Here is a 56,330-nt window from a genome sequence, read left to right on the forward strand (position 1 = left end):
CGTCGTTCGCCATCGGTTTGCCCTTGGCGTGCACCTGCAGGATGTGATGACGGCCGGCCATGTCGGGCGCCTCGACCGCGATCTGACGGTCGAAACGCCCCGGACGCAGCAGCGCCGGGTCGAGGATGTCGGGACGGTTGGTCGCCGCGATCAGGATGACATTGGTCTTGACGTCGAAGCCGTCCATCTCGACCAGCAACTGGTTGAGGGTCTGCTCGCGCTCGTCGTGGCCACCGCCCAGACCGGCACCACGGTGGCGGCCGACGGCGTCGATCTCGTCGACGAAGATGATCGCCGGGGCGTTCTCCTTGGCCTGGTTGAACAGGTCGCGGACGCGAGAGGCACCCACACCGACGAACATCTCGACGAAATCGGAACCGGAGATCGAGTAGAACGGGACGCCTGCCTCGCCGGCAACGGCGCGGGCCAGCAGGGTCTTACCGGTACCGGGCGGGCCGTAGAGCAGCACGCCCTTCGGGATCTTCGCGCCGACGTCCAGGAACTTCTTCGGTGACTCCAGGAACTCCTTGATCTCGTGGAGTTCCTCGACCGCCTCATCGGCGCCGGCGACGTCGGAGAAGGTGACGGTCGGCATGTCCTTGGTGGCGAGCTTCGCCTTCGACTTGCCGAACTGCATGACGCGCGAACCGCCGCCCTGCATCTGGCTCAGGATGAACCAGAAGACACCGAGCACCAGCAGCAGCGGCAGGATCGTGAACAGCAACGACACGAAGACGTTCTGCCGGGCCGGATCGTCGGTGAAGCCCTTCGCCGGCGGATTCTTCTCCAGCAGCTGGACGATGTGGTTGCCGCGGGCGGTGACGTAATCGGCCTGGACCTTCTTGGCGTCCTTGGCCTCACCACCGGTGTACGCCGTCTTCAGCGTCAGGTTGATGCTGTCGGGCGTGAGCTTGGCCGACTCCACCTGCTTGTTGGCGATGAGCTTCTGGGCTTCTGAGGTGTCGATCTTCTGGTAGCCACCGGCATTGCCGACGGAGAACCAGATGAACGCACCCGCGATGACGAGGGCGATCAGCAGCCAGGGGCCGCGGACGAGACGCTTCGATTTCATGTACGTGCGGGGTGGTCGCCCCGTGCCTCCTGCTCACTGTGCATTACCAGCTGACCGACAGCCGACTCGCTGACCGACGCTACATCGTGGTGGACCGGCGCAAACCGATCGGTCCATCCTCCAAGCCCCAACGGACCAGGGACGAATTGTGTTCCGGCTACCTCACATCGGTGGTCGAGTAGCGAGGGAGGGTTACCGACCGAGCGCGATCGAGACCACCCCTACGACAGGGCTGAGCCTGCGAAGCCTACGAGTACATGTGCGGCGCGAGCACGCCGATGTCGCGCAAGTTGCGGTATTTCTCGTCGAAATCCAGGCCGTAACCGACGACGAACTCGTTGGGGATCTCGAAGCCGACGTACTTGCAATCGATCTCGACCTTGGCGGCCTCGGGCTTGCGCAGTAGGGTGCAGATCTCCAGCGAAGCCGGGTTGCGGGACAGCAGGTTGCTGCGGATCCAGTTCAGGGTCAGTCCAGAGTCGATGATGTCCTCGACGATCAGCACGTGCCGGTTCGAGATGTCGGTGTCGAGGTCCTTCAGGATGCGGACGACGCCGGAGGATTTGGTGCCCGAGCCATACGACGACACAGCCATCCAGTCCATGGTCACGGTGCCGGGCAGCGCACGCATAAGGTCGGCCATCACCAACACCGCGCCCTTCAGAACACCGACCAGCAGCACTTCCTTGTCGTGGTAGTCGGCCCAGATCTCCTTGCCGAGCTCCTCGAGCCGGGCGTGGATCTGCTCCTGCGTGTACAGGACGTGGTCGAGGTCGTCACCGAGGTGCGCGGAATCCATGGGCCTATTCAACCTGACCGCTGGGCTCGACGTGGATCTGCCCGGTGCCTCGTCGCACCCGAAGCCGTCCGGGGACGTCCACGGGTCCTTGCCCGCGCCAACCGGTGAGCAGGGTCTCGAGGGATGCCACGTGTGTCGAGGACAGGTCGGCGATGACCGCGCCCTGCGCCGCAAGCGCTCCGCGCCACCACCGGGTGCGAATCGCGATCGGGACGCCCGTCAACTCCTCCACCGGCCACGGCGCACCACCCAGGCGGTCCTGCAGCGCTGCTGTTTCGGCGTCGAGGTGGTCGGCGTCCTGGCGGGCGAGGTCGGCCGTGCGGGCAAGACCCTTGATCAGTCCCGGACCGAGATCACCTTCGAGGTGGGCGAGCGCGCGCCGCACACGCACCCGGGAGAAGCGTGGGTCGTCGTTGTGCGGGTCGTCCCAGAACACCAATCCCTCGGCCGCGCACGCCTGCCGGGTCTGCTGCCGGCTGATGCGCAGCAGCGGTCGGACGAGGCCGTGCCCGGCCGGTGCCATCGCCGCGATCGACCGGAGCCCGGACCCCCGCACGAGCCCGAGCAGCACGCTCTCCGCCTGGTCGTCCTGGGTGTGGCCGAGCAGGATCGCGTCCGCTTGCGTCCGCGCGGCGGCTTCTCGGAGCGCCGCGTACCGCGCTGCGCGGGCTGCCGCCTCCGGACCGTCCTTGCTGTCGGCGACCTCGACCGCGACCACCTGCGCGGACAGTCCGAGGCGGCGGACGCGTTCGGCCGCGTCCTGCGCGATCTGCGCGGAGCCGTCCTGGAGCCCGTGATCGACGACCATCGCCAGCGCTTCTGCATCCAGCTTGGGTGCCTCGAAGGCGACGGCGGCAGCCAGGGCCGTGGAGTCTGCGCCGCCCGAGCACCCGACGATCACCCGGCGTAACCCGTTGTCCCGCAGCGCGGTCCGCACGGCCAAGCGGATGGCGGCGACCGCGGGGTCAGGCCCGGGCACCGCTGACCGACCACTCAGCCATGGACGCGGGCGAGCCAGCGTTCGGGCTCGGTGATCTCCACGGCGGTCGGCAGGGTCTCCGGTGAGGTCCAGACCTCGTTGAGTCCGTCGACACCGACCTTGTCGATCACCGCGCGGCAGAAGACGGCGCCGTCGCGGTACTGCCGCATCTTGGCCTCGAGCCCGAGCAATCGGCGCAACAACCGGTCGACCGAACCGGCACCCTTGCGCCGCTGGTCGAACTTGCGCCGGATCTCCTCGACGCTGGGCACGACCTGAGGGCCGACGTCGTCCATCACGACATCGGCGTGGCCCTCCAGCAGCGACATGACGGCGGTCAGCGCAGCGACCCGTTCGCGCTGCTCGGGCGTGACGAACACGTCGGCGAGCCCGCTGCCGCCCTCCTTGAGCGCGGCCGGCAACCGAGAGCTGATCTCCTTCAGCTTCTGCGGCATGGCCTCGGGGTCGGGCACCAGGTCGACCATCAGTGACCTCGAACTGTCGATCATGTGATCGCGCAACCATGGGACGGCAGTGAACTGCACTCGGTGGGTCTCCTCGTGCAGGCACACCCACAGCCGGAAGTCGTGGCTGTCTACGTTCAGTTCTCGTTCTGCCGCAACGATGTTGGGAGCCACGAGCAGCAGGCTCGGCTGTCCACCGGGGGCGAGGTCGTACTGGCCCAGCACCTTCGACGAGACGAATCCGAGCAACCCGCCGGCCTCGGTGCCGGAGACCTTGGACGTCACGGCCCGGGTGGCCCGGCCGCCGGCCCGCTTGGCCAGCAGTTTGTCCATCACCGGGTCGGTCAGCGATGCGAACGAGTTGACGTTGACGTCGATCCAGGTGCCCCGGTCCACGACGTGCACCGGCGAGTGCGGATGACCGGTGGTGTCGAGGCGGGCAGTGGAGGCGACCGGTTCGTAGGCGCGTTCTGCCGCGATCCGAAGATCCTCGGTGACGGCGTGCGCCTCCCCCAGACTCACGGTCGGGCCGTCGCCGGCCACGCGTCGTCCGATGCGGCGGGCGATGGTCCAATCCACGTACGACATGTCAGCCAACCTAAGCGACGGTTCGGTCAGAGCTTCGCGAGCGCCGCGACGGTGTTGTCGATCGCGGCGCGGACGCCCCACGCGCCGGCCCCGTTCATCGGGCCGTTGCTGGTGATCGCGAAGACGAGAAGGCGTCCGGAATCGGTGACGACCGTGCCGGCGAGTGAGCTGACGTCGGGCAGGCTGCCGGTCTTGGCCCGCACCTCACCGGCGGCCCACTTGTCGGAGTCGAGGGAGTAGCGGTCGTGCAGGGTGCCGTTCCAGGCAGCGACCGACTCGCGGGCGAGTACTTCCTGGAAGGGCTTGCTCTTGCCGGTCGTGCCGGCAACGAGCAGGTCGCTCAACAGCTTCGCCGGGATCGTGGTGCCGTCGGACAGTCCGCTGACATCGGCGAGCTTCACGCCGGTGGTGTCGAACCCGTCCTTCTCGAGCAGGGAACTCACCCATGTCGTGACAGAGTCACTGGGTACGCCCTTACCGAATGCAGCTGCGCGCGTGAGGGATTCGATCATCGCGTTGTCACTGTCACGCATCGCTTGACCGAGCACGTCGATCAACGGGGCACTCTGCACCGACCCGAGTACGGGGACTCCAGCTGCGGACTTGACCTCGCCGCCGGCGACCGCGGTGATGCCGCGCTTGCCGAGTTCGGAGATCAACGCGTTCAGCACCGACCTGTTCGGGTCGGCTGCGGCAGGCTTCGGGGGTTGTGAGCGCTCGGTGGACAGGCCGAGTTGCGCGATCCGGGCCGAGAATCCCATCCCGAGGTAGTCGGGGTGCCAGGTCCTCACCGCGTCCGGACCGGGTGCGTAGGTGGTGGTGTCGAGGCCGACGGTCACCGAGGTGCGACCCTGCTTCTTCAGCCCGGTCGCGACCTGTGCGGCCAGATCGGCGACGCCGGCGTGACCGACGATCTGGTTCGGATCACCCTTGCCCGGCGCGAGGACCGTGTCTCCGCCGGCAACGAGCACGGGCTGTCCGCCGTGGTCGACCACCTTCGTCGTGAACGGCTTGTTCAGGTCCATGGTCGTGGCGACAGCCCAGGCCGCGAGCAGTTTCGTGGTCGATGCCGGGATGAGGGCGCGCGCGCCGGCTTGGTCGAAGAGGGTCGCGCCGGTCGCCGCGTCGCGTACGACGACCGAGGTGTCCTTCAGGTAGCCCTTGGACGCGAGCGGTCGCTTCAACGCAGCGGCCACCTGCGGGGCGCTCAACGGTTGCCCAGACGCGACGGGCACTGCGGACGGCGCGGACGGCGGTTTCGGGGCGGGGTACGACGGCGCCGGGGTGGTCTGCGAGGGCAATGGCACGGGTGAAGGGCTGGTGCTGTCGAGGGTGAGGATGCCGGGAACCTTGTCGTGAACGTCCAGCACGCCGTAACCGCCGACAGCCAGCAGAACGACGGCGCCACCGGCCAACACTTGTTTCAGCACTGCTTCCCTTCCGCACGCTCGTACGTCAGGTGCGAGCGTAACGGCGGCGGGCTGGTCAGCCGTGCCGCTTGGAGATCCGGCGACGCAGGTGCTCCATCTCGGGGTTGGTGTCGATCTCCGCCCGGGCCAGACGACGCAGCCGCACGATCTGCACGATGCCGATCGTCCAGACGATGTACTGAACGCACCACGCCGCTCGGAAGCTGTTGTTGGTCCAGGTCGCAGGCCCACCCGGGGAGACACGGTCGAGCACCACGCCGATGAGGACGACGGTGCACAGGGATGCGGTGAACCCACCGACGTTGACGATGCCGGTGGCCGAGCCGATGCGGTCCGGCGGGTTGAAGGTGCGGGCGAGGTCGAAGCCGACCATCGATCCGGGTCCGCCGATCGACATCATGATGCCGAGCAGCACGACCAGCGGGGTCGGCGGACGTCCAGGCCACAGCAGCACGACCGTCCACGTCGCCACGATGGCGAGAACGAGGCCGAGCACGAGCGTCGACCGCGAATACGGGAAGCGGACGGTGAACCCGCCGATGAACGGCGAGACCATGATCCCGGTGATCACCATCAGCGTGAGCAGGGCACTCGCCTCCCCCGAGGACATCCCCAATCCGACGGTCAGGTACGGGAATCCCCAGATCATCGCAAAGACCGTCGCGCTGAACTGTGCGGTGAAATGGCACCACAGGCCGAGCTGGGTGCCCGGCGTCCGCCAGGCCGAACGCAACGCGCGTCCGACGGAGCGCATGCGCAGCTTCGTGCGATTCGGGTCGAGGTAGGGGGTGTCGCGGACGACCAGCAGCATGACGATCGCGACGACCACACCGGAACCGGACGCGATCAGGAACGATCGCTGCCAGCCGTACGTGTGCAGGGCGGCCGACAACGGACCCGCGGCAAGGATCGAGCCGACCTGTCCGGCCCATCCGGTCGCCTGGGTGACCATCGCGGACCGCGCCGGCGGAAACCACAGCGCGACCAGTCGCAGCACGGACACGAACACCATCGCGTCCCCCATGCCCACGAACACCCGCGCGAGCACGCCGGCTCCGAACGTGTGGGCGAACGCGAACCCGGTCTGTGCGAGGGTCATCATCGCCAGACCGGTGGTCAGCAGGGCGCGCGAGCCGAAGCGGTCGAGCATCGCTCCGACCGGCACCTGCATCGCGGCGTAGACCAGCAGCTGCACCATGGTGAAAGCGGCCAGCTGCGCCGAGGTGATGTGGAAGCGTTCGGCAGCGAGCACCCCCGCGATGCCGAGCGAGGCCCGGTGGAAGACGGCGAGCACGTAGACCAGCAGCGCTGCGCCCCAGACGAACCAGGCCCGTCGTCCGCCGAGTGGATACGCAACCGGCGCCGTGCTCACTTCGTCCTCCTTTGTGGGTTCGACGTGTCAGGCTCGTCCCCATGAAGAATTTCGCGCGTGACGGACTGGTCTTCGACGTGACCGACAGCGGCCCCCGCGACGGTGAGGTGGTCGTTCTGCTGCACGGCTTCCCACAGGATGGCACCGCATGGACGGGTGTGTCAGGTCGTCTCAACGACGCCGGGCTGCGCACACTTGCCCCCGACCAGCGTGGCTACTCCCCCGGCGCCACGCCGAAGGGTCGGGCGGCGTACGACATCCGTGAGTTGATCGGCGACATCGCGGCACTGGTCGAGGCGAGCGGCGCCGAGAAGGTGCACCTGGTCGGGCACGACTGGGGAGGCGCGGTCGCGTGGTCGATGGCGGCGCACCGGCCCGACCTGGTCTCGACGGTGACCGTGTTGTCGACGCCGCACCCGGCTGCGATGGCCTGGGCACTGCAGCACGGCGGGCAGTGGCGCAAGAGCTGGTACATGGCAGCGTTCCAGGTGCCTTTCCTGCCCGAACTGCAGATGTCGCGCGGGATGCGAAAGATGTTCTCCCGCACCGGACTTCCCGACTCGTACGCGGATCGCTACGTGGCTCGCTTCAGCACCCGCGAGTCGTTGCACGGACCGCTGGGTTGGTACCGCTCTTTGTCCAGCCGCGCCTCCTTGGTCGCGAACGCCAAGCCCGGACGCAAGAAGTCGGACGGCGGCGGCGCAAAGCACGTGTCGATCCCGGCGACCTACATCTGGGGCAGCAAGGACTTCGCACTCGGCCGTGCGGCGGCGGAGAAGACCGAGGAATTCTGCGACGGGCCGTACCGCTTCATCGAGTTGCCGGCCGGGCACTGGTTGCCCGAGACCCGCACGGACGACGTCGCCGAGGCGATCATCGAGCGCGTCAACGCTGACTGAGCCGCGCTACAGATTCCGCTGGCTGAGCCGAACCACCCACGCCGCTGGTTGAGCCGCGCTGCCGACGAAGGAGGCAGCGCGGCTCAACCAAGGTGCGCTGCGATGCCGAGCCCACTCGGCGTGCAGTGGTGGATCGGTGTCGTCCCGGCAGCACTCAGAGGTCGCCCTGCTCCTTGCGACGCTTGCGCTCCTCGTCCTTCTGCACCAGCACCGGCTTGCGGATCGGCTCCTGACGCGGCTTGTTGCGATTACGGCGTTCGCCGATCATCACCATGATCACGAAGATCGCGACGAACCCCATCGAGAACATGATGAACGTCGGTCCCATCCCGAGAGCTTCGGACTTCGCGGGCAACATGGCGAGCTCGTTCACCCCTCGATGATCGCAGCCCCGAGCGATCGGCCGTAGTCCGGCCGCTCGATTCGGCGGATACACACCCGGCGCGTATACTCGCTGATCGCATCCGTGCGCGTCCGCGCTGCCGGTTGCGGCGCCGCTTTAGCTCAGTTGGCCAGAGCGATTCACTCGTAATGAATAGGTCGTCGGTTCGATTCCGACAAGCGGCTCAGTCAAGGCCCCCGGTCCGCCGGGGGCCTTTCTTCGTCGATCCACTTCGGAATCCACGGTGAGTCGTACGCAAACTGCTGCAGTTCGAAGCCCCATGGCCACGACGATCCCGAGATTCCGGCGTTCGGGATGCATGACGCCGGCGAACTACAGCACGGGTTGACGCCCGACGCGTTCCTGGAGGAACTGGGCAAGCAGGGTGAACTGATCGGCGGCGAAGCACTGGGCGACCCGAAGTCCTCGACCCTCTACCGGGTCAAGAACGGCGACCCGATCGCGTCCGACGGCCCGTACGCCGAGACCAAGGAACAGTTCGCCGGCTTCTTCCTGATCGATGTGCAGGACCGCGCTCGCGCCGAAGAAGTCGCGGTGAAGTTCGCCGGTCCGGGCGAGACGATCGAGTTGCGGCCGACGATGTGGCCCGGCGGCGAGGACCAGTGACGATCAGCTGCTCATGCCCTCGGCGACCATCGGGCAACGGATCAGTCGCGCGAAGACCACGATCCGTGAGGCCGGGCTCACCGCGCCGACCGACCGCTGCTCGCCGACCCGGCACAACGGGGGAACCACCGACTCCATGACACCCGCGCGCACCTGCTCGAACTCGCCGGGGAGGATGAGCCGGCCGACGCGGCGTTCGCTCTCGCGGCGAGCCTGACGCACAGCATCCCCGAGCAGCGCTACCTCAACGCCAAGGCCGCACGGGTCAGCCGCTGAGCAGGAACTCCCGCAGTTCGTCCACCGTGTCGACGATCGCGTCGGGGTCCAGTGACTCCAGCACCTCACGCGTACCGGCACCCCAGGTCACCGCGACGGACGCCATGCCCGCCGCGCGAGCGGCCAGCACGTCGACGTCCGCGTCACCGATGTACACGCAGTCCGACGGGTCGGCACCGAGAGCATCGGCGGCGAACAGCAGCGGGTCGGGTTCGGGCTTGTGCTTGGCCGTCTCGTCCATCCCGGCCAGCACGTCGATCGCCTCGTCCAACCCGACCACCCGCAATCCCTGCAGGACGGTGGACGCCTTCTTCGATGAAACGACGCCGAGCCGAATCCCCTTGTCGGACAGCGACTTCAGCAGCTCCGGCATGCCCTCGACGCGCTCGATCAGGGCGTCGTGCTGGGCGAGGTTCCAGTCACGGTAGGTCGCGGTCAGCTCTTCGCCGCGGCCCGGGTAACGCTCCTCGAACACCGGCTGCAGCGGACGCCCGATCCACGAACGCACCTCCACCTCGTCCACCGCCGGCAACCCGGAGGTCTCCAAGGTGTGGTGGTAGGACTGCACGATCAGCGGGATCGTGTCGGCCAGGGTGCCGTCGAAGTCGAACAGGGCAACGGGTCGAAAACTCACCCGAGAACCGTACGACTGCCCGCGAGGTACGCGGTCGTGCGGGCGAGGTTCGCCGTCAGCAGGTCTGGCCGTCCGGCGGCAGAGTGCCGTTCAGCAAGTACCCGTCGACGGCGTCGTTGACGCACTCGCTCTGGCCGTAGGCGGTATGTCCGTCGGCGTCGAAGGTGAGCAGGCGCGCGTGCTTGAGGTCCTTTGCCAGACGCTGCGCGAAGGCGAGCGGCGTCGCGGGGTCACGGGTGTTGCCGATCACCAGGATCGGGCCGGTGCCTTCGGCGGTGACCTTCTTCTGCTTGCCGGTCGCCGGCACCTTCCACTCGCCGCAGGTGAGCGAACCCCAGGCCAGCATGTTGCCCCAGGTCGGCGCCTTCTTGGCGAACTCCGTTGCGTCCTTTGCATATTCGTCCAGGTTGTTGCTCGCCTTACGGTCGAGACACGACACCGCGTAGAACGCCTGCATCGAGTTGTCCTGGTAGGCACCGTTGGCCTGTCGGCCGGCGTACTGGTTGGCCATTGCCATCAACGGCTTGGGGTCGCCGCCCATCGCCGCCTTCAGCGCCTCGGTCAGGGACGGCCAACTCGCCTTGGAGTAGAACCCGAGCGCGAGACCGAGCGTGGCCCAGCCCTCGGTGAACCGGGTGACCGGGCCTTCACCGGAGATCGGCAACGGCTTGGCGTCGAGCTGCTTCAGGAATGTGCGGATGCGCTGCATGCCGGCGTCGACGGTCGAGCCGAGATAGCAGTCGCCCTTGCTGACACAGTCCTCGACATAGCTGCGGGTCGCTGCCTCGAATCCGGTGGCCTGTCCGAGGTTCATCTCCTGGGAGGTGACGTCGGGCGGCACCACGCCGTCGAGCACGAAGCGTCCGACGCGCTGGGGGAACAGGTCGGCGTAGGTCGATCCGATGAAGGTTCCGTAGGAGAAGCCGAGGTAGTCCAGCTTCTCGCTGCCGAGTGCGGCGCGCAGCACGTCGAGATCCTTGGCCACCTCGACGGTGGAGACGTGCCCGAGCAGCGGTCCGGCCTTGTCCTTGCAGGCCTGCGCGAAGGTGCCGACCGACTTCTGCACCGAGGACTGCTCGGTCTTGTCGTCGGGAGTCGGGTCGATGCCGAGCATGGTGTCCATCTCGGCGTCGGACGCACAGGTGATCGGCGCCGAGCGCCCCACGCCGCGCGGGTCGAACCCGACGACGTCGAACGACTCGAGCACCTTCGGCGTCACGACCCCGTCGGCCATCGCGCCGTAGTCGTAGCCGCTCGCCCCGGGACCGCCCGGGTTGACCACGAGGGAGCCTTTGGCCTTGCCCTTCGCGGCGACCTTCGACAACGCGAGTTGGATCGTCTGGCCACCCGGGTCGGCGTAGTCGACCGGAACGGTGAGCTTGGCGCACTTCACCCCTTCGCAGTCGCCCCACGTCAGCTTCTGCGTGTAGAACTTCTCCAGCGCCTTGGCTGGGTCCGCCGCGCCGGTCGAAGAAGAACCGGACGTCGTGGCGGCGCCGGACGAGGGCTGGGAGCCGACTGGGGACGAGGTGCTCGCCCCGTCGTCCGAACCACCGCTGCAGGCGCTGAGGGCCAGCGCGGACGCGGCGAGCAGTGCGAGCGTCGACCGTCCAGTTCGGCGCGAGGAGGTGAGTGAGGTGCGGCTCATGGTCCTCAACGCTACGTCAGGTCATACCTGCACGCGCAGCGAGATCATCATCGCTTCCAGGGCCAGCAGCGGCGGGACGTTGGCGTCGATGCGCTCGCGGGCGGTGCCGATCGCGTCCATCGCCCCGAGCAACGATTCGGGGGCGTGCTGCGCGAGGGTCTCGACCTGGACGCGGTGGTCCTGGTTGATCAATGGGACCCGGCTACCCGTCTGCGTCACCAGCGCGTCGCGGTAGATCGACATCAGATCGACCAGAGACCGGTCGATGACATCACGGGTGATGCGCGTGGCGCGGGTCTTCTGTTCTTTCTCCAGCGCCGCCAATTGTGAACGGACGTGCGGTGGCTGGGTGCGGGCTGCGGCATCGGCGCCGAGCTGCTCGAGCAGTCGCTCGCGTTCGGCCGCGTCGCGTTCACCTGCGGCTGCTGCCGACTCCTGCTTGGCGAGGCTGTCGAGTGCCTCGGCCGCGCGGATCGCGTCGCCGAGCGACCGGATGGACCCGGCGAGGTTGAGGGTGTCGGAGCGCCGCCCCCGGGCGGCGTCGTCCTTGGCCAGGCGCTTGGCCAGACCGACATGGGACTGTGCCGCTGCAGCGGCGAGCAGACCCTGTTCCTTCGGGACGCCGTCGCGACGCTCGAGCAGGTCGGCCACCGCCTCGATGGACGGGGTGCGCAACCGCACGTGCCTTGAGCGGGAGCGGATGGTGATGATGACGTCCTCGAGGCTGGGTGCGCACAGCAACCACACGGTGCGGGCGACCGGTTCCTCCAAGGCCTTCAGCAGGGCATCGGCGGCGCGCTCGGTGAGGCGGTCGGCGTCCTCGATGAGGATGACCTGCCACGGCCCGACGGACGGCGAGTGCTGAGCGGCGACGGCGAGTTCGCGGGCGTCGCGCACCTGGATCGACAGACCCTGCGTGGCCAACACGGTGAGATCGGCGTGCGAGCCGTCGATCACCGTTCGACATTCCCGGCAGGCGCCACACCCGTTGTCGGGGCACTGCAGAGCGGCGGCGAACGCCCGGGCCGCGGTGGAGCGTCCCGAACCAGGCGGGCCCGTGAACAACCACGCGTGCGTCATGGAGCCCGGGGTGGTGACTGCTCGCTGCAGCGTGGCGACGACCTCGGGCTGACCGACGACATCGGCCCAGACGCCGGACTCCACTCCGGTGGCCGGACTCATGCCCTCATCCCGAGCAACGCGGTGACACGGGTGCGGATCTCGCCGGCGAGCTCGTCCCGGTCGCGTGCGGCGTCGAGGACGAGGTAACGCTCGGGTGCCTGGCGCGCCATGGCCAAGAACTGCTGACGGACCCGGTGATGGAAGTCGTCCGCCTCCCGCTCCAGCCGGTCGTGGGAGTCGCCGCGGCGGGCCCTGCCGACGGCGGGGTCGACGTCCAGGACGATCGTCAGGTCGGGGACCAGATCGTGGGTCGCCCACATCGACAGGCGGCGGACGTCGTCGGCATCGAGATCACGCCCCTCCCCCTGATAAGCAACCGAGGAGTCGAGGTAACGGTCCTGCAGCACGACGTCACCGCGCTCGAGCGCCGGACGGACCAGCGTCGCGATGTGGTGGGCACGGTCGGCTGCGAACAGCAGCGCCTCGGCTCGCGGCTCGACGTGATCGCCGTGCAGGAGCAACTGCCGGATCTGGGCGCCCAAGGGGGTGCCGCCGGGTTCACGGGTGACCGCTACTGTGCGCTCGACGGAGCGCAACCACTGGGCCAGCGCCTCGATCTGGGTGGTCTTGCCGGCGCCGTCGCCACCTTCGAAGACGATGAAACCGGTGGCGTTCGACATGGCGGCAAGCCTAGGCGAGCCCACCGACACGCGCCCTGCGGATCCCGCAGACCGCTCAGCGGGCGAAGATGCCGACCGCGTCGTACGCGATCCAACTGCCGTGGTCCTTGGCGATGTCGAGCACGTTCTCGCCGAGACGTAGAGCCTCGCGCGGCACGGCCGCCTCGAAGTGGGCCGGCCCGGCTCCCGAACCGGGGACGACGAGGCTCGCGTGCACCTCGCCGATGGTCTCGTCGAACAGCAGCGACTCCAGCGCCTGCCCGTTCACCTCGATGCTCGCCGAGCCGGCGCGGGTGGGATGTCGATCCACCAGCCAAAGTGCCAGGTCGAGGTCGTCGGTAGGGATCTGGTCGAGGTCGAAACGCAGCCGGAAGCGGTGACTGCGGCGACCGGCCCAGGCGTCCTCCGGTCCGGGCTGCACATAGCTCCAGCGTCGGTCGGGGCGGTCGAACCCGTACCGGAAGTCGACATCGGCCGGGAACGTCGTCCGGTAGTGCACGAAACCCGAGGTGCTGATCGCCAGGTCGAGGCCGTTGCCGTCGAACGCACCGACGACGGCCACCGGCCGACCGGTCACCGTGACCGATGTCCGTGAGGACGCCACGGCGATGGTGGTCATGAGGTGTTCGTCGTGACTGGTGACCGCGATGATGCGGTAGGACCACGTGCCGGAGCGGGGACCAAGACCGCGGTGGACGAAACGGGTCCCGGTCGTCACCGAGAGCAAGGTGGCGCTGTTCGGACGCCAGTTCTCCCGACGACCCTGCACACCGTGCACCTCGTAGGCAGACACCGCACCGAAGGGCTTCCAGGACAACCGGATCGCGCCGACTTCCGGCACCAGGACGAAGCCGCGGTCGGCGACGTGCCAGGGCACACTCACCTCTGCCGTGTCGCTCATCGCCATCCCTTGCAGTCGCCACCCCTGGTATCAAGCCATCGTGCGCGACCCGTCCGACGCCACGGCAACGTCGAGGTGAACATCTCGGGCGTAGGGTCGGGCCATGCAGAGTCGACTCGCCGAACCGCTCACCCGAGACCTCGAACGAATCGCCCGCAGGGCCCAGATCGACAGTCGCACACCGGGACTCGTAGCGGGTGTCGCTCGGGACGGCGCGATCGCGTGGTCGACGGCCGTCGGGTCCGCCGACCTCGACGACCCGTCCGTGCCGCTCGGCGACGACACCCAGTTCCTGGTCGCGTCCAACACCAAGACGTTCACCGCGGCGCTGGTGATGCAGCTGCGGGACGAGGGCAGAGTCGACCTCGACGATCGGCTCGACCAGCACCTCCCCGGCGTCGAGCACGGCGCGGTGACCGTCCGTCAGTTGCTGATCCACGGCAGCGGGATGCAGCGCGAACCCGTCGGAGACGTCTGGGACACACTGCAATTCCCGGACCGAGAGGGCCTGGTCGCGGGCTGGAACGAGGCCGAACGCATCGGCCGACCGCACCTTGTGTGGCACTACTCGAACCTCGGGTACGCACTGCTGGGCGAGCTGGTTGCGCGGCTCGACGGCCGCGAGTGGGAGCAGTCGCTGCAGACCCGGCTCCTGGACCCGATCGGACTCAAGCGGTCCACGCTGCAGCTCGCTGCACCGCACTCCGGCCAGTACTACGTGGCACCGTTCACCGATGTACCGGTGCGAGAACCGTTGTTGGACAAGGGAGCCACGTCCGCCGCGGGTGCGTTGTGCAGCACTCTCGGCGACATGATGCGCTGGCACCAGTTCCTGCTCGATCCCGACGACAGTGTGCTGCGCAAGGACACCGTCGAGGAGATGACCACACCGCAACTGCTGGTCGACGGATCGTGGGGCGGCGGTTGGGGCCTGGGCTTCCAACTCGTCCGCAAGGACGGACGCACCTGGTTCGGCCACACCGGCGGCCTGCCCGGCGGCATCACGGGTTTCTTCTCCCATGCGGACTCGGGTGTAAGCGCCGGCGTCCTCATGAACGCCACCAATGCGATCGAACCCGATGTCACAGCGGTCAAGCTCGGATCCTTTGTGGCACAGGAGGATCCGGCGATACCGAAGCCGTGGATGCCCGGTTCCACGACACCCGACGGCTTCACCGAGCTCACCGGGCGCTGGTTCTCCGAAGGGTCCGGCTTCACGTTCGTCATCCGCGACGGACAACTGCAGGCCAAGCTCGACCGTGCGCCGGACACCGCGAAGTGGTCGGTCTTCGAGAAGCTGGAGGACGACGTCTTCCGCACCATCGCCGGGCGTGAGAAGGGTGAACGCCTGGTCGTCCGCCGTGACTCGAACGGTGCTGTGCGACAGATGAATTGGGCCACCTACAAGTTCACGCGTGAGCCGTTGCCCTTCGGCTGACACCGGACACGAGGAACGGGCGGAGCCGACCGGCTCCGCCCGTTCTCAAGCGCCCGCTCAGGAAGGGGTCACTCCCAGGTGAGGCGGTTCTTGGAGTTGGCGTAGGTCACCGTCTTCGAGGTGGCACCGGTGATCTGGTAGATGTAACAGCCGCTGCCGGACTGGCCGACCTCGATCTTCTCGTAACCGCTCTTGCAGTCGTCGGTCGAGCCGTACATGCGCTTCGCCTTCTGGCCCGAACCGAAGGACGGGTACAGCCACAGGCCGTTCACCGAACTGGAGTAGAAGCTGCCACTGGTCTTGACCGGGCTCACATCGAAGTTGATGTAGTAAACGGTGCCGTCGGACTTCTTCAGGTTCTTCTCGCTGTAGATCGACTCCGGGGCGGCCTTCAGTTCCTTGACGGTCAGACGGAAGACCTTGCCGCTCTCGTCGATCACGGCCGGCTGGTTGAACTTCATGGTGGTGCCACGCGGGGTGACATCGGTCGGGCCGGAGTCAGCGGTGGTGCTGGACTCCGAGGACGCCGACGAGGTCTCCGAGCTGGTCGGCGACTCCGAGGTCGTGCTCGACTCGGAAGTGGATGTCGAGGTCTGCGAGCTGGAAGGCGACTCGGAGGTGCTGGTGGACTCCGAGCTGGTCGAGGACGACGTGCTCGAGGAGTTGGTGACGGTCGTGTCGCTGTTGCAAGCGGTCAGGCCGAGCGCGCCGACCAGTGCGAGCGAGGTGACGGCGACGCGGTTGCGCATGGCGGTGCTGGACATGTTGTTTCTCCCTGTGTGTCGAAGCGGAACTGCCTGTGTGACGACGCCCCCGGCAGTTCGGTTCCCCGTAGTTCCGAACAGATTCTGACCGGTTTCTCCTGCCTACGGGGGGAGTTGACGCAAACCGAACTTCACGGAACCCTCAGCCGCTCGCCTTCTTGGCAGTGGCCTTCTTCGCGGTCGTCTTCTTGGCAGCAGCCTTCTTCGTCGTCTTCTTGGCTGTCTTCTTCGCCGCCCGTTTACGGGTGGTCGGTCCCTTGGCCCGCTTCTCGGCGAGCAGTTCGAACCCGCGCTCGGGCGTGATCGTCGACGGGTCGTCGTCCTTGCGCAGCGTCGCGTTGGTCTCGCCGTCGGTGACGTACGGCCCGAACCGTCCGTCCTTCACCACGACCGGCTTGCCCGACGCGGGGTCCTCTCCGAGCTCCTTCAACGGTGCCACCGCCGCGCGACCGCGCTGCTTGGGCTGTGCGTAGATCGCGAGCGCCTCGTCCAGCGTGATGTCGAAGATCTGCGCCTCGGTCTGCAACGACCGTGAGTCGGTGCCCTTCTTCAGGTAGGGCCCGTAGCGGCCGTTCTGGGCAGTGATCTCGACCGTCTCGCCCTTGTCGTCCGTCGTCTCACCGACAACGCGCGGCAGGCTGAGCAGCTTCAGCGCGGTGTCGAGTTCGATCGTGCCCAGGTCCATGTCCTTGAACAGCGACGCCGTGCGCGGCTTCGCCTTCTTGGCGCCACGCTTGGGCTTCTCCTCGCCCTCGGGCTCGGGCAGCACCTCGGTGACGTACGGGCCGTAACGGCCGGCCTTCGCGACGATCTCATGGCCGGACTGCGGGTCCGTGCCGAGCACGCGTCCGTCGTCGCCGGCCTGTTCGAGCAGTTCGCGGGCCTTCTCCGGCGTCATCTCGTCCGGCGCGATGTCGTCGGTGATGGACGCACGGCGCGGGTCCTTCACCTCGGCGCCCTCGGTGACCTCGCCGGTGTTCGGGTCGATGCCCGCCGGGGCGAGCTCCTCGACGTACGGGCCGTACCGCCCGACGCGGACCGCGATGTTGTCGCCGATCCGGATGGTCGAGATCTCGCGGGCGTCGATCTCACCGAGGTCCTCGACCATCCGGCGCAGACCCTCGCGCGACTCCTGTGGTCCCCCGAAGTAGAACTTGGTCAGCCAGGCAACGCGCTGCTCGTTACCGCTGGCGATCTGATCGAGGTCCTCCTCCATCGAGGCGGTGAAGTCGTAGTCGACCAGGCTCGGGAAGTGCTCCTCCATCAGCCGGGTCACCGCGAACGCGAGCCAGGTCGGGATGAGCGCAGACCCGCGCTTGTTGATGTAGCCACGGTTGGTGATAGTGGCGATCGTGGGCTCGTAGGTCGACGGGCGGCCGATGCCTTTGTCCTCCATCGCCTTCACGATCGAAGCCTCGGTGTAGCGAGGCGGCGGGGAGGTCTCGTGCCCCTTGGCCTCGGCGTCCAACACCTCCAGGCGCACACCCTCGGACAGCTTCGGCAGACGGCGCTCGGTCGGGGTGCCGTCGGCGCCCCGCTCGACGTCGCGGCCTTCCTCGTACGCAGCCAGGAAGCCGCGGAAGGTGATGACGGTGCCGCTGGCGGTGAACTCCGCCGACTTCGCACCCGCCGCGTCGACCGGGACGGCCAGCTTGACGGTCGCGGTCGAGCCGCGGGCGTCCGCCATCTGCGAGGCGACGGTGCGCTTCCAGATCAGTTCGTAGAGAGCGAATTCGGTGCCGCGCAACTCGCCGGCCACCTGTGCCGGAGTGCGGAAACGATCACCGGCGGGGCGGATCGCCTCGTGCGCCTCCTGCGCACCCTTGGCCTTGCCGGCATATCGACGCGGGGCGTCCGGCACATACTCGGCGCCGTACAGATCACGAGCCTGAGCTCGAGCAGCGGTGAGCGCCGACTCGCTGAGCACGACCGAGTCGGTACGCATGTAGGTGATGTAGCCGTTCTCGTACAGGCGCTGCGCGGCCCGCATCGTGTCGCGGCTGGACAGACGCAGTTTGCGGCTGGCTTCCTGCTGCAACGTCGAGGTGATGAACGGCGCACTCGGACGCCGGGTGTACGGCTTCTCCTGGACGGAGGTTACGTCGGCGTGGCTGGCACGGGCAGCCTCGGCAACCGCATTCGCGCGCTGGGAGTCGAGGTGGACGACGTCCTTGGCGGTGAGTTCACCGGCGTCGTTGAAATCGCGGCCGGTCGCGACCCGCGTGCCGTCCAGACCGGTGAGGCGTGCGCCGAACTGCTGCCCACCGTTGACCGTGAACTCGCCGTCGACATCCCAGTAGGAGGCGGCCCGGAACGCCATGCGCTCCCGCTCGCGCTCGACGATCATCCGGGTGACGACCGACTGGACGCGTCCGCCGGACAGGCCCTGACGGACCTTGCGCCACAGGACCGGGCTGATCTCGTAGCCGTAGAGACGGTCGAGGATACGGCGGGTCTCCTGGGCGTCGACCAAGTAGGTGTCGAGGTCGCGGGTGTTGTTGGCGGCGCGCTGGATCGCTTCCTTGGTGATCTCGTGGAACACCATGCGCTTGACCGGCACCTTGGGCTTCAGCACCTCGAGCAGGTGCCACGCGATGGCCTCGCCCTCACGGTCCTCATCGGTGGCGAGCAGGAGTTCGTCGGCGTCCTTGAGGGCGCGCTTGAGCTCGGAGACCTTCTTCTTCTTGTCGGCATCGACGACGTAGTAGGCCTCGAAGCCGTTGTCGACGTCGACCGCGAACTTGCCGAACGGGCCCTTCTTCATGTCGGCCGGCAGTTCGGACGGGGTGGGCAGGTCACGGATGTGACCGGCGCTCGCGTCGACTACGTAGTCGGGCCCGAGGAAGCTGCCGATTTTCTTCGCCTTGGCGGGCGACTCGACGATGACCAGCTTGCGCGACACTTCGATGTGCTCCTTGTCTGCGGCTGCGTGCAGCGGATTCGTCGCTGCTTCGACGCGAGCCGCCTTGAAGGTAACGCCTCCCGCAGGTTTGCGCTGAATCGGCCCACGCCGGTGTGGCGCACCTCACCGGCGTCGCGTCAGGCGCGGACCAGGAAACCGGTCTCCACGAGGCGGGTCACGATCGGCTGCGCACGTTCGAGCAGATCGCGCTCGTCGCGTTCGAGCAGGGTTGCGATGGCGACGAGCGCCTGACGGGCGGTGAGGTCGCCGTCGGCGACACTCAGGTAGGCGGAGATCGCGGTGTCGATGTGCAGCTGCCGGCCGAGCCCGCCGCCCTGGGTGATGCGGATGACCGATGGGTCGTCGGCGCCGGGAGCGGCGAACCGTTCCTCGGTGACGTCGTCGGCGACCCGCCAGCTCTGGTCGAGCACCTCGTCCGGATGCTCGGCGCACCAGGTGAGCGCCGCGAGTTCGGCGTCGACGGCCGGGCCCATCGGCGAGGCGACCGGGCCGCTGTGTTCTTCGAGCACCTGGAAGCGGCGGCGCTTGGTCGCCGGACGTTGCAGCGTGATGACGCCGAAACCGATGCTTGCGACGCCGCGGGCGTCGAAGTCGTCCAGCCAGGCGGCATACATGCGCTCGTACGCCTCGGTACCGGGGCGGTGACCCCCATCGCGGATCCACAGTTCGGCGTACTCGGCCGGGTCCTGGGTCTCGCGCTGTACGACCCAGGCGTCCAGCTCGGTCGGGGCGAGCCACTGCCGGACGACGTCCTGCCAGTCGGTGCCGGCCGGCACCTCCCAGTTGCCGAGGAGTTGGGCGACGCCGCCGGGTTCGAGATGCGCTTCGACCTGCTGGACGACGGTGCGGACAAGAGAATCGCCCACCATTCCGCCGTCGCGGTACTCGAACAACGGCACGCCGGCGACACGTGGGGTGATCACGAACGGCGGGTTGCTGACGATCAGATCGAAGCCTTCGCCGGCCACCGGTTCGAACAGCGAGCCCGACCGAACGTCCCACCGCTCGCGGTTGAGCACCGCGTTGAACCGAAGGATCTCGACGGCCCGCGCCGACAGATCGGTGGCGACGATCCGTTCGCAGTGCGCGCCGAGGTGCAGAGCCTGGACGCCACAGCCGGCTCCCATGTCGAGGGCGCGCGCCGCCGGGCGGCGCACCGTCCAGGAGGCGAGAGTGGTGGAGGCTCCTCCGATGCCGAGCACGTGGTCGTCGGGCAGGGGTCCGCCGGTGACCAGTTCGGACAGGTCGGAGACGACCCACCAGTCGTGGGTGTCGTCGGCGTGCGGTCGCAGGTCGAATCGTGCTCGCCCGTCATCGGCCAGCAGTCCCAGCTCACGCAGTCCGTGCGACCGCAGGCCCGGGACCGCGACGTCCAGCAGTTCACCGGGCACGGCGTCGCCGAGGGCGAAGAAGCGGATCAGGACGTCGAGCGGATCGTCGTCGGTGACGACCCGCCGCGCGGGCGTGACCTGTTCGCGGTGAAGTGCGGCGGCCGCGACCGGGCCGAGACGTTGTTGGACACCGTCAACGGTGAACGCCGCCGACCTGAGGTCGGCGGCGAGTGCCGTGAGGAGTTCCGGGTCGGCGTGCAGCCCGGTGTGGTTCACATCGACGAAGCGGCGTCCGGCTCGACCTTCGCGGCGAGCGCGGCGTCGACCGAGTCGTACAGGTGGAAGACCTTGTCGAGTCCGGTGATCTTGAAGTTGCGCAACGTGCGCTCCTGAGCACCCGCGAGCACGAGGTCACCGTCGACCAGACGTACTGCCTTGAGGCGTCCGACGAGCACACCGAGACCGGTGGAATCGAGGAAGGGCACATCGGACAGGTCCACGATGAGATCGTGGCTGCCGTCTGCGATCACCCGGCTCAACTCATCGCGTACCCTCGGAGCGGTCGAGACATCGATCTCGCCAACAAGGTGCAGAATCGTGCGCCCGTCTTCCTGGCGCCGTGTCACCGTCAGATCCACTGGCAGGGTCCCATCCATGGTCGTCATTAGGGCAGTGCAAACACGCGCGGCAAGAGCCGCACGAATGCACCATACGCTCAAGTAGCGCACTTCGCCTATCCGTTGTTCGAGGACCACGCTTGCCCATGACCAGTTCCGCGCCTGACCCGTTCGAGCCGGCTTCTGCCCTCGAACGACTCGCGGGCACGGGCACCGGCGGGCTGATACACGTCGAAACCATCCCGGGTCGGCCCGCCGATCTGCGTGACTGGCCGGATTGGGTGGATCCCCAGGTGGAGGCTGCTGTGCGAGGGTCCGGCGTGACCTCGCTGTGGTCGCATCAGCGCCGAGCCGCCGACCTGGTACACAGCGGCGAGGATGTCGTCCTGTGCACCGGCACCGCCTCGGGCAAGAGCCTGGGATATCAGTTGCCGATGCTGAGCGCGGTCAGTGCGGGCGCGGACGCACCCACCGGCCGCGGCGCGACCGCGTTGTACCTGGCACCGACGAAGGCCCTGGCCGCGGACCAGGAGGCTCGCATCCGTTCCTGGGCGATCCCTACGGTGCGGGCGGCGGTGCTCGACGGTGACACCCCTCGCGACGAACGTCGCTGGATCCGCGACCACGCGGGTCTGATCCTGAGCAACCCCGATCTGCTGCACCACACACTGTTGCCGACACACGAACGCTGGGCATCGTTCTTCCGTTCGCTCCAGGTCGTGGTCGTGGACGAGTGTCACCAGTACCGAGGCGTCTTTGGTACCCACGTGGCGCTGGTCCTTCGCCGGCTCCGCCGGGTGGCGGCACGGTACGGATCCGATCCCGTCTTCGTGCTGGCCTCAGCGACCATCGCTTCCCCGGCCGGCCATGCGAGCGCCCTGGTGGGACGACCGGTCACCGCGGTGACCGATGACGGGTCTCCCCGCCAGGAGTTGACCTTCGGGCTCTGGCGGCCGGGCATGATCGACACACCGCAGGGCGAGGTGCAGCGCGGCGCGATCGCCGAGACCGCCGATCTCATGACCCGGCTGGTCGACGACGGCGTGCAGACCCTGGCGTTCGCCAAGTCGCGCGTCGGGGTGGAACGAGTGGCCGACTCGGTGCGGCACCACGTCACCGAGCCGACGACGCAGATCGCCGCCTATCGCGGTGGTTACCTTCCCGAGGAACGTCGTGCGATCGAACGAGACCTGCGCACCGGACGGCTGCGCGGTGTGGCCGCCACAAACGCGCTGGAACTCGGCATCGACGTCAGCGGCCTGGACGCGGTGATCGTCGCCGGCTGGCCGGGCACCACCGCGTCGTTGTGGCAGCAGGTCGGGCGGGCCGGTCGCAGCGGGCGGCGGTCCCTGGCGCTCTTCGTCGCGGCCGACGACCCGCTGGACACCTATCTGGTGAATCACCCGGAGTCGCTGTTCGGCCGTCCGGTCGAGCCGTCGGTGATCAACCCGGAGAACCCGCACGTCCTGGCACCGCACCTCGCGGCGGCCGCCTACGAACTGGCGCTCACGCCGGACGATGTCGAGTACTTCGGTGAGAGCCTGCCCCAACTCGCCGACACCCTTGCCCGCGCGAGGATCCTGCGCAGCCGCCCGCGAGGCTGGTTCTGGGACCGCGACGACCGTCCGGGTGACCATCTGAACCTGCGTGGCAACCTCGGCACTCCCGTGGCGATCGTCGAGAAGCGCAGCGGAGCGGTGCTCGGAACGGTGGACGGTGATCGTGCCGAGACGACCGTGCACACCGGTGCGGTGTACGTGCATCAAGGCAAGACCTACGTCGTGACGAACTACGACGTCGAGGCAGCGCTGGCCGAAGTCACACCCGGCGACCCGGGTTGGACGACCTGGGCGACGTCGGACTCCCAGTTCGAGATCGCGCAGGTCGAGGCCGGCGGCCGGCACGGAGACCTGGAATGGCACTACGGACAGATAGTCGTCCACAAGCAGGTGACCGGGTTCTTACGGCGGCTGCCGGGCGGCGAGGTGATCGGTCAGCATCCGCTCGACTTCCCGGTGCACACCTTGCGAACCCGGGGCACGTGGTGGACGCTGCCGGCCGACGTCCTCGCCGCGGCCGGCGTCGACGAGCCGTCACTGCCGGGCGCACTGCACGCCGCCGAGCACGCCGCGATCGGCCTGCTGTCCTTCGTCGCCCAGTCGGACCGGTGGGACGTCGGAGGTGTCTCGACCGCGCTGCACCAGGACACCGGCCTCCCGACGGTGGTCGTCTACGACGGGTTCCCGGGTGGTGCCGGCATCGCACACAGTGGATTCCGTCAGCCGGCGCGGTGGATCGAAGCCACGCTGGACGCCGTGCGCAACTGCCGTTGCCGCAGCGGGTGCCCGGCATGCATCCAGTCGCCCAAGTGCGGGAACGGCAACGAGCCGCTGGACAAGGACGGTGCGATCAAGGTGCTCGGGCTGGTGCGTGACTACCTGCGCCCTCCGGTCCGGCCCGCGATCGAGCCGTAGCCGGACCGAGCACGCGGGACCGGGGCCGGACGGTGACAACGACCTCGAAGTCACCCGCACCGAGATCCGAGCAGCGGACCAGGGCAGCACCGTTGGCAGCAGCCGCCTGGGACGCGGCGGCACACGCAGCCGTCGACTCCGCTCGGGCGACGGCGCCGGCAGCTGCAAGTGCTGCGAGGTCGGCGGCGGTGCGCGCTCGCGCCGAAGCCTGCTGCACGCTCGCCAACGTGGCTGCAGCACCGAACAGCAGTACCGCCACCGCGACGACCCCGAGCATCAGCACACTGCCCGAACCTCGTTCCGAATCAGGGCTTTTCACCTGGTGCCTCCTCGATCGCCGCAACCGCAGAGGCGGAGAACCGGCCGGAAGGCACCAGCCAGGCCGTCGGCCCGCGCGCCGGCAGGACGACGTGGACGCGTACCCGTTCGCCTTCACCGGAGATCTCGACGGACGCAGCGGGCGCTGCACGACGGGCGAGGCTGATCGACTCCGCCCGGCTGTCGCCACGTGCCGCCGACCGAGCGGCCAGTCGCGCAGCTTCCTCCGCGCGGGTGGCGGTGATCGCGTGCTGCGCCACCCCGAGCACCAGCAGAAGGGCGAACACCGCGACAGGGAACGCAGCCGCGAGCTCGGCGCAGACCATGCCCGCGTCCCGTCGCCGAGCCCCGACGGCTGCGCTGCTCACCCCGCGACCGACAGGGCCGAGGTGATGATCCCGGTGAGCGCGGTCTTGACCGCCGCCGACTTCACGATCGCGATCAGCACGACTGCGAAGCTGACCGCGGCGAGGATGCCGACCGCGTACTCACTCGTGGCCATGCCGGACTCGGCATCGCCCTCGCGCACCGCGCGCCAACGCCGGGTGAGGACGCCGGGCAGGGTCTTCTCATTCATCTCGTTCTCCTTCGTGTTCGGATTCTGTTGATTCCGACCGGATGTCCTCCGGTGGTCTGTGTCTCACCCGATGCCGTCGAGCGTCGATCGGGCGAGGCTGATCACGACCGGCACCACGGCCAGTAGCGCGAAGGCAGGCAGGAACAGCAGTCCGAGCGGCAGGACGAGCAGCACGCTCAGCCGTCCCACCGCCGCCTCGGAGCGGGCGGCTTCGTTCAGGCGGATCGATTCGGCGGCGTCGTGCAGCAGGCCGCGTGGCGGCAGACCGAGGTCGCCGGCGAGGGCGAAGGCAACTCCGACCGCGGCCCACACCTCGCCCGCCTCGCGCCAGGCGACGGACGGCTCGACGCCCCACCGCAGGGCTGCTTCGACCAGGCGCAGATCGTGCTCGATGCGATCCCTGCTCACCTGCGCGACCGCACCGAGCGCATCGGCCAAGGGGAGGCCGCCACCGAGCGCGATCGCGACGAGATCGATCGCCGCAGCGGCGTCCAAGACCGTGGATTCGCTCATGTCAGTCGCCTCGTGCGGCCGGCGCGGGCGACCAATCTTCGGCACCACCAGCGTCCGGCGACCATCAGCACAACGCCGGGCACGACGGTGACGACGGCCAGCGGAGAGGCGTACACCGACCAGACATCGACGCCGAGCAGGCCGCCGAGCCCGGCTCCGCAGATCGGGAGGCCGGTGAGCAGATTGACGGACGTCACCGGAGCCGCGAGGGCAGACTTGGCACGCGCGGCACGCTCGGTCTCCGAGCGGCGTAACCGGGAGGCCACCGCCAGGGCGTCCGCCAAGGGAGCACCGGTGGAATCGGACAGTGCCCACGCGGACGCAACCGCCCACAGACCCGGATCATCAAGGCTGTCCGCCGCGTCGCGCCACGCCGCTGCCAGATCCCCACCCGACACCGCCGCCGCGTGCAGGCGACCGATCTGCGGCAGTGGTTCGGTCATCGACTGGCCCACTGCGGAGCACGCCGCCGCGCAGGCCAAGGTCGGCGCAGCGCCCGAACGGACCCCGGTCGCGATCGACTCCACCAGCACCGACCACACGTCCAGCGTGGTGCTTGCCGGTCTTTCGGGCCTCAGCCGCCGTGAACGGGGAAGTGGGACTCGAACCGGGGTGAACCACAGCAGCGTTGCCGCGAAGACCAATACGGTCGCCAGCACCATCACCGGACCGCCCGTCCGAGCACAGATTCGAGGGCAGACAGACCCTCCATCGGGACGGCTTGCCCGGCCTCCCACCGCAGCGCCGGACGGACGCGAAGCTCGCCTTCGTCGACGCCGATGACACCCACCTGGGCCAGACGCCGACCGGCCGGCGTCCGTTGCACATGCACGACCACACGCACCGAACTCGCCAGCTGCGAACGCACGGCCGACGGGGCCATACCGCCCAGGGCACCGAGTGCTTCGAACCGGGAGATGACATCGACCGGCGAGTTCGCGTGCAACGTGCCGCAGCCGCCCTCGTGACCGGTGTTCAGAGCGCTCATCAGTTCCCGCACCTCGGCACCCCGCACCTCACCCACGACCACTCGGTCGGGGCGCATCCGCAGCGCCTGCCGGACCAGCGCCGCCAGCGTGACCTCGCCGGCACCCTCGACGTTCGGCGGCCGCGATTCCAGGCGCACGACATGCGGGTGCTCGACGATCATTTCCCGGACGTCCTCGACGACCAACAGCCGCTCGGCCGTCGGCACCAGCGCGAGCATCGACGACAGGAGCGTGGTCTTCCCGCTGCCGGTGCCGCCCGTCACGACGAACGCCACCTTCTGTTCGACCAAGGCTGTCAGCAGTCGCTCCCCGAGCGCGTCGGTCAGTCCGCGAGCACACAACTGGGACAGTCCGATTCCGGTGCGACGCGGAATCCGCAGGGAGAGGTGCGGGCCATCGGAGACCAGAGGCGGCAGCATCGCGTGCAGGCGAACACCGCTCGGCAGCTGGCCGTCGACCCAGGGGCTCGCGTCGTCGAGTCGGCGACCGGCGATGGCCGCGAGCCGCACCGCCAGGCGGCGTACCGCGTCCTCGTCGCCCAGGTTGAGGTCGACCGGCTGCAGGCCGTCGCCGCGATCGATCCACACCTGACCCGGTCCGTTCACCAAAACGTCGGTGACGTCGGGCTCGTCGAGCAACGGCTGCAAGGGGCCGCCACCGAGCACCTCGGCGGTCCACCGCTGTCCGAGCTCTCCGGCGCTGCGCTCACCGAGGACGGCCGCCTCCGCACCGGCGACCGCAGTGATGCGATCCTTCGTCGGCACCTCGCCTGAACGGATGTGCTCCCACATCGTCCGGCCGACGATGCTCATGCCGCGTTCTCCGAACCGACCAGGTCGGCGATCATCCGCTCGGCCGGTGCGCGCAACGATGACCTACGTCGTCCGCAGAGCACTCCCCGCTCGAGGTCACGCCGGTCGGTGCGTCCGACCCGTACCGCTCCGTCGATCGTGTCGAAGTCCTCGCTGCCACCGACACCGTCGCCCAGCAGCAGCGTGCCATGGACGAAGCCGTGTCGTGAGAACCATTGCGCCGCAGCGACTCCGGCCGCGCTCGAGCGCACTTCGTCGCCGGCGATGACCCACAGGCCGTCGCCGGCGCGGTGGATGTCGGCGGACGCGACCGGACTGACGACGTCGATGATCAGCAACGACGCGCTCAACCGCAGCGCGTGCACCGCTGCTCGGACGATGCCGTCCGACACCGGTGAGGCTGCATGCCGGTCATGCGCCAGCACCCGTTCGCCGAGCGGCCCGACCGGCAGTCTGTCGAACAGGCCGTCGGCGTCGAACTCACCATCGGCACCGTCGAGGTCGTGCCAGCGCACCCCCGGCGCGTGTTCGAGACCGAGCAACACATCGCTGCCACCTGACCAGGCAGACAGATCGATGAGCACCGGGGACAGGCCCTGCTCCGCGGCGACACGGACCGTCGCCGCGCGCAAGGGTGCGGCAAACTCGCCACCGACCAGATGCAGAGCACGCGCAAAACCGTTCATGCACCGCATCCGACCCTGCGGGACTGCTGCGCGGCGAGGGGCGGATCACCGGCTGTGAACAACCGACGACCGCTGGTCGGGCTGTGGACAAACCTGAGAGGTGAACAGGGGAAAGCCCCGCCGGGGGGACGACGGGGCCTTCCAGATGTTCGTCGCCCAGGGGGATGGAGACGAACACCGCGCTACGACCATGTTGGGAGCGCCGACAGCTCAATCATGCGAGCCGAGGTGGGCAGGGACAAGCGTCCTGACCATCTCCATACCAAGTTCTTACCTTCCCCACAACGGGAGAAAGGTGACCGTACGCGCCGCGACGGGATGAAGCCCTGCTCCGAAAGATCGGAGCAGGGCTTCATCGACCGCACCTCTGCAGGGTTACCAAGCGTGCATTTCCCGGTTGTCGCCGATCCACAAGGGGTCGAACGAGCGGTTCACTAGTGAACTGCCTTCGCGTGGGTGCCCTGTTCAGTTGCGGTGGTCTTCAGGCTTTCGCCTGAGAACAGGTCTACTCCTGCGTCGGCCGGGAATCAAGAGATGCAGAGGGAGGCGATGTGAGTCTTCCGGCGAGCACTGCGTCGCACACATCGTGCCCGGCTCCCGCCGCCCGGGTGAGAGCCGTCGCTTCGTGCAGGATCCACAACCGCACGCCCTGCGGGTCACCGGACGCGTACGCCGCCAGCCCGCCGTGGTAATCGGTCTCCATCGAGTGGTGCGCTTGTTCCGGTACCGCGACTCCGGTGGGGTCGAGCCCGCTGCCCCACACCAAGGCGCGTTCGAACGCGCGAGCAACCAGTGCATTGCCATGGACGAACGGGCGTGCCGCCACAAGCTCCGCATGGACGATCGCCGCGACGACGACGGTCGGCAAGTGCGCTGAGCCCTGGAGCAATTCGCACAACTGGGTCAGTCGCTCCCCCGCGTCGGACGCGGACGGCGCCGGGCCCAGTTCGAGCATCTCTCGGCTGTCCTCCGAACCGGTGCGCGGCCGTCCGACCTGGTCCGGCGGAAGTAGATCCGCCGTCGCGGCCACGTGCAGCCGGGCCAACGCCTGCCGGGGCGCGGAGGTGACCATCGCTCGCACATGTTCGGCTTCCGCGGTGGCACGCAGGGCCGCACCGATCGTCCGCTCGACAGGGTCCGGGTGCTCCGGCAGCCGGCGCGCCCCACGGAAGACATCGCGCACGATCGTCACCGACATCTGTGCGCCGTCCAGTGCCGCGCTCGCCGTCGCTCCACGCACACGCGACTCGGCCGACGCCTCCGGGATGCGCCGGCGCAGCGCCGGGTGCCAGCGCAGGGCGGTGCAGGCCTCGCGGGCCGCATCCACCGCCTGCGGCACTTGCGGAAGACGAGCGAGTTGGGCGACTGCAGCATGGACGTCGGACACGCGACAACGGTAGGCCCCGGTAAACTCGAAGCTCATGGTGAGCCGGGAAGTCTGGTCGGCAACGTCCTGACCGACCCCGATCGACAAGAGGCTCGATGACCACTCCCACCCGTCCGAAATTGTTCTCCCGCGGCGAATGGCCCGAAGCGCAGCGCATCGCCGCGCTGCTCCGGCTCGAAACCGTCGGCGGTGCGCTGCTGCTGATCGCGACCGTGCTCGCGCTGATCTGGACCAACTCGCCGTGGCGCGACGCCTACACCTCGTTGTCGAAGACCCACCTCGACATTCCTGCGCTCGGTATCGAGCTCTCGCTCGCGCACTGGGCCGCCGACGGCCTGCTCGCCGTCTTCTTCTTCGTGGTGGGGCTGGAGCTCAAGCACGAGTTCGTGCACGGTGACCTGCGCGACCCCGCGAAGGCGACTGTGCCGATTGTCGCCGCCGCCTGTGGTGTGGCCGTACCGGCCCTTCTCTATGTCGTCGCCCAGCTCGTGCTCGACGGCAACACGAGGGGGTGGGCGATCCCGACGGCCACCGACATCGCCTTCGCGCTGGCCGTGCTCGCGGTCATCGGCAGTCACCTGCCGTCCGCGCTGCGCTCGTTCCTGTTGACTCTCGCCGTCGTGGACGATCTGATCGCCATCACGATCATCGCGTTGTTCTTCACCTCGGATCTGAACCTGGTCATGCTCGCGCTCGCGATCGTCCCGCTGGCGTTGTTCGGTTGGGTGGCGCGCACCCGCAGTCACCCGTGGTGGCTGCTGATCCCGCTGGGCGTTGCGACGTGGGTGCTGGTCCTGAACTCCGGTATCCACGCGACGATCGCCGGCGTCCTGCTCGGCCTGATCGTTCCGGCCGCCAAGGGCGCAGACGGTCACAGCCTCGGCGAGCGTCTCGAGCACCGCGTCCGTCCCCTGTCGGCCGGCTTCTGCGTGCCGGTGTTCGCGTTCTTCGCAGCCGGTGTCAGCTTCGTCGGCGGCGACATCATGGCCGCGCTGACCGACCCCATCACCATCGGGATCATGGTCGGCCTCGTCGTCGGCAAGGTGATCGGCATCTTCGGTTCGACGTACGTGCTGGCCAGGTTCACCCGCGCCGACCTCGACGACGACCTCGCCTGGTCCGATGTGTTCGGTCTCTCATTGCTGGCGGGTATCGGTTTCACGGTGTCGCTGCTGATCGGCGAGCTCGCGTTCGGCGCCGGCAGCGAGGCCGACGAGCACGTGAAGATCGGGGTGCTTCTCGGCTCGCTCACCGCGGCATTGCTGGCAACGATCGTGTTGCGTCGCCGCGACAAGGTCTACAAGCACATCCACGAGCAGGAGTCGCGCGACGACGACCTCGATGGCATCCCGGACATCTACCAGCGTGCTAAGGACGGCGGCCGCGCAGGGACCACGGGCGCGAAGTGAACGCTAGGGTAGGTGCGATGTCACGCCGGAAAACGGCGTAGTTAACCGTCCCCGGCAAGTCTCGGAGGGAATTCGAATGGCCCAGGAGCGCACACTCGGTCAGCTGGTCGCTGATGCGTCGCAGGATCTTCAGTCGATCGTCAAGGGTGAGATTGCCCTTGCCAAGATGGAGATCAAGTCAGACGTCAGCAAGGGCGGCAAGGGCGCAGGCCTGCTCGTCGGCGCAGGGATCTTCGGTCTCTTCACGCTCGGCTTCCTGCTCACTGCCGGCGCATGGGGCCTGTTCGCTGCGGGCCTTCCGCGTTGGGCGGCCTTCCTGATCGTCGGTGGCGTGCTGCTGCTGATCACGCTGATTCTCGCCCTGATGGGCAAGAGCGCGCTGAGCAAGATGCAGGGCAAGCCGGTCAAGACGATCGACAACGCGGAGAAGACGATTGCCGCGCTGAAGCCGCCGAAGGCTTCCTGACTCAAGACACGAAGTCCCCGGACCCGCGAGGGACCGGAGACTTCGTGTTTGTGTCAGAGCATCAACGGAGCAGGAAACGTGCAGGCACCGGACGTTCGTCCTCGACATCCCAGGGCTGCTCCAGGCCGGCGAGCTTGAGGACGGCGTCGAGCAGGATCGCGGTGAAACCCCAGACGTAGAGGCCGTCGACCTCGAATGCCGGAGCCTTGAAGGTGCGGGCCGGGTGGACGGCACTGAACCGGTTGGCCGGATCGGTGAGGTCCGACAGGGCGACACGCACCACGCGGTCGACCTCTTGCCGGCTCTTGGCGTGGATCTCGCCCGGGTCGTGCCACCACCCGATCACCGGGGTGACGTGGTAGCCGGTGACGGTGAGCGGTACGGGTGCCAACTCGCCCAGCACGGTGACCTCGGACGCATCGAGGTCGACCTCCTCGTGGGCCTCGCGCAGCGCGGCCGCTGTCGCGTCGGCGTCCGTCGGGTCGATGCCGCCGCCGGGGAACGACACCTGGCCGGGATGCTTGCGCATCACCTCCGAGCGCTGGGTGAGCAGCACGTCCTCGCCTGCGTCGGGGTGCGGGGCGAAGAGGATCAGCACCGCCGAGCGCCGCCCCTCGGGCAGGCCGAAGGAGTTGAAGAACGAGTCGTCGGCGCCCGCCCGCTCCATCAACCTCGGCAGCCAGGCCGGGACGGGAGCGGTCACGAGGAGTACTCCGCGCGCAGGCGTGCGAGGTCGTCCTCACGCCCGGGCGCCAGTTCGAACTTCAACAGCTTGCGCGCCTTGTCCTCGTCGATCTCGCCCTCGCCGTAGGACGGGCACCACCGCGCGACCGGGCACGCACCGCACGCCGGACGCTTGGCGTGACAGATGCGTCGGCCGTGGAAGATCAGCACGTGGCTGAGCATCGTCCACTCCTTGCGCGGGAACAGCTCACCGATCGCGTGCTCGACCTTCACCGGGTCGGTCTCGTCGGTCCAGCCGAGCCGTCGGGCGACCCGGCCGAAGTGGGTGTCGACCGTGATGCCCGGGACGTCGAAAGCATTGCCCAGCACGACGTTCGCGGTCTTGCGGCCCACACCGGGCAGGGTGACGAGGTGGGCGAGCTTGTTCGGCACCTCGCCCCCGAATCGTTCGACCAGCACCTGGCCGAGTGTCTGCACCGAGTTCGCCTTGGCCCGGAAGAACCCGGTGGGACGCAACAGCTCCTCCAGTTCGGTGCGATCGGCCTCCGCGAGCGCTTTCGCGTCGGGGTAGCGCTCGAACAGCACCGGCGTCACCTTGTTGACCCCGACGTCCGTCGTCTGGGCCGACAGGATCGTCGCCACGAGCAGTTGCAGCGGCGTCTCGAAGTCGAGTTCACAGTGCGCGTACGGGTAGAAGTCGGCGAGCACCCGGTAGGTCTTGCGAGCGCGCCGGGTGCGAGCCACCGGTGTCTCGTTCTCGATGTCGATCGGCTTCACGTGACTCACCCTAGAGACCGATGGCGACATCCGGCTCCCCGCGGGAGTCTGGGGATCATCAGCCACCCGGCCGAGGCGGACGTGAAATACACCACTGCCGTGGCAGACTGACCCTCGTGGACACCCAATCCGTGCGCAAAGCACCTCTCTTCGCAGCGTTGGACGACCAGGCGGCCGAGGCGCTGCTGGAGTCGATGACCCGCACCAAGGTGCCCCGCGGGCAGGAACTGTTCCACGAGGGCGACCAGGGCGACTCGCTCTACGTGATCACCGACGGCAAGGTGAAGCTGGGCCGACGCTCCCCCGACGGACGCGAGAACCTGCTGGCCATCCTCGGCCGCGGCGAGATGCTCGGTGAGCTGTCGCTGTTCGACCCGGGCGCCCGCACCGCCACCGCGACCGCCGTCGCCGACACCGAACTCGTCGGCATCGGCCACCAGGCGATGAGCGACTTCCTGAGCAGCCGCCCCGAAGTGGCGATGACCATGCTCACCGCGCTGGCCCGCCGGTTGCGCCGCACCAACGAGGCCCTCGGCGACCTCGTGTTCACCGACGTCCCCGGACGCGTCGCCAAGGCCTTGCTGGACCTCTCCCTGCGTTTCGGCAAGCCGGTGGACGAAGGCGTGCTGGTCGCGCACGACCTCACCCAGGAGGAGCTCGCCCAGCTGGTCGGCGCTTCCCGTGAGACGGTCAACAAGGCCCTCGCCGATTTCTCCGCGCGCGGTTGGGTCAAGCTCGAGGCTCGCGCGGTGACGCTGCTGGACGTCGAGCGGCTGCAGCGCCGCAGCCGCTAGGTTCAACGCTGGAGTTCGAGGTACTCCAACTGCGCCTGCACGGTCGCCTTGGCCGCCGGCCAGACGTCCTTGGACACATCGGCGTACACCAGTTCGACGATCGCCTGGGCGAGGTCCTCGGTGTTCGGGTCGGAGTCCTTGAGCGCAGCGCGCACCTGCTCGAGGCGCTCGGCACGGTGCTTGCGGTAGAAGTCGATGACCGCTGCCGCATCGGTCGTGGCCGGTCCGTGGCCGGGGGCGAGCAACGAACCACCCTCGGACGCCGCCGCGTAAAGCGCTTCGAGCGAGGCCAGGTAGCTGGTCAGGTTCCCGTCGGGGTGCGCCACGATCGAGGTGCCGCGTCCCAGCACGGTGTCGCCGGTGAGCAGCAGACGCTCCTCGTCCCAGGCGAAGGACACGGAGTCCTTGGTGTGGCCGGGCGTCACCAGTACGCGAAGGTCGATGTCGCCCGACGAGATCCGGTCGCCGTCCTCGAAGGACTCGCCGCGGCCGGCGCCACGCACGGGTGAACCGGTGCGCTCCACCCATAGGGGCACGCCCTCGTCGTGGTCGAAGTGACCGTGGGTCACCAATGTCAGCGCAACGCGGGCGCCGATCTGCTCGACGTAGTTCTCGATCGCGGTGAGGTGGTCCTCGTCGAGCGGGCCCGGGTCGACGACGATCACCTCGTCGGTCGAGGTCGAGTGCAGCACCCAGGTGTTGGTGCCCTCCAACGTCATCGGTCCCGGGTTGGGGCACAGGATCACTGCGGAGCGGTCACTGACGGCGCCGCCGGTCCAAACAACTTCGGTCATGAATGAACGGTAACCGTCGGATCACCCGTAATACCGGGTGCGGAGCCGAACTCCTTCGGGTCCCATCTCGGCAACCGGCATGACGGTCATCAGCGGCGGACGAAGGCGCACCATCGCCTGCGCGTCCGGGGCCCGTCGGATGCGCTCCAGCTGCAACTCGGTCGGTGGCAACATCACGGCATCGCCGGACTCCAGATCGGCCAACAGATCGGCGGGGCGCACCCACCGGCTGATGTCGGACTCGGTGGTCTGGTCGTCGGCGTCCTGCCCGTCGGGCATGAGCGCGGCGAAGAACCAGGTGTCGTACCGCTTGGGCTCGAACTCCGGCGTCACCCAGTGATCCTGCGCCTGCAGCAGATCCGTGCGCAGGGTCATGCCGCGCTGTTGCAGCAGCTGCGCGAACGACACCTCCCTGGCAAGAAGCGCTGCGCGGTCGGCGTCCCGCTCGGGGTGCTCGTCCGGCGACACGATCGCGTCGTCGTCGCCGCGTGCGGCGAGCAGCACTCCGGACTCCTCGAAGACCTCCCGAGCGGCCGCGACGACCAGGGAGGTCGCGACGTCGACGGGTTCGCCGAGACGCTCGCTCCACTCCTGCGGCGAGGGCCCGGCCCACGCCGGCAACACATGCGCGTCGCGGTCGTCGACGCCTCCGCCGGGGAAGACCCACATCGACGGCGCGAATGCCATCGTGGCGACCCGGCGCATCATGAAGACCTCGACCCCACCGGGCTCGTCACGCAGCAGCATGACGGTGGCGGCCCGCCGGGCTTGCACCCCGCCCGGCGAACCCGCGTGGACCCAGTCCGACGCGAGCCCGCCGAGTTTCGGGGCAGGCTGCCACAGGCGTTCGATCACCCGCGGCTGGTCGTTCATCAGTCGCGCACCGACATCGTGACTTCGACCTCGACCGGCGCGTCGAGCGGCAGCACTGCGACGCCGACGGCCGAGCGGGCGTGCGCGCCGTTCTCACCGAACGCCTTGGCGAACAGTTCGCTGGCACCGTTGATCACGGCCGGCTGACCGGTGAACGAGGGGTCGCTGGCCACGAAGCCAACGACCTTGACCACGCGCACGCTGTCGAGGTCGTCGACGATGCTCTTCACCGCAGCGATCGCGTTCAGTGCGCAGGTCTGAGCCAGCTGGGCGGCGTCCTCGGGCGAGACGTCGGCACCGACCTTGCCGGTTGCGGCGAGCTTGCCGTCGACAAACGGCAACTGGCCGGAGGTCATCACGATGTTGCCGTCACGGATCGCCGGCACGTATGCGGCGACGGGGGCGGCGACTGCGGGGACGGTCAGCCCGAGTTCGGACAGCCGGTTCTCGACTTCGGACATCTGGGATCAGCCCTTCTGGCGCTTGAGGTAGGCGACGAGGTTGCCGTTGTCACCGGTGAGGACCTGCACCAGCTCCCAGCCGTCCTCACCCCATTGGTCGAGGATCTGCTTGGTGGCGTGGACGATCAACGGGACGGTGGCGTACTCCCACTTGGTCATGGCGATTCCTGTCTGAAGAGAGAAGCTGGTCTGTTCGATTATCGCGTCGGTGAGAAGGGCGTGAGTTCGCAGGGCACCTGACCGGTGACCATCTGCTCGGCGAGCAGCCTGCCGGACAGCGGGCCGAGGGTGATGCCCCACATGCCGTGGCCGCCGTTGACGTAGACACCCGGCACCTTGGTCTCGCCGATCAGGGGCAGACCGTCGACGGTCACCGGACGGCCACCGACCCAGACGTCCTGCTGGTCGTCCCAGTTCACTCCGGTGAGCAACGGTTCGCCGCTGCGGCGAATGGCGGCCACGCGGTCGGCGCTCAGCGGGTCCTCGGTGCCGGCGAACTCCATCGTCCCGCCGACCCGCAGCCGATCGCCGAGCGGCGTGCACGCCACCCGCTCGTGCGGGAAGTAGACCGGGCACGGCACCGGACGCGCGTTCTCGTCGGTGACCGAGACGGAGAAGCTGTAGCCGCGGCCGGCCCGCACTGGCACACGGACGCCACATGTCTTGGCGAGCTCGGGCAGCCAGGCACCGGTGGCGATCACGACGGCGTCACCGGACACCGGCTCGCCGCTCATCATCTCGACGGTCACTCCGGCGGGGCCGTGACGCAGGGCGCGGGCGTTCGCACCGATGACCAGTCGTCCGCCACGCTCCTGCACGGCCTGCGCCAGCGCGTCGACGTACTCGCCGGGGTTGATGTAACGCTGTCCGCCGAGTCGGATCGCCTTCTCCACGTCGGGGCTGATGATCGGCAGTTCAGCCCGCAGGGTGGCGTTGTCGACCTCGGTGGCCTCGAGGTCGAGGCCTGCGTCGTGGATGAGTTCGATCTCGTGCTCGAGGCCCTTCGCGTCCTCGGCCCTGCGGAACGCCGCCATGATCGGCGCCTCGTGGGACCTCGCCGCGACACCGTTGCTCTCGAGTTCGTCGTACGCACCGATGGCCAGACGGTTCACCGGCACGAAGAGGTCCATCGTCTTCCTCCACTGACCCGGGGTGCAGCGGCGGGCGAACCCGAGCAGGAAGGACGCGAGCCGGACGTCAGGCTTCAGCGGGATGAACAGCGGAGAGTCCGGGTCGAGCACGGCCTTCAGCCCGTACTTGAGCACCGACGGGTCCGAGAGCGGCACGCACAGACCCGGCGAGATCCACCCCGCGTTGCCCCACGAACTACCCGCCGCAACACCCGACCGCTCGATGACAGTGACCTGCACGCCGTGCTCCTGCAAGTACCAGGCGGTCGACAGACCGACCATCCCGGCTCCGACGACGACGACGTGCGGTGTGCCCGATCCGCTCAGCGGGCGGAGGACGTTGGCCATGCTTGACTCTCCCTAGAACGCGCAAACCATTGCGACGCTAGCACCGGTGAGACACCCTTCACATCGGGCCTTGCCTACCGAGGAGTACCCCGTGGACCGCCTGCCCGACGAGCCGGCCTGGAGGCCGGATCGCACCCTCCCGTACGGCCCGGCCGCGGACCAGGTGATCGACCGCTACGACGGATCGGGCCCGGGCCTGGTCGTGCTGGTGCACGGTGGATTCTGGAAACCCGCGTACGACCGCGAGCACCTTCGTCCGATGGCGGCCGCCTTGAGCGACAACGGTTTCGAGGTCTCACTCGTCGAATACCGACGTCCCGAGAGCGGGCGGTGGCCGGTCATTTCGGCCGACATCCGTGCGGCATTGGCACACCTGGGCGGCGTACCGGCGGTGATCGTCGGACACTCCGCCGGCGGACAGCTCGCGGTCTGGTCGTTGCACCAACCCGAAGGTGCCGGACTCGTCGGTGCGGTCAGCCTGGCCGGCTGTCTCGACCTGCGCTCGGCAGACCACGACGGGCTCGGCGCCGGCGCAGTGCGAGCGTTGTTCGACGGTGCGCCACCATCGAACGCCGACCCCATCCGGCTCCCGCCTCGGCAGCCGGTCGTGGCGGTCCACGGGGACGCGGATCTCGACGTCCCGATCGAGATCTCGCGCCACTACGCGCAGCGCACCGGAGCCCGACTGGTGGAGATTCCCGGCGCCGATCACTGGCCGCTCATCACGCCCGGAACCGATGCGTTCGACGTCACGGTCGATTCGATCCGGACGCTGTTCGCCCGCAGCTAGGGTGACTCCATGACCTGGGACGGCGCGCGTGTGCACATCGTGACCGGCAAGGGCGGCACCGGCAAGACAACCGTCGCCGGCGCGCTCGCCCTTGCACTGGCCGACCGCGGCAAACAGGTCCTGCTCGCCGAAGTCGAGAGCCGGCAGGGCATCAGTCAACTACTCGACATCCCGCCGTTGGGAGAGGTCGAGACGCGAGTGGCGCGCGGCGCGGACGGCGGCAGCGTCTGGGGCATCTCGGTCGATGCGAAGGCGGCGCTGCTGGAGTACCTGCAGATGTTCTACAAGCTCGGCATGGCCGGCGGGATGCTGGAACGGTTCGGCGTGATCGACTTCGCGACCACGATCGCACCGGGCGTGCGCGACGTCCTGCTCATCGGCAAGGTCTACGAAGCCGCCCGCCGACGCACCTCCCGGCGCGGTGTCCGCCACGACCAGATCTACGACGCGATCGTGCTCGACGCACCACCCACCGGACGCATCGGACGCTTCCTCAACGTCAACCAGGAGGTCGCCGGGCTGGCGAAGGTCGGACCGATCAAGTCGCAGGCCGAATCGATCATGCAGTTGCTGACCGGCCCGGACACGCTCGTCCATCTGGTCACGTTGCTGGAGGAGATGCCGGTGCAGGAGACGCTCGACGCCGCCGCCGAACTGCGGGGCTTAGGACTCTCGATCGGAAATGTCGTGGTCAATCAGGAGCGCGCGGACGTGCTCAGCAAGCGCGCGCTGGCGCATCTGCAGTCCGACGACGCCGACCTCGCAGACCTCGAATCAGACCTGGCCGCAAGCGGATTGCGCGTCGGCCCGACTCTGGTCAACGGACTCGCCCAAGCCGGACGCGACCTCGGTGACCGACTCGACCTGCAGGCCGAGGAACTCGCCGACCTGCGCGCGCTCGATCGTCCGATCGTGCACCTTCCGTTCGTCCCCGGCGGCGTCGATGCCGGCGGCCTGCGCCACCTGTCCGCCGCACTGATGGAAGGTGTGCGATGAGCAGCGAGTTCTCGATCGACGACCTGTTGCACGACGAGGCGATCCGTACCATCGTCTGCTGCGGCTCCGGCGGTGTGGGCAAGACCACGACGTCCGCCGCGATCGCGATCCGTGCCGCCGAACAGGGACGCCGCGTCGCGGTACTGACGATCGACCCCGCGAAGCGATTGGCGCAGGCGATCGGTCTCGAGCACCTCGACAACGAACCCGAGCCGGTCACGACCATCGATGCCTCGGCGGGCGGATCGCTGGACGCGATGATGCTCGACATGAAGCGCACCTTCGATGAGGTGGTGATCCGGCACGCCGCACCGGAGAAGGTTCAGCAGATTCTCGACAACCCCTTCTACCAAGCCGTTTCCAGTTCCTTCGCCGGCACCCAGGAGTACATGGCGATGGAGCGACTCGGTCAGCTCATGAGTGAGACGGCTGCCGACGGCGAGCTGCGATGGGACCTCGTCGTCGTCGACACTCCCCCGTCGCGTTCGGCGCTGGATTTCCTGGACGCCCCCGAGCGCTTGGGCAGCTTCCTGGACGGTCGCTTCATCCGCTTGATGACGGCGCCGGCGCGAGCAGGCGGCCGGGCCTATCTGAAGCTGATGAGCGTCGGCGTCTCGTCGGTGACGACCGTGATGTCGAAGATCCTCGGTGCCCAATTACTTTCGGACGCACAGACATTCATCGCCGCACTGGAGACGATGTTCGGTGGGTTCCGCGAGCGTGCCGACCAGACGTACGCGCTGCTGAAAGATCCGGCAACAGCCTTCGTCGTCGTCGCGACCCCGGAACGGGACGCACTGCGCGAGGCCGCGTACTTCGTCGACCGTCTGGAGGAGGACGGCATGCCGTTGGCCGGGCTGGTGGTCAACCGGGTGCAAATGACGTACGTGCCGTCGGTCAATGCAACGCGAGCACTTAACGCCGCGGACGCGATGGACGAGGTACCGGACCGGTCAAGCGGATGGCGACCCACGGACACCGCCGCACTGCTTCGGCTGCACGCCGATGTCACCGAACTCGGTGTGCGGCACGCCGAGGCGATCGACCGATTCCGATTACTGCACCCGCAGGTGCCGGTCGGCCAGGTGGCCGCAGCAGGTCACGACGTCAACGACATCGCGGAACTACGCGAGATCGGCGAGGAACTCGCCGGCTGAGTCAGCCCAAGCCGTCGGCACGCGCAGCGCGGAACAACTGAGCCCAGGACTTCACCTCAGGGCGACGACGAAGCAGCGCACGGCGCTCGCGTTCGGTCATGCCACCCCAGACGCCGTACTCGGTGCGGTTGTCGAGCGCATCGGCCAGGCACTCGGCCACGACCGGGCAGCGCTGGCAGATCACCTTGGCGCTCTGCTGAGCAGCCCCCTTGGCGAAAAGGTCGTCGGGGCTACCGGCTCGGCAGGACGCACGTCCGGCCCAGTTCTCGTCCCACATCACGATGTCGGGTGCAACAACGGTCACAGCTGCCTCCTCGGGCACTGCTGGACATTCCGCCCCGCCAACGCGCCCCCGTGTCACCGCGAACTGCATGCGGAGACCACGTCTTCGTTGGAGGACCCGGGTATCCAGGTCATCTGTCCTACTAAGCGCGATAATACAAGCGGCGTCACGTTGTGGGAAGACCCAATCTTTACCTTCTTTTTGTTATCCTTCGCCGCAACGCTCGCGCACGTCCCCTGGCCGATGTTCACGCGAAACGCGGATTCCGGGCTTACCCAGGTCGGCGGGTTACCCTTCCTTCCATGCGCCAAACCTCCCGGATCGCCAGCGTCATGTCGCTGCTCGGCGGCTTCGTCGCGGTCGCCATGACGATGGGCCTGCTGACGGCCGGTCTCGTCATCCCCGCGGTGGGTGTCGCGGGCCAGGCGACCAACAACGGCATCAAGATGTTCAACCAGATGCCGGCCGACTTCCAGATGAACCCGTTGGCCCAGCAATCCCGCATCCTCGCCTCCGACGGCACCGTGATCGGCACACCGTTCAACGAGAACCGAATCGTGGTGCCGCTGAACAAGATCGCACCGGTGATGCAGCAGGCGCAGGTGGCGATCGAAGACGAGCGCTTCTTCGAGCACGGCGGTGTCGACCCCAAGGGTCTGCTGCGCGCGATCAGCACCAACATCATGAGCGCCGGCACCCAGGGTGCCTCGACCCTCACCCAGCAGTACGTGAAGGTCGCCCTGCAGAACAAGGCGCTGGCTTCCGGCAACAAGGACGCCGCAGCGGCGTCCGTCGCCCGATCGGGCATGCAGGGGTACGTGCGAAAGCTGCAGGAACTGAAGTACGCGGTGTCTCTGGAGCAGAAGTACACCAAGCAGCAGATCCTGGACGGATACCTCAACCTCGTGTACTTCGGCGACCAGCAGTACGGCGTCGAGGCCGCGGCCCGCCACTACTACGGCCGCTCCGCCTCGCAGCTCACTCTGCCGCAGGCCGCCACGCTGGCCGGCGTGGTGAACGCGCCCGGCGTCACCGACCCGATCAACAACCCGGAGGCGGCCACCAAGCGCCGCAACCAGGTGCTCGGCAAGATGTATGCCCAGCAGATGATCTCCTACAAGGAATACACGGACGCGACCAGCCACGATCTGAAGTCCGACCTCAAGGTCACCAACATCAGCAGTTCGTGCGCCAGCTCGAAGTACCCGTACTTCTGTTACTACGTCTACAACTGGCTGCTCAACGAGTCGTCGCTCGGCAAGACCCGCAAGGAGCGCGAGGCCGCGCTCAAGGGTGGCGGGCTGACGATCCAGACCTCGTTCGACCCCAAGCTGGCGGCCAAGATGGACAAGGACATCAAGTCGAAGGTGCCGGTCGCGAACTCCGAGAACGTGCAGGCCGCAGCGCTGACGATCCAGCCGGGCACCGGGTTGGTCCTCGCGACCGGTCAGAACACCGCGTACAGCAACAACACCACCGCCGGGAAGAGCGCGATCAACTACACCGTCCCGCTGAACATGGGCGGTGGCCAGGGCTTCACGATCGGCTCGACCGCGAAGTTCTTCGCGATCGTGAGCGCGGTCCAGCAGGGTCGTGACATCGAGGGCGACATCAACGTTCCGAAGTTCAGCGGCAAGGACAAGAACGGCAACTTCGTCCGGTTCACCAACAAGCAGTTCCCGGGTGAATGCGGTCTGGCTCCCGGTGAGAATTGGGACGTCCACAACTCCGAAGGTCACGAATCCGGTGGACCGATGCCGGTCATCGAGGCGACCGCCGGTTCGATCAACACCGCGTTCGCCCAGCTCGTCTCCGAACTCGGCGCCTGCGACGTGCACGCGACGATGACCAAGATGGGAGTGCGCAACGGTGACGGCACTGAGATCGGCAAGTCGCCCTCCGGCATCATCCTCGGCTCGGAGCCGGTGACGGCTCTGGACCTCGCGAACGCCTACGCAACCGTGGCCGCGGACGGCGTCTACTGCACCCCGCGTCCGGTCAAGTCGATCGCCGACGCGAACGGCAAGCAGTTGAAGCTGGCCCAGGCCGGCTGCAAGCAACTGCTCTCCAAGGACGTCGCACGTACCGTGACGAAAGTCTTCGAGAACGTGATGAAGCCGGGTGGTACCGCCTACGCGTCTCGTCTCGCAGGGGATCGTCCGGCAGCCGGCAAGACCGGCACCGTGGAAGGCGCCACCCAGAGCTGGTTCGCCGGCTACACCCCGGAACTGGCGACGGCCGTGTGGGTCGGCCACGCCGACAACGAGAAGACGCTGAAGGACGTCCGGCTCGGCGGCAAGTACTACGACGGCTACCTCTACGGTTCGACGATCGCCGCGCCCATCTGGAAGACGATCATGGACGACGCGCTCCGGGGCAAACCGGAGAGGAAGTTCGCCGCTCCGTCGTCGGAGTTCCTGGACGGTAACAAGGTGCGCGTCCCCAATGTCAAGGGACAGACGCCCGCCAACGCGACGTCCATGCTGGAGTCGGCCGGCTTCAAGGTGAAGCAGGGGCCGGCCCAGGACGCCCGGCTGTTCGAGGGTCTGATCATGGGCTCGACACCTGCGAGCGGCGAGAAGGTGGCCAAGGGTGCGACGATCACGATCTACCCGAGCACCGGACGTCGTCCCTCGTCCACCCAGCCGACGATCGCGCCGGCTGTCTCACCGAACTGATCAGCCCGTTCACGAAAGGCCCCGCCATCGGCGGGGCCTTTCGTTTCTCGCCTCAGCTGAGCGCGCGCTTCACGGCTGCGGCGATCTTGCCGCCGTCCGCGCGACCGGCGATCTTGGGCTGGAGGATCTTCATGACATTGCCCATGCCGCCCATGTTGGTGGCGCCGGACTCGGCGACGGCTTCGGCGACCATCTGGTCGAGTTCGGCGTCGCTGAGCTGGGCGGGCAGATACTTCTCGAGTACGACGAGTTCGGCGCGCTCCTGCTCGGCGAGCTCGGGACGGTTCGCTGCGTCATAGGCATCCGCGGCCTCGCGACGCTTCTTGGCCTCTTTGGTGATGACCTTGAGCGTCTCGTCGTCGGTCAGTTCCTTGGCGGTGTCACCGGAAACCTCAGCGGTCTTCACGGCGGCGATCGTCATACGCAACGCACCGGCGGTCACCTTGTCGCGGCTCTTCATCGCTTGGTTGAGGTCGGACTGGAGCGTCTGCTTGAGCGTCATGGGTTCAGTGTCCCACTCCGGTCACACCGCCCTCACCCGAATTGTCGCCCGGACGTTTCGGTGCCCCGTCACCACCGTGCGACGATGAGCGGATGCACTCGCTCACTCGTTCAGCTGTGGCCGTCGGCGCTCTCGGGGCCGCGACCCTCGGCTGGTCGAGCCTGGTCGAACGCAACTGGTACGCATTGCGTGAGGTGACCGTGCCCGTTCTGCCCGAGAGTGCCGACCCGGTGCGCGTGCTGCACCTCAGTGACCTGCACCTGGTGCCGCGCCAGGCCCGCCGCATCGAGTGGGTTCAGGACCTCGCGCGCCTCGAGCCCGACTTCGTGGTCAACACCGGCGACAACTGCTCCGATCTCAACGCGGTGCCGGCGGTGCTGCGCACGATGGCACCGCTGATGGACTTCCCCGGCGCGTTCGTGCTCGGCTCCAACGACTACTTCGCCCCGGCACGGCGCAACCCATTCCGGTACTTCAACTCCTCGCACAAGCAGGGCGACCAGATGGGCGTGCCGTCGCTGCCCTGGAAGAACATGGTGCGCGGGTTCGAAGCCGGTGGCTGGACGAACCTCACTGACGTGCGCGCCCGCGTCCCGATCGGTGACCTGGACGTCGAACTGGTCGGGGTGGACGATCCGCACCTGGGTTACGACGAGTACGACAAGGTCGCCGGGCCCGCTGCAACGGACGCCGATCTCACGGTCGGTGTCGTCCACGCGCCGTACCTTCGCGTGCTCGACGCGATGACCGCGGACGGCGCATCGATGGTGATGGCCGGTCACACGCACGGCGGCCAGATCTGTGTTCCCGGTTACGGCGCCCTGGTCACCAACTGCGATCTCGGAACAGAGCGGGTCAAGGGACTGTCGCGTTGGTGGCCCGGCGCCGACAACGCGCCGTCGTCGCAGGCTCCGGACGATGCCGCCTGGCTCCATGTCTCGGCCGGTCTCGGGCACAACAAGTACACGCCGGTACGCCTGGCCTGCCGCCCCGAGGCGACGCTGCTGACCCTCGTCCCGAAGTCCTGACAGATGCCTGGGGTCTCGAGATCTGCTCGCGTCCTGACCCGCGCACATCTCGACACCCCGCGCGTCTGAACCCGATTGGGAGATTGCCCTGTCAACCGGTAAAGTCTCCACTTGCTGCGTGCGGGTATCGCCAAAAGCGCCAACGTACGCAGGCCACGGGGTGTGGCGCAGCTTGGTAGCGCGCTTCGTTCGGGACGAAGAGGTCGCAGGTTCAAATCCTGTCACCCCGACATCGTGGAAAGCCGGCTCTGAGCTGCGGAAACGCAGTCCGGAGCCGGCTTTTTCCATCCAACGCACATCCGACCGGACCTCAGACCGGCTCAAGGTCTCGGCGCTCGTCGAGGCGCTCGACGCGCTCCGGCGCAGGGTGCGCCGCCGGCCACAACCTGCCCGTCTAAGCGGATGAACGGTCATCGAGGAACGGCATAAGGGACTCGATCAGGCGATCCATCTGGTCGAGGTCGGGGTCGAACTTTTCACTACGCCATTCCTCGGGAACGAGGTTGTACAGATCGAGCAACCGGTCGGCGTTCTCCCATTTGTCGACGATGCCGTCTTCGCTCACCCCATCGTGGGGTGACCCACCGACAACCGGTTTCAGTGAGAGGGGCACGGACGCCGGAAAGCACGATCGACCGCCCGCGCTTCCATTTGTTCGTCGGCGCGCTGCACGACGTAAACGGCCGCCGACACGTTGAAGACGCCTGACGCAACTCAAGCCTGCGCGGGGCTACCGTGGCGGTGGTCGACGATGGAGACGATATGACGGCGCCACGGACGCTGGGCCTGCCCGACGGGATCACCACCTGCCTGTTCGACCTGGACGGTGTGCTCACCGACACCGCGAGCGTGCATAGCACCGCATGGAAGGCGATGTTCGACGCGTACTTGCGTGATCGCGACGGCGAGGGTTTCGTGCCGTTCGACACCGACCGCGACTACACCCACTACGTCGACGGCAAGCCACGCGAGGACGGGGTCCGCGATTTCCTCGCTTCTCGGGGCATCACGCTGCCAGAGGGAACGCGCGACGACGCGCCCGGCGCCGCTACCGTCCGGGGGCTCGGGAATCGCAAGAACGAGCAGGTGCAGCAGGTGATCGCCCGCGACGGCGTGAGGGTGTACGAGGGTTCTCGCACGTACTTGGAGGCAACCAAGAAAGCAGGCCTTCACCGGATCGTCGTCTCGTCCAGCGCGAACACCGAGATGGTGCTGAGGGTCACCGGTCTCGATCGACTCGTCGAAGGCCGCGTCGACGGGGTCACGCTCGCGCGATCGAACATCAAGGGCAAACCGGCACCCGATTCCTTCCTGGCCGGCGCTGCACTCGTGGGAGCCGATCCCGCGCAGGCGGCGGTCTTCGAGGACGCATTATCAGGCGTCGAGGCAGGGCGTGCCGGCCACTTCGGCTACGTCGTGGGCGTCGACCGGGTCGGTCACGCCGAGGCGCTGAGAAAGCACGGCGCCGACGTCGTGGTCGAAGACCTCGCCGACCTGCTGAGTGGAGGAACCCGATGACCGCACACCCGTCCGCGTTCACCGTCGAGCCCTGGAAGGTGCGCGAGATCGGGCTGAACTTCGACAATCTCGCCCAGGCCGAGTCGGTCTTCGCACTCGCCAACGGACACATCGGCGTCCGAGGCAATCTGGACGAGGGCGACCCCAGCGGTCTACCCGGCACGTACCTCAACTCCTTCTACGAGAAGCGTCCGCTGCCGTACGCCGAGGCGGGCTACGGCTACCCCGATTCCGGGCAGACCATCGTCAACGTCACCAACGGAAAACTGATCCGACTGCTCGTGGACGATCAGCCGTTGGATCTGCGCTACGGCGTCATCCACCACCACGAACGCACGCTCGACATGCGCACCGGGTTGCTGCACCGCGACCTGCTGTGGGAATCGCCCTCCCGCCGTCTGGTCCGGGTGCGGTCGACCCGGCTCGTGTCGTTCACCCAGCGGGCGATCCTCGCTGTCCGCTACCAGGTGGAGGCGGTCGACAACCCGCTGCGCGTGGTGATCCAGTCCGAGATGGTCACCAACGAGGAACTGCCCTCCGTCTCCGACGACCCACGCGTCGCGGCCGCGCTCAAGGATCCGTTGGTTCCTGAACTGCACAGCCACAATCACAACCGCTCACTGCTGATCCATCACACCCGACAGAGCGGGCTTCGGATGGCGGCCGCCTGCGACCACGTCCTTCACAACCCCGGCGTCGGCAGCCACACCTACGTCGAAGAAGACTGGAGTCGCACCACGATCGGCACCGACCTCGCCCCCGGCGAGACCCTCGGGGTCACCAAGTTCGTCGCGTACGGCTGGTCCTCCCGCCGCACCATGCCCGCGCTGCGCGACCAGGTCGACGGCGCACTCTCGGCGGCGCTGCACACCGGTTGGCATTCGATGGTGCAGGAACAGGCCACCTACGTCGAGGATTTCTGGGACGGCGCGGACGTCGAGGTGGACGGCGACCCGGTCGTCCAGCAAGCAGTCCGATTCGGACTCTGGCATGTGCTGCAAGCGGGAGCTCGCGCGGAGGGTCGGGGGATAGCAGCAAAGGGACTCACCGGTCCCGGCTACGACGGTCACTGCTTCTGGGACACCGAGAGCTACGTGCTTCCCGTGCTCACCGCCACCGCGCCACCGGCGGCACGCGACGCCCTCAGCTGGCGGCACTCGGTCCTGCCGTTCGCGCGAGAGCGCGCGCAGCACCTGAAGATGGAGGGCGCAACGTTCCCGTGGCGCACGATCCGCGGACAGGAGTGCTCGGCCTACTGGCCTGCCGGCACCGCGGCCTTCCACGTCAATGCCGATGTCGCCCTTGCCGCTGCCCGCTACGTCTTCTGGACCGGCGACGAGATCTTCGACCGGGACATCGCGTTGACCATCCTGGTCGAGACCGCACGCCTGTGGGCCGGCCTGGGCTACCACGGCGACGACGGAAAGTTCCACATCGACGGCGTCACCGGGCCGGACGAATACACCGCCGTCGTGGCCGACAACACCTTCACCAACCTCATGGCGGCTCGCAACTTGCGGTACGCCGCCGACACAGCGCAGCGGTGGCCGGAGCAGGCGGCCGACTTGAACGTCACCGAGGACGAGATCGCGCAATGGCGATCCGCCGACGAGAGCATGGCCGTTCCGTTCGACACCGAACGCGATGTGTACCAACAGAATCGGGGAAGCACCGCTAACGAGGTGTGGGACTTCGACGCAACGCTGAAGGACGACGGCTATCCGCTGCTGCTCAACTACCCCTACTTCGAGATTTACCGCAAACAGGTCGTCAAACAGGCCGATCTGCTGCTGGCAATGCACTGGTGTGGTGACCGGTTCACGCGGGAGGAGAAAGCGAAGGCGTTCGCCTACTACGAAAAGATCACCGTGCGTGACTCCTCCTTGTCGGCGTGCACCCAGGCGGTCATGGCGGCCGAGGTCGGCCAACTCGAACTCGCCCACGCCTACCTCACCGAAGCAGCGGTGATGGATCTACGCGACCTCGAACACAACACCAAGGACGGCGTCCACGTCGCCTCGCTCGCCGGCGCCTGGTTGGCGCTGGTTGCCGGCTTCGGTGGGATGCGCGAGTACGACGGCCACCTGAGCTTCGCGCCGGTGCTGTCGCCGAAGATGCACCGTCTCGCCTTCTCCATCCGGTGGCGCGAGTACAAGATCCGGGTGAGTGTCACTCACGATCACGCGACCTATCAGTTGGAAGACGGCACCGACGGTCACTGCGAACTGCGCCACTACGACCACAAGTTCACGCTGACCACCTCCAAGCCGGTCAGCTTCCCCGTCGAACCTGTCCAGCCGCTCACTGCGCAGCCCACTCAACCCGTCGGACGCGCACCCGTGTCACTGGATTGAAGGGCCGGGCCCGCGGTCAGACCCGGGGGAGTTCTCGGTACTCGTCGAGGTGCTCGACCCGCTCCGGCGCAGGGTGCTCGGCCGGAACCTTCAGCACACCGTCCGGGTCGACGAGGACGACGCGACACCCCTCCTGCTGCACCCGTCGCAGTCCCTCGGCGATCATCACCCCGGCAACGCGGTCGATTGAGGACACCCGGCGCAGGTCGAGGACGAGGCGTTCGAGATCGGTGTCATCCTCGGCGATCTCGCGCAGCACCAATTCGGCTCCGCTGAAACGCAATTCGCCCTGAAGGCTCAGGACCCGTACCAGATGTCCATCGCTCGTACGCATTCGACGGTCACGACGCACTGCCGACTGCGACTCTTCAGGGCTGTTCATGATGTGCAGACCCAAGTCGCGAGAAAGTCTGCGGCACAGGGTGATTCCACGAACGCTGTTGCCATGATCGTCCAGTCGCGGCGAGAAGGTCGCCAGCCCGACCTGACCGGAGAGCGCGCCCAGAATCCCGCCGCTGACCCCGCTCTTGGCCGGGAAACCGCAACTGGTCATCCAGTCGCCGGCCGCGTCGTACATGCCGCAGGTCATCATCACGCTGAGCACCTGGCGCACCACGTCGGTGTCGACGACGCGTTCGCCGGTGGCGGGCTGCACTCCCCCATGTGCCAGCGTCGCGGCCATGCGGGCGAGGTCGCGGGTGGTCACCCGCAGCGAACACTGCCGGGTGTAGCCGCGGACCACATCGGCCGGGTCGCCGTCGATCACCCCGTAGGAGCGCAGCATGTTGGCGATGGCGCTGTTGCGATAGGCGTCCGCCAGCTCCGATTCGAACACCGCTTCGTCCACGTCCAGTTCACGGTCGGCGAAGGCAGACAGCCCTTGTCGCACCTTCTCGAAACGCTCGTCCGGGTCGCAGTCGAGGCCACCGATGAGCGCGTGACAGGTGAGCGCGCCTGCATTGATCATCGGGTTGAGCGGACGACCTGAGCCGGCCTCGAGCGACAGTTCGCTGAAGGGCTCGCCGCTGGGTTCGACGCCGATGCGTTTCACGACCGCGTCCACTCCGTGCTCCTGCAGCGCGAGTGCATAGACGAACGCCTTCGAGATCGATTGGATCGTGAAGGCGTTGTCAGCGTCACCCGCGCAGTAGAGGCTGCCGTCGGTCGTGCACACTGCGACCGCAAGCTGATCGGGGTCGACGTTGGCAAGTTCTGGAATGTAGTCGGCCAGCGCGCCACTGGTCTCATGCGCGCAGGAACTCAGGATCTCCTCGAGATAATCCGGTACCGGTGTCTTCACGAACCAACCGTAGGACGCCGCCAGGCGACAGCGGCGATGACCCCGTCGAAACCGGTCGGGACGTCCTCGACAACGAGCCCATACACATCCCGCCGATCCCCCGGCCACCCCAACTCACCGTGACGCGCAAACTCCAGCACCACGTCGAGATCGAACGCACCCGCCTTGACCAGGGCCTCGGCTCGCACGAACGCTCGTCCGGTCACGCCCACGTCGGGCACGAGGAGGTCCGGATCGAGGAGGTCGATGTCGACGCCCAGCCTGTCGCCTCGGCAGGCCGCTGCTGCCGAGAAGCCGTGCGCGTGCGCCCACGACACCGACACGTCGTGATTCGTGACGACCGGACGGCCGTGCGGTCCTGCGCAGGAATCGCAACGCTGCACGAAATCGGCCGCCGGCTCCGGGCCACAGACCTGCGCGACAGCGTCCCGAGCAAGAAGCCGTGCAGCAAGGAAATCGTGTCGGTCGCGCGGCCGACGCAACCTTTCCCAACGGGCTCGGTCGCTGCCGGAGATCAGGCGCAACGGGGCGGGCTCGGGGTGCAGCCGCACCACCGAGCGCTGGATCAGCACCACCGGTTCCACGCCACGATCATCCCAGCAGACCTGAACCCCGGGCGCGCAGCAGGCGAACGTGGACTCCTTCTACTTCACCAACATCGCTCCTCAGATGGACAACTTCAACCGGGCAATGCGCGAGGGACTCTGCGGCATGCTCCTCGACGGCCCGACCGAGGAGTGTGACGAGGCGTTCGGCGTAACCGGCGAGCAGACAACCAGGCCGTCGTGCACCGGCGCTCACCCCGACAATGGCTTCATGCCCGATGCCCAGTTCCCCCACCCGATCACCGGACAGCTGTTCCCCTCGCCGGTACCACCGGGAACGGGATGGCCGGGCGATGAAGCCGACGCGTCCACTCCTGTCGCGCACACGTCCGACGAGGTCGCTTCGCTGGCCGGGAGCGCGCCGCATCTCGCCGAACTGGACGCCCGGATCACCGTCTGCCGAGCCTGTCCTCGCCTGGTGACGTGGCGCGAGGAGGTCGCGAACAAGAAGCGTGCTTCCTTTGCCGCACAGCCGTATTGGGGTCGACCCGGTGCCGGCTTCGGCGACCCGGACGCTCGTGTCCTCGTCGTCGGACTCGCACCGGCTGCCAACGGCGCCAACCGCACCGGACGCATGTTCACCGGTGACCGTTCGGGCGACTGGCTGTACGCGGCATTCAACCGCGCCGGGTACGCCGGCCAGGCGTCGTCCGAACACGCGGGTGACGGCCTCGAACTCACCGATCTGCGCATCATCGCGTCCGTGCGCTGCGCCCCGCCGGACAACAAACCGACGACCGAGGAGAGGCGCACCTGTGCTCCGTGGCTCGACCGCGACCTGCAGTTCGCCGAACCGAACCTCTCTTCGATTCTCGCTCTCGGTTCGATCGGCTGGGACTCCACGCTGGCGGCTGCTCGCCGACTGGGCTGGGACGTCCCGCGTCCGAAACCCAAGTTCGGCCACGGCGCAGTCGTGTTGTTGCAGAACGAAACTCGTCAGGTGAAGCTGGTCGGCAGCTATCACGTCAGTCAGCAGAACACGTTCACCGGCCGACTGACCGAGCAGATGCTGGACGCGGCGATCGGACTGCTCGCGCCCTGAATCAGGACGAGCCGCGTGAGAAGGTCGTGCACATGACTTCGGCCCCTCACCGGGTCTCGATCGTGCTCGGTCAGATCGGTTCGAGGATGCGGCGCAGGAAGTCCTGGGTGCGGGGGTTGCTCGGGTTGGAGATGACCTGCGCGGGCGGACCCTGCTCGACGATCAGACCCTGGTCGATGAAAAGCACCTGGTCGGCGACCTGGGCCGCGAACTTCACCTCGTGGGTGACGATCACCATCGACCAGCCCTCCTCGGCCAGATCGCGGATCACCCGCAGGACGTCGCCGACGAGTTCGGGGTCGAGGGCCGAGGTCGGCTCGTCGAAGAGCACCAACTTCGGCTCCAGCGCGAGGGCTCGGGCAATGCCGACGCGCTGCTGCTGACCGCCGGACAGTTGGTAAGGGTATTTGTCGACATGGTCGGCCAGGCCGACCTTGGCCAGCAGGTCGAGCGCCTCGGCGCGCGCCGCTTCCTGCGAAACCCCTTGCACCACAACGGGTCCCTCGGTGACGTTCTCCAGGGCGGTGCGGTTCGGGAAGAGGTTGTAGGACTGGAAGACCATCGCGCTCCGAGCGCCGAGGCGGTTCAACGAAGCCCGCTGCGTCTTCGGCAGACGTCCGCGCTTGTTCGGGCGCACCTGGGAGAAGTCGACGGACGCGTCCGCGACCTCGACGGTGCCCGACTCGGGCAGTTCGAGGCCGTTGAGCGAACGCAGCAGCGTCGTCTTGCCCGAACCCGACGGCCCGAGGATGACGGTCACGCTGCCGGACGGCACGGTGAACGAGATGTCGTCGATCACCCGGTTGTCCCCGAAGGACTTGCGGAGGTTGGAGACCTGCACCAGTTCACTCATGCCACGAACCTGCTCACTCGCTTCTCGATGCGTGCTTGGAAGAACGACAGGACGACGCTGATCAGCCAGTAGTAGAGCGCCGCGAGGCTGTACAGCGTGAAGAACTTGAAGGTCGGGGCCGCCGCGATCTGCGCCTGACGCAGCAATTCGACGACCAGGATCGCCGAGGCGAGCGAGGTGCTCTTGACCAGGTCGATGAGCGTGTTCGACAACGGCGGGACGGCCGTCCGCGCGGCCTGCGGGATGATCACGCGGCGCAACGTCGTCCGATGATCCATGCCGATCGTCCGCGCTGCTTCCCACTGCCCACGAGGCACCGACTGGATCGCGGCCCGGATGATCTCCGCACCGTACCCGGCGACGTTCAGCGAGAAGCCGATGACCGCGGCGGTGAACGGCGCCAATTTCCAACCGAACTGAGGCAGACCGAAGTAGATCAGCAACAACAGCACGAGCACCGGGATGCCGCGGAAGATCGAGATGAACAGCCGTGCCGGCAGGAACGCGAGCGGGTTGGTCGACATCCGCGCGATCGCCACACCGAGCGCGATGATCAGACCGATGACGAAGCTGATGATCGTCAGGGGGATCGTCACCTTGATGGCGGCCCACGCCATCGGCCAGGCGTTCTCGCGGATCATCTTCCAGTCGGTGATCGGCTCGGCCTTGGGGTTGAAGTACTTGTCGTACAGCCGCTGTGAGGTGCCGTCGGCCTTGAGTTCGTTGATGCCCTTGTTCAGGGCGGGCATGTAGCCCGAGTTCTTCCGGGCCGCGAGCACGGACTCCGACTTGTCGTCGGTCTCGGCGACGATCTTCACACCCGGGTTGTCGGTGGTGGCCAGGAAGTTGCGGACGGCCAGCTTGTCGTTGACCACGACGTCGACGCTGCCCTGGCGCAGGTTCTGGATCGCCTTGTCCATGCTGTCGACACCGACGACCTGCGCACCATTCGCCTTCGCCGTCTGCGCCCAGTTGGACGTGAGGTTCTGGCCGGCCCGCTTGCCCTTGATGTCGGACAGCTTCTTGACGGAGTCGTCGTCCTCGGCCACCACGACGACACCGGTCGTCTCGATGTACGGGGTCGACAGGTCGTACAGACCTTCACGCTCGGGGTTCTTGGTGACCTGGTTGGCGACGACGTCGATGCGTCCGGACGACAAAGCCGCGAACATGGAGTCCCACGGCACCTCGACGAACTGGATGCGGACGCCGGCCTTGCGCCCCAGCGCCTCCATGAACTCGACGTCATACCCGGTGAGCTTGTTGCCCTGGTGGTAGCTGAACGGCGGGTACACACCCTCGGTGCCGACCCGCAGCACCTTCGGCAACTCCTGCACGGACGTCGGGGCCGGCGCAGCGGCCGCCGTGCCGCCGGATCCGAGCAACGTCGCGAGGACGACAAGGACGGCCGCGAGCGCAGCGACCGTACGCGAGGTGATGGAACGCATGACGACCAGTTATACGCCGATCGATCGCTACCCACGAATCCCGCTTAGGCACGCAACCGCCCGCAGAGACCCGTGGAATGCCGCCGATGCGCGATTTCGCGCGGCTCACCGATTCGGGATCGAACCGTGCGGACTGTAAAGTGTGGACAATCCCCTTCATGTGAAGCCACCAGACGGAAGGACGCCTGGCGTGCTCTATGCACTCATTGCCGCACACGTGGTGGCGGGTGCATCGACCCCTTGGCTGGCCCGGTTCCTCGGGTCCCGAGCATTCTTCGTACTCGCCCTTGTTCCGTTCGCCGCCGGCGTCTGGTTGCTCACGCTCGCGCCCAGGATCACCTCCGGCGAGACGGTCGACGTCCGCCTGGACTGGATCCCCGGCCTCGGGGTCAGCCTCGACATGTACATCGGGCTGGTGCAGTGGGTCCTGGCGCTGATCGTCTGCTGGATCGGTGCCTGCGTGCTGATCTATTGCCGCTGGTACTTCGACAAGGAGATGCCGGTCCGCAGCGGATCGATCCTGACGATCTTCGCGGGCACGATGCTCGGTCTGGTCACCGCCGACGACCTGATCCTGATGTACGTCTTCTGGGAGCTGACCTCGGTCTTCTCCTACCTGCTCATCGCGCACGACGTGACCCGCCGGGCCAACCGAGGCGCCGCGAACACCGCACTGCTGGTCACCACCGCCGGTGGTCTGGCGATGCTGATCGGCATCGTCGCCCTCGGCCACGAAGCAGGCACCTACTCCCTCAGCCAGATCATCGCCGCTCCCCCGTCGAGCGCGTTGGTGACCGTCGGCGTCCTGCTCATGCTGGTCGGAGCGCTCAGCAAGTCCGCGCTGATCCCCTTCCACTTCTGGCTACCCGGCGCGATGGCCGCCCCGACCCCGATCTCGGCGTACCTGCACGCCGCCGCGATGGTGAAGGCCGGCGTCTACCTGGTCGCCGTGCTCGCCCCGGCGTTCGCCGGCGTCGCCTTCTGGCGCCCGACCGTCCTGCTCCTCGGCACCGCGACGATGCTGGTCGGCGGCTGGCGAGCCCTACGACAGACCGACCTCAAACTCCTGCTGGCCTACGGCACCGTCAGCCAGCTCGGATTCATGGTGCTGCTCGTCGGCGTCGGGACGCGGTCGGCGGCGCTCGCCGGCATGGCCCTGGTGATCGCACACGCGCTGTTCAAGTCGACGCTGTTCATGTGCGTCGGCATCATCGACCACAGCGCGGGTACCCGAAACCTCAACGAACTCAACGGAGTCGGCTACCGCGTCCCATGGCTGGCCGTCCTCGGCGGCCTGGCCGCCCTGTCGATGGCGGGTGTGCCCCCGCTGATCGGGTTCGTCACCAAGGAAGGCGCGTTCGAGTCGGTCACCTACCTGGTCAACGGTGAGCCCCCGTCGGTCAGCCCGCTGGCCGCGATCGTCGTCGCGTTCGCTCTCGTCTTCGGTTCGGCGCTGACCGTCGCCTACAGCCTGCGCTGGTGGTGGGGTGCCTTCGCACCCAAGGACGGCGCCCCCGTGCTGAACTGGCACCGTCCCGCCGTCGGCATGGTCGCCGTCCCCGTCGTCCTCGGGGCACTCAGCCTGGTCGGCGGATTCCTCGGCGCCCCGCTCACCGAACTCCTCGAGCCGTACGCGCAGAGCGTGCGCACCGGCACCCCGAGCCACGGACTCGCCCTGTGGCACGGCCTGGGATGGCCGCTGTTCATGTCCGTCGCCGCAGTCGTCGCCGGTATCGGCCTGTTCCTGGCCCGCGACCGCATCGCCGCCGTCCAGTCGACCTTCCCCAAGACCGTTGCAGCAGAAGAGATCTATCACCGCTCGATGCGCGGCATCGACCGTCTCGCTGTCGAGACCACGGCACGCACACAGCGCGGTTCGTTGTCGATCTACCTCGGCACGATCCTCATCGTGTTCGTCTCGCTGGCCACCTACTCCATGCTGCGCATCCAGCAGTGGCCCTCGGTCCGCCTCGCCGACAGTTGGGCGCAGATCCCGATCGCGATCGTCATGGTGTGGGCCGCGTTCCTCGCGGCCACCTCCCGCGGACGCCTGCGCGCGGTGCTACTCACCGGTGTCACCGGCTACAGCCTGGCGCTGATGTTCATGATCGCCGGCGCCCCCGACCTCGCCCTGACCCAGGTGCTCGTCGAGACCGTCAGCCTGGTCATCTTCGTCCTGGTCATCCGCAAATTGCCGCGCTACTTCACCAACCGCCCGCTGAGCTCCACCCGCTGGTGGCGCGTCCTGGTGGCGCTGCTCGTCGGCACCACCGTCACGCTGATCGCGCTCGTCACCGGCGGCGCACGCACCGCGGCACCGGTCAGCGAGGAGTGGTACGACGCAGCCTACGACTTCGGGTACGGCAAGAACATCGTCAACGTGGCCCTGGTCGACATGCGCGCCTGGGACACCTTCGGAGAGATCTCCGTGCTGGTCATCGCCGCCACCGGTGTCGCCTCGTTGATCTTCCTGCGCTCCCGCACCGCCACCGTCACCCGCACGTCTGAGGTGATGGAGACCCACGACGACGACCACAAGGACGACCGCAACCCCGGCGTCTGGCTGCGTGCCGGGCAGACGCTGTCGCCGCAGACGCGCTCGCTGGTGTTCGAGGTCGTCACCCGTCTGCTGTTCGGACTGCTGATCATCACCTCGCTGTACCTGCTGCTCGCCGGTCACAACCTGCCCGGTGGCGGGTTCGCCGGCGGCCTGGTCGCGGGCATGGCGCTGATGGTGCGTTACCTGACCGCCGGCCGCCACGAGTTGGACGAGGCCGCGCCTTTCGATGCCGGACGTCTGCTGGGCGCCGGACTGTTCACGGCGATCAGCTCCGCCATCATTCCCGTCGCGTTCGGCGGCAAGGTGCTGGAGAGCTACGACCTCCACGTCAACATCCCCGGTCCGGACTCATGGACGACGCCGTGGGGTGCGAACTGGCCGATGTTCGGTGAACTGCACCTGGTCTCCTCGACGCTGTTCGACATCGGTGTGTACCTCGTCGTCGTCGGCATGATCCTCGACCTCGCCCGCAGCCTCGGCTCCGGCATCGACGTCCACGCCCAGGAGGACATCGCCCCCATGCCGCTCGCCTCGTCCACCAAGGCGATCCCCGGTCAGGAGCGTCGTCGATGACCGCGAATCTGACCCTCAGCATCACCGCCGGACTCCTTGTCGCGGCCGGCGTCTACCTGCTGCTCGAACGCTCGCTGTCCCGGATCCTGATCGGGGTGGTGCTCTGCTCGAACGGCGTGAACCTGTTGTTCCTGAACGCAGCCGGCGACGCCGGCACACCACCGATCATCGGCATGTTCTCCCGCGAGACCGCGGCCGATCCCCT

General features: G+C 67.7%; 56 protein-coding genes and 2 tRNA genes (2 of these 58 running past the window's edge). 19 read left to right on the plus strand and 39 right to left on the minus strand.

Annotated features, from left to right (window positions below; all coding sequences use genetic code 11):
• From ftsH to ACYU8W_RS14400, 6 genes are all read right to left on the minus strand, one after another.
• Positions 1-1,072 carry the 5' portion of an ATP-dependent zinc metalloprotease FtsH gene (ftsH, locus tag ACYU8W_RS14375; protein ID WP_499470111.1) on the minus strand. The gene continues 944 nt to the left of window position 1, outside the view, so 1,072 of the gene's 2,016 nt are visible here — the first part of the coding sequence; the start codon lies at positions 1,070-1,072; its stop codon lies beyond the left edge, outside the window.
• Positions 1,073-1,319: 247 nt separating this feature from the next.
• Positions 1,320-1,871, minus strand: a complete 552-nt coding sequence (hpt, locus tag ACYU8W_RS14380) for a hypoxanthine phosphoribosyltransferase (protein WP_141927530.1) — start codon at positions 1,869-1,871, stop codon at positions 1,320-1,322.
• A 4-nt stretch (positions 1,872-1,875) separates the two neighbouring features.
• The gene (gene tilS / locus ACYU8W_RS14385) at positions 1,876-2,850 is read right to left on the minus strand and encodes a tRNA lysidine(34) synthetase TilS (RefSeq protein ID WP_499470113.1); all 975 of its coding nucleotides are present in this window, start codon (positions 2,848-2,850) and stop codon (positions 1,876-1,878) included.
• A gap of 14 nt (positions 2,851-2,864) precedes the next feature.
• Entirely contained in the window at positions 2,865-3,902 is a 1,038-nt protein-coding gene (locus ACYU8W_RS14390; RefSeq protein ID WP_499470115.1) for a zinc-dependent metalloprotease, read from the minus strand.
• Positions 3,903-3,928: 26 nt separating this feature from the next.
• On the minus strand, positions 3,929-5,332 hold the full coding sequence (gene dacB, locus ACYU8W_RS14395; RefSeq protein ID WP_499470117.1) for a D-alanyl-D-alanine carboxypeptidase/D-alanyl-D-alanine endopeptidase: 1,404 nt from the start codon (positions 5,330-5,332) through the stop codon (positions 3,929-3,931).
• Positions 5,333-5,387: 55 nt separating this feature from the next.
• Positions 5,388-6,704 carry an MFS transporter gene (locus ACYU8W_RS14400; protein WP_499470119.1) on the minus strand — a complete coding sequence of 439 codons (1,317 nt, stop codon included), beginning with the start codon at positions 6,702-6,704 and terminating at the stop codon, positions 5,388-5,390.
• Positions 6,705-6,745: 41 nt separating this feature from the next.
• On the opposite strand from ACYU8W_RS14400, the gene ACYU8W_RS14405 reads away from it, so the two are divergent.
• Positions 6,746-7,603, plus strand: a complete 858-nt coding sequence (locus ACYU8W_RS14405; RefSeq protein WP_499470121.1) for an alpha/beta fold hydrolase — start codon at positions 6,746-6,748, stop codon at positions 7,601-7,603.
• A gap of 154 nt (positions 7,604-7,757) precedes the next feature.
• Here the strand turns inward: ACYU8W_RS14405 and ACYU8W_RS14410 are convergent, their stop codons facing one another.
• Positions 7,758-7,976 (minus strand): hypothetical protein, encoded by a 219-nt coding sequence (locus ACYU8W_RS14410; protein WP_141927524.1) that lies wholly within the window; start codon positions 7,974-7,976, stop codon positions 7,758-7,760.
• A gap of 120 nt (positions 7,977-8,096) precedes the next feature.
• Here ACYU8W_RS14410 and ACYU8W_RS14415 point away from each other — a divergent pair.
• Positions 8,097-8,170: transfer RNA gene (locus ACYU8W_RS14415), tRNA-Thr, on the plus strand.
• 130 nt (positions 8,171-8,300) lie between these two features.
• A complete protein-coding gene (locus ACYU8W_RS14420; protein WP_499470123.1) occupies positions 8,301-8,612 on the plus strand; it encodes a YciI family protein in 312 nt (103 codons plus the stop codon).
• Between the two features lie 3 nt (positions 8,613-8,615).
• On the opposite strand, the gene ACYU8W_RS14425 is transcribed toward ACYU8W_RS14420, so the two are convergent.
• The 6 genes from ACYU8W_RS14425 to ACYU8W_RS14450 are packed head-to-tail and all read right to left on the minus strand — an operon-like array spanning position 8,616 to position 13,873.
• A complete protein-coding gene (locus tag ACYU8W_RS14425) occupies positions 8,616-8,834 on the minus strand; it encodes a hypothetical protein (RefSeq protein WP_499470125.1) in 219 nt (72 codons plus the stop codon).
• Between the two features lie 43 nt (positions 8,835-8,877).
• Positions 8,878-9,522, minus strand: coding sequence for an HAD family hydrolase (locus ACYU8W_RS14430; protein WP_141927521.1), 645 nt, complete (start codon positions 9,520-9,522; stop codon positions 8,878-8,880).
• A 55-nt stretch (positions 9,523-9,577) separates the two neighbouring features.
• Positions 9,578-11,170, minus strand: coding sequence for an alpha/beta hydrolase (locus tag ACYU8W_RS14435; protein WP_499470127.1), 1,593 nt, complete (start codon positions 11,168-11,170; stop codon positions 9,578-9,580).
• Between the two features lie 21 nt (positions 11,171-11,191).
• A complete protein-coding gene (locus ACYU8W_RS14440) occupies positions 11,192-12,352 on the minus strand; it encodes a DNA polymerase III subunit delta' (protein WP_499470129.1) in 1,161 nt (386 codons plus the stop codon).
• Positions 12,349-12,972, minus strand: coding sequence for a dTMP kinase (gene tmk / locus ACYU8W_RS14445; protein WP_499470131.1), 624 nt, complete (start codon positions 12,970-12,972; stop codon positions 12,349-12,351). Before tmk ends, ACYU8W_RS14440 begins: the two co-directional genes overlap by 4 nt.
• A 55-nt stretch (positions 12,973-13,027) precedes the next feature.
• The gene (locus ACYU8W_RS14450; RefSeq protein WP_499470133.1) at positions 13,028-13,873 is read right to left on the minus strand and encodes a hypothetical protein; all 846 of its coding nucleotides are present in this window, start codon (positions 13,871-13,873) and stop codon (positions 13,028-13,030) included.
• 103 nt (positions 13,874-13,976) lie between these two features.
• Between ACYU8W_RS14450 and ACYU8W_RS14455 the strand changes: the two genes are divergently transcribed.
• On the plus strand, positions 13,977-15,311 hold the full coding sequence (locus ACYU8W_RS14455; RefSeq protein ID WP_499470135.1) for a serine hydrolase domain-containing protein: 1,335 nt from the start codon (positions 13,977-13,979) through the stop codon (positions 15,309-15,311).
• A 68-nt stretch (positions 15,312-15,379) separates the two neighbouring features.
• On the opposite strand, the gene ACYU8W_RS14460 is transcribed toward ACYU8W_RS14455, so the two are convergent.
• The 4 genes from ACYU8W_RS14460 to ACYU8W_RS14475 form a co-directional block, all read right to left on the minus strand.
• A complete protein-coding gene (locus tag ACYU8W_RS14460; RefSeq protein ID WP_499470137.1) occupies positions 15,380-16,075 on the minus strand; it encodes a hypothetical protein in 696 nt (231 codons plus the stop codon).
• A 142-nt stretch (positions 16,076-16,217) separates the two neighbouring features.
• Positions 16,218-18,977 (minus strand): type I DNA topoisomerase, encoded by a 2,760-nt coding sequence (gene topA / locus ACYU8W_RS14465; RefSeq protein WP_499470139.1) that lies wholly within the window; start codon positions 18,975-18,977, stop codon positions 16,218-16,220.
• A 137-nt stretch (positions 18,978-19,114) separates the two neighbouring features.
• Positions 19,115-20,605: a DUF7059 domain-containing protein gene (locus ACYU8W_RS14470; protein ID WP_499470141.1), complete on the minus strand. Its 1,491-nt coding sequence runs from the start codon at positions 20,603-20,605 to the stop codon at positions 19,115-19,117.
• Complete coding sequence (locus ACYU8W_RS14475) at positions 20,602-20,955, minus strand: STAS domain-containing protein (RefSeq protein WP_499470143.1); 354 nt, start codon at positions 20,953-20,955, stop codon at positions 20,602-20,604. Before ACYU8W_RS14475 ends, ACYU8W_RS14470 begins: the two co-directional genes overlap by 4 nt.
• A 137-nt stretch (positions 20,956-21,092) precedes the next feature.
• Here ACYU8W_RS14475 and ACYU8W_RS14480 point away from each other — a divergent pair, with 137 nt between their 5' ends.
• Positions 21,093-23,420, plus strand: coding sequence for a DEAD/DEAH box helicase (locus ACYU8W_RS14480; RefSeq protein ID WP_239702495.1), 2,328 nt, complete (start codon positions 21,093-21,095; stop codon positions 23,418-23,420).
• On the opposite strand, the gene ACYU8W_RS14485 is transcribed toward ACYU8W_RS14480, so the two are convergent.
• From ACYU8W_RS14485 to ACYU8W_RS14520, 8 genes are all read right to left on the minus strand, one after another.
• Positions 23,356-23,697 (minus strand): Rv3654c family TadE-like protein, encoded by a 342-nt coding sequence (locus ACYU8W_RS14485; RefSeq protein ID WP_499470403.1) that lies wholly within the window; start codon positions 23,695-23,697, stop codon positions 23,356-23,358. The genes ACYU8W_RS14480 and ACYU8W_RS14485 overlap by 65 nt on opposite strands.
• Positions 23,698-23,725: 28 nt before the next feature.
• Positions 23,726-24,106, minus strand: coding sequence for a TadE family type IV pilus minor pilin (locus ACYU8W_RS14490; protein WP_499470145.1), 381 nt, complete (start codon positions 24,104-24,106; stop codon positions 23,726-23,728).
• Positions 24,103-24,315 (minus strand): DUF4244 domain-containing protein, encoded by a 213-nt coding sequence (locus ACYU8W_RS14495; protein WP_239702498.1) that lies wholly within the window; start codon positions 24,313-24,315, stop codon positions 24,103-24,105. Before ACYU8W_RS14495 ends, ACYU8W_RS14490 begins: the two co-directional genes overlap by 4 nt.
• Positions 24,316-24,378: 63 nt before the next feature.
• Positions 24,379-24,828 (minus strand): type II secretion system F family protein, encoded by a 450-nt coding sequence (locus tag ACYU8W_RS14500; RefSeq protein WP_141927513.1) that lies wholly within the window; start codon positions 24,826-24,828, stop codon positions 24,379-24,381.
• Entirely contained in the window at positions 24,825-25,271 is a 447-nt protein-coding gene (locus ACYU8W_RS14505) for a hypothetical protein (protein WP_499470147.1), read from the minus strand. The genes ACYU8W_RS14500 and ACYU8W_RS14505 overlap by 4 nt, the downstream gene beginning before the upstream one ends.
• A gap of 218 nt (positions 25,272-25,489) precedes the next feature.
• Complete coding sequence (locus tag ACYU8W_RS14510; RefSeq protein WP_499470149.1) at positions 25,490-26,629, minus strand: TadA family conjugal transfer-associated ATPase; 1,140 nt, start codon at positions 26,627-26,629, stop codon at positions 25,490-25,492.
• A complete protein-coding gene (locus tag ACYU8W_RS14515) occupies positions 26,626-27,315 on the minus strand; it encodes a CpaE-like family protein (protein WP_499470151.1) in 690 nt (229 codons plus the stop codon). Before ACYU8W_RS14515 ends, ACYU8W_RS14510 begins: the two co-directional genes overlap by 4 nt.
• Positions 27,316-27,820: 505 nt before the next feature.
• Positions 27,821-28,702 carry a Fic family protein gene (locus ACYU8W_RS14520; RefSeq protein ID WP_499470152.1) on the minus strand — a complete coding sequence of 294 codons (882 nt, stop codon included), beginning with the start codon at positions 28,700-28,702 and terminating at the stop codon, positions 27,821-27,823.
• A 95-nt stretch (positions 28,703-28,797) separates the two neighbouring features.
• On the opposite strand from ACYU8W_RS14520, the gene nhaA reads away from it, so the two are divergent.
• Together nhaA and ACYU8W_RS14530 are read left to right on the plus strand one after the other, a co-directional pair.
• A complete protein-coding gene (gene nhaA / locus ACYU8W_RS14525) occupies positions 28,798-30,111 on the plus strand; it encodes a Na+/H+ antiporter NhaA (protein WP_499470154.1) in 1,314 nt (437 codons plus the stop codon).
• A gap of 76 nt (positions 30,112-30,187) precedes the next feature.
• Entirely contained in the window at positions 30,188-30,577 is a 390-nt protein-coding gene (locus tag ACYU8W_RS14530) for a phage holin family protein (protein ID WP_129624185.1), read from the plus strand.
• A 61-nt stretch (positions 30,578-30,638) separates the two neighbouring features.
• Here the strand turns inward: ACYU8W_RS14530 and ACYU8W_RS14535 are convergent, their stop codons facing one another.
• Together ACYU8W_RS14535 and nth are read right to left on the minus strand one after the other, a co-directional pair.
• Positions 30,639-31,280: an NUDIX hydrolase gene (locus tag ACYU8W_RS14535; RefSeq protein WP_239702503.1), complete on the minus strand. Its 642-nt coding sequence runs from the start codon at positions 31,278-31,280 to the stop codon at positions 30,639-30,641.
• Complete coding sequence (gene nth / locus ACYU8W_RS14540; RefSeq protein ID WP_499470157.1) at positions 31,277-32,068, minus strand: endonuclease III; 792 nt, start codon at positions 32,066-32,068, stop codon at positions 31,277-31,279. The genes ACYU8W_RS14535 and nth overlap by 4 nt, the downstream gene beginning before the upstream one ends.
• An 86-nt stretch (positions 32,069-32,154) precedes the next feature.
• Between nth and ACYU8W_RS14545 the strand changes: the two genes are divergently transcribed.
• Positions 32,155-32,832 (plus strand): Crp/Fnr family transcriptional regulator, encoded by a 678-nt coding sequence (locus ACYU8W_RS14545; protein WP_205744631.1) that lies wholly within the window; start codon positions 32,155-32,157, stop codon positions 32,830-32,832.
• A 2-nt stretch (positions 32,833-32,834) separates the two neighbouring features.
• Here the strand turns inward: ACYU8W_RS14545 and ACYU8W_RS14550 are convergent, their stop codons facing one another.
• The 5 genes from ACYU8W_RS14550 to ACYU8W_RS14570 are packed head-to-tail and all read right to left on the minus strand — an operon-like array spanning position 32,835 to position 36,438.
• Positions 32,835-33,626 carry an MBL fold metallo-hydrolase gene (locus tag ACYU8W_RS14550; protein ID WP_499470159.1) on the minus strand — a complete coding sequence of 264 codons (792 nt, stop codon included), beginning with the start codon at positions 33,624-33,626 and terminating at the stop codon, positions 32,835-32,837.
• Positions 33,627-33,647: 21 nt separating this feature from the next.
• Positions 33,648-34,499, minus strand: a complete 852-nt coding sequence (locus tag ACYU8W_RS14555) for an NUDIX hydrolase (RefSeq protein WP_499470161.1) — start codon at positions 34,497-34,499, stop codon at positions 33,648-33,650.
• The gene (locus ACYU8W_RS14560; RefSeq protein ID WP_499470163.1) at positions 34,499-34,960 is read right to left on the minus strand and encodes a RidA family protein; all 462 of its coding nucleotides are present in this window, start codon (positions 34,958-34,960) and stop codon (positions 34,499-34,501) included. Before ACYU8W_RS14560 ends, ACYU8W_RS14555 begins: the two co-directional genes overlap by 1 nt.
• A gap of 6 nt (positions 34,961-34,966) precedes the next feature.
• Positions 34,967-35,119 (minus strand): Sp36 family protein, encoded by a 153-nt coding sequence (gene sp36 / locus ACYU8W_RS14565; protein ID WP_129624190.1) that lies wholly within the window; start codon positions 35,117-35,119, stop codon positions 34,967-34,969.
• 38 nt (positions 35,120-35,157) lie between these two features.
• The gene (locus ACYU8W_RS14570) at positions 35,158-36,438 is read right to left on the minus strand and encodes an NAD(P)/FAD-dependent oxidoreductase (protein ID WP_499470166.1); all 1,281 of its coding nucleotides are present in this window, start codon (positions 36,436-36,438) and stop codon (positions 35,158-35,160) included.
• 91 nt (positions 36,439-36,529) lie between these two features.
• On the opposite strand from ACYU8W_RS14570, the gene ACYU8W_RS14575 reads away from it, so the two are divergent.
• From ACYU8W_RS14575 to bagB, 3 genes are read left to right on the plus strand one after another with little or no spacing between them, the layout of a single operon-like run.
• Positions 36,530-37,228 carry an alpha/beta fold hydrolase gene (locus ACYU8W_RS14575; RefSeq protein ID WP_499470168.1) on the plus strand — a complete coding sequence of 233 codons (699 nt, stop codon included), beginning with the start codon at positions 36,530-36,532 and terminating at the stop codon, positions 37,226-37,228.
• A 9-nt stretch (positions 37,229-37,237) separates the two neighbouring features.
• Positions 37,238-38,224, plus strand: coding sequence for an ATPase BagA (bagA, locus tag ACYU8W_RS14580; RefSeq protein ID WP_499470170.1), 987 nt, complete (start codon positions 37,238-37,240; stop codon positions 38,222-38,224).
• Positions 38,221-39,381 (plus strand): ATPase BagB, encoded by a 1,161-nt coding sequence (bagB, locus tag ACYU8W_RS14585; RefSeq protein ID WP_499470172.1) that lies wholly within the window; start codon positions 38,221-38,223, stop codon positions 39,379-39,381. The genes bagA and bagB overlap by 4 nt, the downstream gene beginning before the upstream one ends.
• Before the next feature lies 1 nt (position 39,382).
• On the opposite strand, the gene ACYU8W_RS14590 is transcribed toward bagB, so the two are convergent.
• Entirely contained in the window at positions 39,383-39,658 is a 276-nt protein-coding gene (locus tag ACYU8W_RS14590; RefSeq protein WP_129624492.1) for a WhiB family transcriptional regulator, read from the minus strand.
• Between the two features lie 308 nt (positions 39,659-39,966).
• Here ACYU8W_RS14590 and ACYU8W_RS14595 point away from each other — a divergent pair, with 308 nt between their 5' ends.
• Positions 39,967-42,342 (plus strand): transglycosylase domain-containing protein, encoded by a 2,376-nt coding sequence (locus tag ACYU8W_RS14595; RefSeq protein WP_499470174.1) that lies wholly within the window; start codon positions 39,967-39,969, stop codon positions 42,340-42,342.
• 52 nt (positions 42,343-42,394) lie between these two features.
• Here ACYU8W_RS14595 and ACYU8W_RS14600 read toward each other — a convergent pair whose 3' ends face one another.
• Complete coding sequence (locus tag ACYU8W_RS14600; RefSeq protein WP_499470176.1) at positions 42,395-42,844, minus strand: GatB/YqeY domain-containing protein; 450 nt, start codon at positions 42,842-42,844, stop codon at positions 42,395-42,397.
• A 92-nt stretch (positions 42,845-42,936) separates the two neighbouring features.
• Between ACYU8W_RS14600 and ACYU8W_RS14605 the strand changes: the two genes are divergently transcribed.
• Both ACYU8W_RS14605 and ACYU8W_RS14610 read left to right on the plus strand, forming a co-directional pair.
• On the plus strand, positions 42,937-43,872 hold the full coding sequence (locus ACYU8W_RS14605) for a metallophosphoesterase (protein ID WP_129624197.1): 936 nt from the start codon (positions 42,937-42,939) through the stop codon (positions 43,870-43,872).
• A gap of 156 nt (positions 43,873-44,028) precedes the next feature.
• Positions 44,029-44,102 (plus strand) — tRNA-Pro (locus tag ACYU8W_RS14610).
• A 164-nt stretch (positions 44,103-44,266) separates the two neighbouring features.
• Here the strand turns inward: ACYU8W_RS14610 and ACYU8W_RS14615 are convergent.
• Entirely contained in the window at positions 44,267-44,437 is a 171-nt protein-coding gene (locus tag ACYU8W_RS14615) for a hypothetical protein (protein WP_499470178.1), read from the minus strand.
• Between the two features lie 197 nt (positions 44,438-44,634).
• Here ACYU8W_RS14615 and ACYU8W_RS14620 point away from each other — a divergent pair, with 197 nt between their 5' ends.
• Positions 44,635-45,390, plus strand: coding sequence for a beta-phosphoglucomutase family hydrolase (locus ACYU8W_RS14620; RefSeq protein ID WP_499470180.1), 756 nt, complete (start codon positions 44,635-44,637; stop codon positions 45,388-45,390).
• Positions 45,387-47,744, plus strand: coding sequence for a glycoside hydrolase family 65 protein (locus tag ACYU8W_RS14625; RefSeq protein WP_499470182.1), 2,358 nt, complete (start codon positions 45,387-45,389; stop codon positions 47,742-47,744). The genes ACYU8W_RS14620 and ACYU8W_RS14625 overlap by 4 nt, the downstream gene beginning before the upstream one ends.
• A gap of 16 nt (positions 47,745-47,760) precedes the next feature.
• Here ACYU8W_RS14625 and ACYU8W_RS14630 read toward each other — a convergent pair whose 3' ends face one another.
• Entirely contained in the window at positions 47,761-49,044 is a 1,284-nt protein-coding gene (locus ACYU8W_RS14630; RefSeq protein ID WP_499470184.1) for a glutaminase, read from the minus strand.
• Positions 49,041-49,628, minus strand: a complete 588-nt coding sequence (locus tag ACYU8W_RS14635; protein ID WP_499470186.1) for a 4'-phosphopantetheinyl transferase family protein — start codon at positions 49,626-49,628, stop codon at positions 49,041-49,043. The genes ACYU8W_RS14630 and ACYU8W_RS14635 overlap by 4 nt, the downstream gene beginning before the upstream one ends.
• A 232-nt stretch (positions 49,629-49,860) precedes the next feature.
• Here ACYU8W_RS14635 and ACYU8W_RS14640 point away from each other — a divergent pair, with 232 nt between their 5' ends.
• Complete coding sequence (locus ACYU8W_RS14640) at positions 49,861-50,691, plus strand: uracil-DNA glycosylase (RefSeq protein ID WP_499470405.1); 831 nt, start codon at positions 49,861-49,863, stop codon at positions 50,689-50,691.
• Between the two features lie 70 nt (positions 50,692-50,761).
• Here the strand turns inward: ACYU8W_RS14640 and ACYU8W_RS14645 are convergent, their stop codons facing one another.
• Both ACYU8W_RS14645 and ACYU8W_RS14650 read right to left on the minus strand, forming a co-directional pair.
• Positions 50,762-51,544 carry an amino acid ABC transporter ATP-binding protein gene (locus tag ACYU8W_RS14645; RefSeq protein WP_499470188.1) on the minus strand — a complete coding sequence of 261 codons (783 nt, stop codon included), beginning with the start codon at positions 51,542-51,544 and terminating at the stop codon, positions 50,762-50,764.
• Complete coding sequence (locus ACYU8W_RS14650) at positions 51,541-52,992, minus strand: ABC transporter substrate-binding protein/permease (RefSeq protein WP_499470190.1); 1,452 nt, start codon at positions 52,990-52,992, stop codon at positions 51,541-51,543. The genes ACYU8W_RS14645 and ACYU8W_RS14650 overlap by 4 nt, the downstream gene beginning before the upstream one ends.
• Positions 52,993-53,182: 190 nt before the next feature.
• Between ACYU8W_RS14650 and ACYU8W_RS14655 the strand changes: the two genes are divergently transcribed.
• Positions 53,183-56,125 carry a Na+/H+ antiporter subunit A gene (locus tag ACYU8W_RS14655; RefSeq protein ID WP_499470192.1) on the plus strand — a complete coding sequence of 981 codons (2,943 nt, stop codon included), beginning with the start codon at positions 53,183-53,185 and terminating at the stop codon, positions 56,123-56,125.
• Positions 56,122-56,330: the 5' end (the start) of a Na(+)/H(+) antiporter subunit C gene (locus tag ACYU8W_RS14660; RefSeq protein ID WP_129624208.1), read on the plus strand. Its footprint extends 220 nt past the window's final position; the window shows 209 of its 429 coding nt (coding positions 1-209); the start codon lies at positions 56,122-56,124; its stop codon lies beyond the right edge, outside the window. The genes ACYU8W_RS14655 and ACYU8W_RS14660 overlap by 4 nt, the downstream gene beginning before the upstream one ends.

This window comes from Yimella radicis (genome assembly GCF_054778255.1).

Excerpts from the sequence above, each read along its gene's own strand:
- ACYU8W_RS14570 (WP_499470166.1), bottom strand. The coding sequence starts at position 36,438 with ATGGCCAACGTCCTCCGCCCGCTGAGCGGATCGGGCACACCGCACGTC.
- ACYU8W_RS14505 (WP_499470147.1), bottom strand. The coding sequence starts at position 25,271 with ATGACCGAACCACTGCCGCAGATCGGTCGCCTGCACGCGGCGGCGGTG.
- ACYU8W_RS14645 (WP_499470188.1), bottom strand. The coding sequence starts at position 51,544 with ATGAGTGAACTGGTGCAGGTCTCCAACCTCCGCAAGTCCTTCGGGGAC.
- ACYU8W_RS14455 (WP_499470135.1), top strand. The coding sequence starts at position 13,977 with ATGCAGAGTCGACTCGCCGAACCGCTCACCCGAGACCTCGAACGAATC.
- ACYU8W_RS14495 (WP_239702498.1), bottom strand. The coding sequence starts at position 24,315 with ATGAATGAGAAGACCCTGCCCGGCGTCCTCACCCGGCGTTGGCGCGCG.
- ACYU8W_RS14420 (WP_499470123.1), top strand. The coding sequence starts at position 8,301 with ATGCATGACGCCGGCGAACTACAGCACGGGTTGACGCCCGACGCGTTC.
- ACYU8W_RS14605 (WP_129624197.1), top strand. The coding sequence starts at position 42,937 with ATGCACTCGCTCACTCGTTCAGCTGTGGCCGTCGGCGCTCTCGGGGCC.
- ACYU8W_RS14590 (WP_129624492.1), bottom strand. The coding sequence starts at position 39,658 with ATGTGGGACGAGAACTGGGCCGGACGTGCGTCCTGCCGAGCCGGTAGC.
- ACYU8W_RS14595 (WP_499470174.1), top strand. The coding sequence starts at position 39,967 with ATGCGCCAAACCTCCCGGATCGCCAGCGTCATGTCGCTGCTCGGCGGC.
- tmk (WP_499470131.1), bottom strand. The coding sequence starts at position 12,972 with ATGTCGAACGCCACCGGTTTCATCGTCTTCGAAGGTGGCGACGGCGCC.
- ACYU8W_RS14450 (WP_499470133.1), bottom strand. The coding sequence starts at position 13,873 with ATGAGCGACACGGCAGAGGTGAGTGTGCCCTGGCACGTCGCCGACCGC.
- nhaA (WP_499470154.1), top strand. The coding sequence starts at position 28,798 with ATGACCACTCCCACCCGTCCGAAATTGTTCTCCCGCGGCGAATGGCCC.
- nth (WP_499470157.1), bottom strand. The coding sequence starts at position 32,068 with ATGTCGCCATCGGTCTCTAGGGTGAGTCACGTGAAGCCGATCGACATC.
- ACYU8W_RS14560 (WP_499470163.1), bottom strand. The coding sequence starts at position 34,960 with ATGTCCGAAGTCGAGAACCGGCTGTCCGAACTCGGGCTGACCGTCCCC.
- ACYU8W_RS14640 (WP_499470405.1), top strand. The coding sequence starts at position 49,861 with ATGCCCGATGCCCAGTTCCCCCACCCGATCACCGGACAGCTGTTCCCC.
- bagB (WP_499470172.1), top strand. The coding sequence starts at position 38,221 with ATGAGCAGCGAGTTCTCGATCGACGACCTGTTGCACGACGAGGCGATC.
- ACYU8W_RS14600 (WP_499470176.1), bottom strand. The coding sequence starts at position 42,844 with ATGACGCTCAAGCAGACGCTCCAGTCCGACCTCAACCAAGCGATGAAG.
- ACYU8W_RS14480 (WP_239702495.1), top strand. The coding sequence starts at position 21,093 with ATGACCAGTTCCGCGCCTGACCCGTTCGAGCCGGCTTCTGCCCTCGAA.
- ACYU8W_RS14530 (WP_129624185.1), top strand. The coding sequence starts at position 30,188 with ATGGCCCAGGAGCGCACACTCGGTCAGCTGGTCGCTGATGCGTCGCAG.
- ACYU8W_RS14435 (WP_499470127.1), bottom strand. The coding sequence starts at position 11,170 with ATGAGCCGCACCTCACTCACCTCCTCGCGCCGAACTGGACGGTCGACG.
- sp36 (WP_129624190.1), bottom strand. The coding sequence starts at position 35,119 with ATGACCAAGTGGGAGTACGCCACCGTCCCGTTGATCGTCCACGCCACC.
- ACYU8W_RS14485 (WP_499470403.1), bottom strand. The coding sequence starts at position 23,697 with ATGCTCGGGGTCGTCGCGGTGGCGGTACTGCTGTTCGGTGCTGCAGCC.
- ACYU8W_RS14625 (WP_499470182.1), top strand. The coding sequence starts at position 45,387 with ATGACCGCACACCCGTCCGCGTTCACCGTCGAGCCCTGGAAGGTGCGC.
- ACYU8W_RS14550 (WP_499470159.1), bottom strand. The coding sequence starts at position 33,626 with ATGACCGAAGTTGTTTGGACCGGCGGCGCCGTCAGTGACCGCTCCGCA.
- ACYU8W_RS14620 (WP_499470180.1), top strand. The coding sequence starts at position 44,635 with ATGACGGCGCCACGGACGCTGGGCCTGCCCGACGGGATCACCACCTGC.
- ACYU8W_RS14500 (WP_141927513.1), bottom strand. The coding sequence starts at position 24,828 with ATGAGCGAATCCACGGTCTTGGACGCCGCTGCGGCGATCGATCTCGTC.
- ACYU8W_RS14650 (WP_499470190.1), bottom strand. The coding sequence starts at position 52,992 with ATGCGTTCCATCACCTCGCGTACGGTCGCTGCGCTCGCGGCCGTCCTT.
- ACYU8W_RS14390 (WP_499470115.1), bottom strand. The coding sequence starts at position 3,902 with ATGTCGTACGTGGATTGGACCATCGCCCGCCGCATCGGACGACGCGTG.
- ACYU8W_RS14405 (WP_499470121.1), top strand. The coding sequence starts at position 6,746 with ATGAAGAATTTCGCGCGTGACGGACTGGTCTTCGACGTGACCGACAGC.
- ACYU8W_RS14510 (WP_499470149.1), bottom strand. The coding sequence starts at position 26,629 with ATGAGCATCGTCGGCCGGACGATGTGGGAGCACATCCGTTCAGGCGAG.
- ACYU8W_RS14555 (WP_499470161.1), bottom strand. The coding sequence starts at position 34,499 with ATGAACGACCAGCCGCGGGTGATCGAACGCCTGTGGCAGCCTGCCCCG.
- bagA (WP_499470170.1), top strand. The coding sequence starts at position 37,238 with ATGACCTGGGACGGCGCGCGTGTGCACATCGTGACCGGCAAGGGCGGC.
- ACYU8W_RS14460 (WP_499470137.1), bottom strand. The coding sequence starts at position 16,075 with ATGTCCAGCACCGCCATGCGCAACCGCGTCGCCGTCACCTCGCTCGCA.
- ACYU8W_RS14440 (WP_499470129.1), bottom strand. The coding sequence starts at position 12,352 with ATGAGTCCGGCCACCGGAGTGGAGTCCGGCGTCTGGGCCGATGTCGTC.
- ACYU8W_RS14515 (WP_499470151.1), bottom strand. The coding sequence starts at position 27,315 with ATGAACGGTTTTGCGCGTGCTCTGCATCTGGTCGGTGGCGAGTTTGCC.
- hpt (WP_141927530.1), bottom strand. The coding sequence starts at position 1,871 with ATGGATTCCGCGCACCTCGGTGACGACCTCGACCACGTCCTGTACACG.